Source organism: Bartonella refiksaydamii (assembly GCF_902652675.1).
Lineage (GTDB): Bacteria > Pseudomonadota > Alphaproteobacteria > Rhizobiales > Rhizobiaceae > Bartonella > Bartonella refiksaydamii.
Genome location: NZ_LR736298.1, coordinates 1 through 50,293, shown reverse-complemented (window position 1 = coordinate 50,293; position 50,293 = coordinate 1). Strand labels below are relative to the sequence as shown.

The following is a 50,293-nucleotide window of genomic DNA, read 5'->3' as shown; positions in this document are numbered from 1 at the left end:
ATAAAGCCATCGACAATCCAATTGGCCAAGTCCTCCCCTGCTTGTTCCATACCGGACTTACGCGCATTTAATGGTAAAAAAGCATACGCATAAAAACAACGAATTACTACCTGTTCCTAACTAATCACACCTCTTCACACTTAGGGCAAGACCTACTGTCAAACTACAATAAGGACACGAGCTGTTCTAGATAATCTGTACGACGATAGGCACGCTCTACTTTGCCACCTACCGTATATTTTAGAATTGTTTTAGCAATCTCATAAGGGGCATCGGTTGTTTCTGCTAACAATTGCGTAAACTAGAGAGAATCCCATGCAGGCATGCGTTTAATCCAGTCTGTTGCATATACCTTGCCATATTACTTTCACCAAGAGGACCACAATCGGTTACAGAAAAAAATCATTGCGAGAGAGCAGGCGTGCTTGTTTTAGAATTTCTAGCGCTTCTGTTGATAAGGGCACACAAAATTCTGTTGTAACGTCACGCCTTCCTTTTATATTTTCAGCAGAGATTATCCATATATCCCCATCAATTTGATCTTTATGAATATGACGCAAGGGATATGTACGAACAGCTGTAAGAATAAGTAGGCGCAAAGCCAATTGTGTTATAGCTGTTGTTTGGCAAAGCGTTTTATAAAAAGTTGGAACCTCTCTCCAATCCATTGCAAGTAAGTTTTGTGTTTTATGGAATTGTTTGCCTAAGAGAGCGCGTGCTTTTTCTGCCGTCTTAGCTTTTGTATGCCAGATGGGGATAAGAGCATTGCATATATCTGTTTGATTTATTTCTGAAACGGACAGACAGCCTAATTGGGGGAGAATATAAAATTGTAAAGGTGAAAACCAGAATCTATTTTACCATCTTTCTTGAGTTCGGCTTTCCGACTTTCAAAAATGTCTAGAACAATGTCTTTTAAATAATGGAGATTACGCATTGCTTCACGCTTTTGTTTATTGTGTTCTTTAATGGGAGCACGGCCCTTCAGTACAACAGAACGATATTGGGTTACATAGTTCACGGGCTCGTTTTAAAAAGACATCTCTCAAGGTACCCAAACCTATTTCACAGCAGCGCTCATGAATGGTATAATAGTAAATCCATTGAGTCCCCGTCTTTAACACTTATGAAGAAGCAAGCCGGCACCATCATTATATTTTCCAGCTCCCAATGTTGCAACAGCTCTTGCATTAAGACGATTCATAAGAGGCATTTTACTCCTTTCTTGACAATTTTTATCCACACGCCAATCCCACTTGTAACGTGGAGGCGAATGGCTTTGATTGATGCAACATTAAAGAGATTTGAAATGAGAGAATCCTAGGATATTCGGGTCTCTAATTCAATATATAAAACAGTGAATTATCATTATAAATAAATATGTTGGCATAATATATCATCGATATCTTATTCGCATATTCCTCTATCATCCCTGTTTTTACTTTTCATAATAAACTTAAAAGTGTTATAAAAAATAATATCACTTAAACAAAAAGGACTTCTAATGATAAAGATCAAAGTGGAAAACCCCGTTGTTGAAATTGATGGGGATGAAATGACCCGTATCATCTGGAAATATATCAAAGACAAATTAATTCATCCCTATCTCAATATTGATCTCAAATATTATGATCTTTCTGTCGAAAATCGAGATGTAACAAATGATCAGATAACTATCGATTCTGCCAATGCTATTAAAGAGTATGGAGTTGGTATAAAATGTGCAACCATCACGCCAGATGAAGCACGGGTTAAAGAATTTAATCTAAAAAAAATGTGGAAATCACCAAATGGTACAATTCGCAATATTTTGGGAGGAGTCATTTTTCGTGAACCTATTATCTGCAAAAATGTTCCACGCCTCGTTCCTAACTGGACAAAACCAATTATTATTGGACGTCATGCTTTTGGTGATCAATACAAAGCAACAGATTTCAAATTTCCTAGCAAAGGAAAATTAAGTATTAAATTTGTAGGTGATAACAATCAAATTATTGAACACGACGTTTTTGATGCCCCAAGTTCAGGCATCGCCATGGCTATGTATAACCTTGATGAATCAATTCGTGACTTTGCCAAAGCATCTTTTAATTACGGATTACAACGGAATCTCCCAGTTTATCTTTCAACAAAAAACACCATACTGAAAGTTTATGATGGCCGTTTTAAAGACATTTTTCAAGAAATATTTGACACAGAATTTAAAGCTGAATTTGAAAATCGTAAATTATATTACGAACATCGCTTAATTGATGATATGGTTGCTTCTGCGCTTAAGTGGTCAGGTGGCTACGTGTGGGCATGTAAAAATTATGATGGTGATGTTCAATCTGATATCATTGCTCAAGGCTTTGGTTCCCTTGGTCTTATGACTTCTGTTCTCATGACACCAGATGGTAAAATTGTTGAAGCAGAAGCTGCACATGGTACAGTAACACGCCATTACCGTCAGCATCAAAGAGGTGAAGAGACATCAACAAATTCTATTGCCTCCATTTTTGCATGGACACGTGGACTGGCGCATCGTGCAAAACTAGATAACAATGAGAAATTAAAAAACTTTGCTATAACATTAGAAAAAGTTTGTATTGAAACCGTTGAAGAAGGTTTTATGACCAAAGACCTTGCACTTTTGATTGGACCTCAACAAAAATGGCTTTCTACAACAGGATTCCTTGATAAAATTGATGAAAATCTTAAAAAAGCAATGAGCAACTAAGTTGTAACTTAATTTAAATTCCAAAGCTCTGCGAAAAGAGAGCTTTGAATCTTCTCTTGGCAAATTCAAATAACTGCCTTATAAATATAAAGAGGTCGACCATTTTACTAAATAGCAAAAACAGTGGAAAAACAAAGCTGGTCTGTGCTTTTATTGGATAAGAATGCTATCCGCTTTTTAACGTTTATAGGCGGCGTTGTGTTGCATGCCACCAACGTTTACATTGTTATTACTATTTTGCCTTCTCTTATGAGCGATATTGGCGGTGAGTTTTACTACTCTTGGGTGGCGACTGTTTTTATTACAGCATCACTTCTTGGTACTTCGCTTGCAACAAAAATATTAGGAAAAATAGGTCCTCGCAATGCTTATGTTATGTCTGGACTTATCTTTGCCATTGGGACCTTTATGTGCAGCATGGCTTCAGCTATGCCGTTATTTTTGATAGGACGCTTTGTTCAAGGATTTGGAAGCGGTTCCTTACTATCCCTATCCTATTCTATGGTACGTATTGTTTTCAACCCATCTATTTGGTCGCATGCATTGAGTATTATCTCTGGAATGTGGGGAATATCAACCCTATTAGGGCCAGCTATCGGTGGCATTTCTGTGTACTATGGCATATGGAGAGCATCCTTTTGGATCATTGGCGTATTAGCAATAATTTTCTCACTCATAGCCCTTAAAACTTTACCAAAAGAAAATGAAAACCTTATTCTAATACCCCGACTCCCCATTGCACAACTCTTCACAGTCATTTTATTGATTTTTATTATTTCTGCTGGAGGAGCTATGGATACTACAATTGAAAAAATCTGTGGGCTATTTATCGGATTGAGTCTTCTCTTTGTTTTAGCAAAGATCGAATCATCTACGTTTCATCCTATGTTACCACGCAACGCTTTTTCCTTCTCCTCTGAATTTTTTCCTGTTTATGCATTGATACTCATTATGACAATAGTAGTCTACAGTATAGAGCTTTATTTTCCACTTTTTCTTCAAGAGCTTCATGGACAAACCCCACTTATTGCCGGTTATATATCGTCACTTATGAGCTTGGGTTGGACTTGCGGTTCCTTATCCAGTGCTGGTGTATCCGAAAAAAAAGTTCGCAGCGTTATTGTATATTCTCCTATATTAAGCCTTTTCGGCATAAGCGGTCTTTTATGGCTTATTCCCACAAAAGATTCCACATCTGAACATATTTTTATCATTTGCTTAGCATTGTTTGCTATTGGAATTAGCGCTGGCATAGCATGGCCGCATTTATTAAAACGAATTTTGCAATGTGCAAACAATGAGGATGCTCTACGCGCCAGCGAATCTCTTACCTCAGTACAACTGTTCTCAGCCGCATTAAGCGCAACACTTGCAGGAACAATCACCAATTTGGCTGGGCTCCTTAATCCTGGAGGAATAGCAGGAATGATTTTAGCAGCCAAAACTCTTCTTGCGATGCTCATCGGTCTTTTATTTTGTCTTGGTATTCCATTTGCTCTACGTGTTTCCTATAGCATATTTAAAAACCCAACAGGACAATCAAATAACTAAACAAACGAAAAAATGTTAAGCACACTTTTCTACATACCATGAGAAGCAAAAAATCAATAATCCACAGAAAGTTAAAATACCTCCAAGAACAGCGGTATATTCATAACTATACCCCAACTTCAAAACCCATGCTCCAGATTCTGCCCCAAGAGCGTTGGCAATATTAAAAGCAGATTGCATTAATGCTCCTGCCAAAATCTGTCCATGGAGAGAAACATCCATGATTTTCGTCTGTATAGACGGCATAGCAGCAAAAGAAGTACCAACAAGAAAGCATCCTAATGCTGCCGTTAATGGAGTATGGGATAAAAAGAAAAAGAGAAAAAAAACAAATGCGCTCCAAAACATCGAAAAAAATATCATCGGTGAAATACCAACTTTAACTGCAAATTTCGGACCCAAAAGATTACCTACCACCATTCCCAATCCAACTAACGGCATAATAAATGGCACCCAATCAAGCGAAACACCAGAAATATGCATTAATGTTGACTTAATATAAGTAAAAATAGAAAATAAACCTGATGTTCCAACCGCAACCATTGTCAAGAGAAACCATACCTGCTTTTGCTTTAACGCGCCCAGTTCGCGTAGAGGGCTTGTTTTTGAAATATTCAAACCTGAAGGCAAAAACTTCCAAACAAGCAAACAACATAATAAAGCAATAGCGCCTACAAGAATAAAAGCAATCTGCCAACCAACAAGCTGACCAATCCAAGTTGCACTTGGAGCTCCCAAAACCGTCGCAATTGTTAAACCAAGCATAACATAGCCAACAGCTTGGGAACGTTCATTCATTTTCACCATTGAAGATGCAACCATCGTTGCAAGTCCGAAATAGATACCATGTGGTAGACCACTGATAAACCGCAACGCTACTAATATGCTAAAATCAGAAAAAAGAGCACTAGCAATATTTGCCAGCGCATAAAAAAACATTAATCCGATCAGAACAGTTTTGTGTGATAACTTAGCTGTTGTAACAGCTAAAAGAGGTGCTCCAATCACAACTCCCAATGCATAAGCAGAAATATATTTACCAGCTGTAGGAATATCAATAGATGAACTCCGTGCCATCTCTGGCTGTAAACCCATTGCAACAAACTCTGCAGTACCAATAGAAAAACTTCCCACTGCAAGAGCTAAAATTGCAAAACGTCGTGTACTAGAATTAATTCCTGATGTAAAAATATTTTTTTTATGAGAATTCTTCATTGTCATCATTTCTGTAGAGTGACACTTTAATCATAAACATCTGTGATATGACATAAATGAACTAGGAACCTTTTTACATCTATGCCTAAAAAATTCCAATGAAGCATTAAAACACCTTCCACAATGAAAAGAAAAACGCCTTTCGCTTTTTAATAGTAACATAATAAAATTAGTTTTTTACTGCATGGCAGTTGCAATATTCTGTAACTTAAATTGAACTATAAGTTGATAAAATGTCGTTACCAGAAAAAATAAGCTTAGCAGTTTAAAATATTAACCGTTTGCATTTTTTAGAATTTATTTTAGAACCACTCATATACACTCTTAAAAAATACTTTTTGTTAAAACTTCATTCTCAAATAAAAAAAATCACAAAGCACCCCTATAAAAATGCAATTTTCATACTTCTTTAAGAGTTCGCTAACCCCTCATTAACATTGTTTATCTAAACAGTCATAAGAAACAGAAGTAAACTGTTTATCTCCGGATCAGGTAGCGCGTACCGGAGTACAGTTTCTTTTTACTGTTAAAATATATACCGTTAAATTGTGTATTCATCTTTTAAGTTAGTACAATGTTTTTGCTTTTTAAAAATATTTCTCACTTCTATTTTTAGTAGAAACTCCTGACCAAAAATTAAATTAAGCAATGGTCAATATCTTACCGTCCTTGCATCCATAAAGCACGCGTTTTAGCACAAAAATCAGCATAACATCCTTCTTCAATAGCATCACGAATTTCCTGCATAAGCTGCTGATAATAAAAGAGATTATTCCAAGTCAACAACATACCACCAAGAGATTCACCAGATTTGATCAAATGATGCAAATAAGCGCAACTATAATCATACGTGGCAGGACAAAGCGATTGTGGATCAAGAGGATATGGATCCTCTGCATAACGTGCATTACGCAAATTAATTCTACCAAAGCGCGTAAAAGCTAAACCATGACGTCCTGCACGAGTCGGCATAACACAATCAAACATATCAATACCACGAGCAACACTTTGTAAAATATCATCAGGTGTTCCTACTCCCATAAGATAACGTGGCTTATCCTCTGGCAAAATCGGGCACGTGGCATCTAACACAGCAGTCATAACACTCTGCGGTTCACCAACCGCAAGCCCTCCAATAGCATAACCTTTCAAATCCATCTCTTTTAATGCTTGGGTAGAACGCTCACGCAGTTTCATATTATCACCGCCTTGAACAATACCAAACAGTGCTTTATCTGGCTGATCACCAAAAGCTGTTTTACAACGCTGTGCCCACCGCAAAGAAAGTTCCATAGCAGCTTCTATTTCTTTTTCACTTGCAGGTAATGCAATACATTGATCCAGCTGCATCTGGATATCCGCGTTAAGAAGCCCTTGAATTTCGATGGAACGCTCTGGACTCATTTCATAGTACGCTCCGTTAATATAAGAGCGAAAAGTCACACCTTGTTCTGTAATTTTACGAATTCCTGCCAGTGACATAACCTGAAATCCACCAGAATCGGTTAAAATAGGCCCAAACCAGCGTGAAAATTCATGTAGTCCTCCTAAACGCGCAACGCGTTCAGCTCCCGGACGCAACATTAAATGATAGGTATTGCCCAAAATGATGTCTGCACCAAGAGCACGTATCTGATCCATATACATAGCTTTAACGGTTCCTGCCGTCCCAACAGGCATAAATGCAGGTGTACGAATACCCCCACGACCCGTTATAATTTCGCCACGACGCGCATAACCATCTTGAGCAATTTTTCTATAATGAAACGTCTTTATCATCACTCTCGTCTTTTCGATTCCATAAACTCATATTGCTATAGAAAGAAAAGCTATACCTTTCTTGCTAGATTCGTCATAAACTTTACGGATTGATTTTCGATTCGCTAAATATTGTAACTAGCATAAAAAAATTAAATGAGATAAATAAAGTTTTTCTATTATGAGATACCATAGCCAAAATGATAATCTCTTTTCATAAAAATACTAAGTATATCTGAGAACACAATATCTTAAGATGCCTACATTTGTTAACCAAAGCTTTAAATAACTACAAAATTGTTTTTTCAACACAAACAGTCTTATTTCCACACACTTTCACTACCAATCACATCTAGCAAATTTGACATTCATAAAAGAAAACCTTAAATACACTAATAACCTCGGATATATATCACTTTCACAGATAAAAAATAATAGGGAGTGCAAATGTTTTCTAAAGCTTTCTAGTAACTTTCCAATAAAATATAAACCAGTAGCGAATATCTTTACCACCTTTTTACACGTGAAAAAAGCTACTTATTCTTATCCTCAATATCTAAAATATACTTTGATAACAGCATGACAGAAAAAATACATCACCATTAATATCAATAAAAATGAAATACTATTATAACTCACGATAACCTTATAGAATCCTTATTAATATCTTCCCTATATCAGAAGTCTTCTCATATCTTCTTTTGAGAGACGCAAAGCAGAATAATTTTTTCATCAAGATAAACAAGTCTTTATGCAAACTGTTACACTAAGCAATTGAAATTACTAAATTCTACTTGTATAAAAATAAGGTTACAAAGCTTAATATTGAGAATGAGCGCATAACTGTAGAATCGTTTTACAGATCCAATCCGCATTAATCATCCCTCATTGGATCAAAATAACAATCAGAGGAGAATCCCTTCACTTGGCGATCTTACAATTGAACTCAATATAACCATACTATTTTATATCAGCAGCAACTGCAGCTTTAATAATTGCATCGGGCTCTACAACGGGCTCACCACGCTTAATTTTATCGATATTTTCCATACCTTCAATAACCTGCCCCCATATGGAATACTGACGATCAAGCCAAGGAGAATCGGCAAAGCAAATAAAAAACTGTGAATTAGCAGAATTTGGATTCTGACTGCGTGCCATAGAAACTGTACCACGCTTATGAGAAAGATTTGAAAACTCTGCTGTTAAATTAGGCTTCTCTGAACCACCCATACCGGCACGTGATAAATCGAATTTTTCATCGTCCTTCTTTCCAAATTGCACATCACCCGTTTGCGCCATAAAACCATCAATAACACGATGAAAAATAACATTATCATAAGCACCTTCGCGCACGAGCTCTTTAATACGTGCAACATGGCTAGGTGCTAAATCAGCAAAAAATTCAATAACAACTCTGCCCTTCGTTGTTTCAAGGATTAGGGTATTTTCTAAATCTGTAATCTCGGCCATACGGCTAAACTCCTCTGACTCATCTATCAACTTGCAAAGTGGCAGCATTAATAACATCAGGATTTGTTACAGCCCCATTATTACTTGTGCTGCCTTTTTTAATTTTATCAACAACTTCCATTCCCTTTATAACCTCTCCAACAACCGTATACTGACCATTTAAAAAAGCAGCATCACTAAAACAAATGAAAAATTGAGAATTAGCGGAATTTGGATCTTGTGCACGTGCCATCCCAACTGTACCGCGCTTAAATGGCTGCTTTGAAAACTCTGCTGATATATTAGGATAATTTGATCCACCCGTACCAACGCGTTTAGGATCAAAATTCTCACTGCCCTTTTTTCCAAATTTTACATCACCAGTTTGTGCCATAAAGTCTGGAATAACACGATGAAATACAACATTGTTGTAAGCACCTTCCTTCGTTAATCTTTTAATCTGTGCAACATGTTTTGGTGCCAGATCAGGGCGAAGACGAATAACCACATCACCATTTTCGAGAGATAAAACAAGAATATTAGAATCACAAGCTACAGCACTCAATGAGAAAAAGCAAAAAATAGATGTCAATACAATAAGAATTCTAAGGTACACGATCATTCTCTCCTGAAGATTGAAATTTTAAACGCAAAGCTCTAGCAATATTTTCAGGCACAAAGGGTGCCACATCACCTCCCATAGAAGCAATCTGGCGTACCAATGTAGAAGTTATTGCGCGTCCAGAAACACTCGCTGGCAAAAAAACAGTTTGCAATTCAGGAGCCATGATACCATTCATCCCTGCCATTTGCATCTCATAATCAAGGTCAGTGCCATCACGTAACCCACGAATAAGAAATGACGCACCAATTTCACGAGCTTTATCAATTAAAAGAGTATTAAACGAAATAACCTGTAACCGGTCTGGACCGACACTTAATAAGTCTTTCCCTACCTGAGTAATTAACTCAACACGCTCTTCAAAACTAAAAAGTGGCGTTTTTTTAGCCTGTATACCTATAGCCACAACAATTCTATCAGCCAAAACGAGACTGCCCCGCAAAACATCAAGATGACCATTTGTAAGAGGATCGAAGGAACCCGCATAAAGAGCAATTTTCATCATTTCACGTCGCCCTTTAGAACTATTTCTCTTCGTTTACATCAATAGTACCAGAATGTTCTCCAGCTTCATCAATTAATTGGCTATCATCATCTTCAGACTCAGAAATACGCTCAACCGATACAACTCTTTCACCTTCGGCTGTATTGAAAATTGTCACCCCCTTAGTCGAACGACCAGCTATACGAATGCCATCAACAGGCACGCGAATAAGCTGTCCCCCATCTGACACTAACATAATTTGATCTTGTGCCTTTACTGGGAAAGCCGCCACTAATTTGCCAATTTCAGCTGTCTTAGTTGGATCTGTTGCACGAATCCCTTTTCCACCACGACCAGAAATCCGGAACTCATACGAAGAAGACCGCTTTCCATAACCAAACTCACTCACTGTTAAAAGCATCTGTTCACGCGTATTTAGTTCTGCATAGCGCTCATCTGTCAATTCTGTTTCAGCTCCTGCGTCTTCTTCATCAAGAGATGCAATATCTTCAGCATCACCACCAACCGCACGCCGTTCACTCATCACACGTTTGACGTAAGCAGAACGCTCAACCGACGTGGCTTCAACATGCTCTAAGAGTGTCATTGAAATGACTTTATCACCCTCAGCTAAATTGATACCACGTACCCCCACCGAATTACGCCCTACAAAAACACGAACATCAACCACTGGAAAACGAATACATTGCCCATTCGCCGTTGTGAGAACGACATCATCATGTTCTGTACAAGTTTCAACAGAAAGAATTTCATCTCCTTCTTCATCAAGTTTCATTGCAATTTTACCATTACGATTAACCTGAACAAAATCTGATAATTTATTACGACGTACAGTTCCACGCGTTGTTGCAAACATAACATCCAATGCACTCCAACGCGCTTCATCTTCTGGTAAAGGCATAATAGTTGTTATGCGCTCACCTTGCTGTAAGGGAAGCAAATTAATCAAAGCTCGCCCACGTGACTGCGGCGTACCAAGAGGCAAACGCCAAACCTTTTCCTTGTAAACAATTCCACGCGACGAAAAGAAAAGAACTGGCGTATGCGTATTCACCACAAACAATCGCGTTACAAAATCTTCATCCCTCGTAGACATACCAGAACGCCCTTTACCACCACGACGCTGTGCACGGTATGTATTGAGAGGAACACGCTTAATATAGCCACTATGACTAACCGTTACCACCATATCTTCTGGTGCGATCAGATCTTCGCTATCCATCTCAGCGCTACCAAAACCAAATACAGTGCGTCTGGGCGTTGCAAACTCTTCACGAAGAACTTTTAGTTCATCTTTAACAATACCCATGATCCGTGAACGTGAAGCCAAAATATGAAGATAATCGGCAATATCCACTCCAATTTTATTCAATTCATCAGCAATTTCATCTCGCCCAAGTGCCGTTAACCTTTGCAAGCGCAATTCCAAAATAGCACGCGCCTGTTCTTCAGATAAATTATAAGTACTATCCTCATGAATAATATGACGAGGATCATCAATAAGTTTAATCAAGGACGCCACATCAGCAGCGGGCCAGCGCCGTTCCATTAATTGTGCACGCGCTGTCTGAGGATCAGAAGCTTTACGAATGAGCACTATAATTTCATCAATATTAGCAACTGCAAGTGCAAGACCAACCAAAACATGTGCACGCTCACGTGCTTTACGTAAAAGATATTTTGTTCGCCGACTTACAACCTCTTCTCGGAAAGAAACAAACGCACGAAGCATATCAAGCAACGTCATCTGCTCAGGTTTTCCCCCATTCAATGCAACCATATTACAACCAAAGGAAGTTTGCAGTGGCGTATAACGATACAATTGGTTCAAAATAACTTCCGCAACAACATCTTTCTTCAGCTCAATAACGACGCGATATCCATCACGATCAGATTCATCACGCAAATCAGAGATTCCTTCGATACGTTTATCGCGCACCAATTCAGCCATTTTCTCAATCATCGTTGCTTTATTAACTTGATAAGGTATTTCATTCACAATAATTGCCTGTCGACCATTGCGAATTTCTTCAATATCAACCTTAGCCCGCATAATAATTGAACCACGCCCTGTTTCATAAGCCGAACGGACGCCAGAATGACCAAGAATAATACCACCAGTGGGAAAATCAGGACCAGGAATGATTTCAATTATCTTATCAAGTGTTATATCGGGATTATCAATCAAGGCGATACAACCATCAACGACTTCACCAAGATTATGGGGAGGAATATTGGTTGCCATTCCTACAGCAATACCACCTGACCCATTGACCAAAAGATTAGGAAAACGTGCTGGTAAGACAACCGGTTCACGCTCACGCCCATCATAATTATCCTGAAAATCAACAGTCTCTTTATCAATATCAGCTAAAAGTTCTTGCGAAACTTTTTCTAAACGACATTCTGTATAACGCATTGCCGCAGGTGGATCACCGTCAACAGAACCAAAGTTTCCTTGACCATCAATCAGCGGATTTCTTAAAGAAAAGTCCTGTGCCATACGCACCAAAGCATCATAAATTGAGGCATCACCATGGGGATGAAACTTCCCCATAACTTCACCAACAACACCGGCAGATTTACGATAAGACTTATTAAAAGAAAGCCCCATTTCATTCATGGCATGAAGAATACGCCGATGAACAGGTTTAAGACCATCACGGACATCCGGAAGTGCACGTGAAACAATTACGCTCATCGCATAATCGAGATAAGAGCGTTGCATTTCATCAACAATGCTGATTGGCTCAATACCAGTCAGTATATCACGTTCTGGATGTGGAGTAAGATCGGTCACTGCTTTAAGACTTTCAATAAAGAATCACTTCGTTTTGTTTATATCGAAAAACGCACCAAAATGCCAATTCCTCTGCCATGACAGAAAAAATTTAACAATAATTCTCAACATGTTGTTTATTTTATTAAAAAGCACAAATAAAATAAATAGAACTTAACTTTGCTAAACTTAAAAAAACTGAAAAGAACAATTCAAAAAAACAACGCTAATACCACACTTTAAAGTTTCTCAAAAAGGTACGTCATCATCTAATTTATGTGAAAAACTTTCTCCCAACTGGCTATTGTTTTGATCAAAAACATTTCCCTTATTTGAGCCGCTATCACCAAAACCACCACTCGCCTGATTTGCTCCTTGCATTTGCTCCCCACCAGCAGCTCCACGCCCATCCAGCATTTGTAATTCACCACGATATTTTTGCAAGACAACCTCTGTTGTATAACGGTCATTCCCATTTTGATCTTGCCATTTTCGTGTCTGTAACTGACCTTCAATGTAGATTTTGCTGCCTTTTTTTAAATATTGCTCTACAACTTTAACAAGATTTTCATTAAAAATAACGATACTATGCCACTCAGTGCGTTCTTTTCGCTCATTTGTATTACGATCTCGCCAACTTTCTGAAGTAGCAATACGTAAATTTGCTACTTGATCACCAGAGTTCAAACGGCGAATTTCAGGATCTGCACCAAGATTACCAATCAAAATAACTTTATTAAGGCTACCAGCCATCGCATAAACTCCAAAATTTTAATTCGCAAAACGACCATCGCCGTATAGCAGCTACCATCTTGACCTTATCATTTTCACATTTACCAATTGACCTTTCCTATGGACTTTTCTACCCCTTTCAGAAGACCCTACCGTGTAATTATAACAAAAAATGATAACAACGCATAGTCTATTACATCATCAGCAAATAAAAAGCTGCTCCTTACATTTTTCTTTCCACAGAACTTGCATTATTTTCCCTCGTAAAAACAATTAAACACGTTATAATTCTAAAAAACAGCTTTATTCTATTTTGGATGCTTAATTTTTGTCACATATGCCAAGGGTGAAATATGACTCATCAAAAATACATCTCTATCCGCGGTGCACGTGAGCATAACCTTAAAAATATTGATCTCGATCTCCCTCGTGACAAACTAATCGTAATCACGGGACTTTCTGGATCAGGTAAATCATCCTTAGCTTTTGATACAATTTACGCAGAAGGCCAACGCCGCTACGTTGAAAGCCTTTCTGCCTACGCACGCCAATTTCTAGAAGTGATGCAAAAACCAGATGTGGATCGAATAGACGGTCTTTCTCCAGCCATCTCCATTGAACAAAAAACGACTAGCCACAACCCCCGTTCAACAGTGGGAACCATCACTGAAATTCACGATTACATGCGCCTTCTCTTTGCACGTATTGGTATTCCTCATTCCCCTGCTACAGGACTTCCTATTGAAAGCCAAACCGTAAGCCAAATGGTTGATCAAATTATGACCTTACAAGAAGGTACACGGATCTTCATTATGGCACCTCTCGTCCGAGGACGAAAGGGAGAATATAAAAAAGAGCTAACAGAACTTTTAAAAAAAGGATTCCAGCGCGCTAAAGTTAATGGAAAATTCTATGAAATCCCCGATATTCCTCCCCTTGATAAAAAGTATAAACATGACATAGATGTAGTGGTAGACCGCATTGTTGTAGGTAATGATATTTCCTCTCGCTTAGCGGACAGTATAGAAACCTGTTTACAGCTAGCCAATGGTCTTGCAATTGCTGAAATGGCGGATCAGCCTTTGGGAGCAAAAGAAACCACGAAAGAATCTGCTCATAAATCAAAAAATGAAACCCACAAACGGCTTATTTTTTCAGAAAGGTTTTCCTGTCCCATCTCTGGATTTTCTGTCCCTGAGATTGAACCACGCCTCTTTTCATTTAATAGCCCTTTTGGTGCTTGCCCTCTTTGCGACGGGCTTGGCATTAAAAAGGCAGTAGACCCCAAAAGAATCGTACCAAATGAAGATCTTACCTTAAAGGAAGGAGCAATTGCCCCTTGGTCTGAACCATCTTCACCCTACTATAGCCAAACTTTAGAAGCATTAGGCAAAGTTTACGGATTTAAACTCACAGATAAATGGTGCACGCTCTCAGATGAAGCACAACGCGCTATTCTCTATGGTGCAAAGAAACAAGAAATCTCCTTTATTTATGAAAATGATCAAAAATTGCATAAAACAACTCGACGCTTTGAAGGAATTATCCCGAATATGGAGCGGCGATGGAAAGAAACCGATTCTACTTTGTCCCGTGAAGAAATCGAACGTTATATGTCTTCTTCTCCCTGCCCAGCTTGTCATGGTTATCGTTTAAAACCAGAGGCGCTAGCCGTCAAAATCCATGGGATGCATATTGGGCAAATATCAGAACTTTCTATCCTAAAAGCAAATGATTGGTTCGCCAATCTTCCTCAATATCTAACGGAAAAACAACACAGTATTGCGACACGCATTTTAAAAGAAATTCATGAACGATTAACTTTTTTAAATCATGTAGGACTTGAATATCTTACCTTATCTCGGAGTTCAGGTACTCTTTCAGGTGGAGAAAGTCAACGTATCCGATTAGCATCCCAAATTGGTTCTGGTCTTACAGGTGTCCTTTATATTTTAGATGAACCATCCATTGGTTTACACCAACGCGATAATGAACGCCTCTTGAAAATGCTGCGCCATCTACGTGATCTTAGCAACACGGTTATTGTTGTTGAACATGATGAAGATGCCATTCTTACTGCAGACCATGTGGTTGATATGGGCCCTGCTGCTGGTGTTCATGGTGGAGAAATAATAGCGCAAGGCACACCGCAAGAAATTATAGAAAATCCATCCTCTCTTACAGGACAATACCTTTCAGGAAAAATAGCTGTTAAAGTACCTGCTCAACGACGAAAAATATTGAAATCAAAAACACTTAAAGTCATCGGAGCGCGTGGAAATAACCTCAAAAATATCAGTGCGAATATCCCTCTTGGAACCTTTACGTGCATAACTGGCGTTTCTGGAGGAGGAAAATCAACATTTCTTATTGAAACTCTTTTCAAAGCTGCTTCATGCCATATCATGGGAAGCCATCACAGCCCCGCAATCTATGATAAAATTGAAGGATTAGAATTTCTCGATAAAGTCATTGATATAAACCAATCACCTATTGGACGCACCCCACGCTCTAATCCAGCAACCTATACTGGCGCATTTACCCCGATTCGTGAGTGGTTTGCCGAACTTCCAGAGTCAAAAGCCCGTGGTTATCAAGCAGGACGTTTTTCATTTAATGTTAAAGGAGGACGCTGCGAAGCATGTCAAGGTGACGGAGTTATCAAAATTGAAATGCACTTTTTACCTGATGTTTATGTTACTTGCGATGTTTGCCAAGGAAAACGCTATAATCGAGAAACGTTGGAAGTAAAATTTAAAGGGCAATCCATAGCCGATATTTTGGATATGACAATTGAAAAAGCTGAAGAATTTTTTCAAGCTATTCCTACCATTCACAACAAAATGAAGACCCTTATCAAAGTTGGTCTCGGCTATATCAAAATAGGACAACAAGCCACAACACTTTCTGGTGGTGAAGCTCAACGTGTAAAACTTGCTAAAGAACTTTCACGTAAAACAACAGGTCGTACACTCTACATTTTGGACGAACCAACAACAGGTCTGCATTTCCATGATATTTCTAAACTACTTGAAGTGCTACATGAACTTGTCGAACAAGGTAATACAGTCGTCGTCATTGAACATAATCTTGATGTTATAAAGACAGCCGACTGGATTATTGATTTAGGACCAGAAGGTGGAGATCGTGGTGGTGAAATTGTTGCTGTTGGCCGTCCTGAAGATATTGTGAATGTTCCCACTTCCTATACGGGAAAATTTTTGAAAAAAATTTTGCTACGCCAACATTTATATAATTTCAAGTCTTAAGCGATTCTTCTTATAAGATCAGTGTGCTACAATAAAAAAGAAAGCAAAATGTCCTTTAGTTATGTCATTGTTATTCTTTACCAACCTTGTAGATTTTTTTATCAAAATATAACAGCGTCTCCCTTTATGCTACAAGAAAGACTTTCTTCCCCAAATATCTAGCAACATAATTTTTGATTTTTTGTGTACAAAGTATCTGTTGAACATCTTACCGTTGCCAATATAATGTGATGCAGTCTAAAAAGACAAATTAACGTTGGAGATAATTTCGGCATGAAAAAAATTGAAGCCATTATAAAACCTTTCAAACTTGATGAAGTAAAAGAAGCGCTTCAAAAAATTGGCTTAGATGGCATAACAGTAACAGAAGCAAAAGGTTTTGGTCGTCAAAAAGAACATACAGAGCTTTATCGCGGTGCTCAATATGTTGTTGATTTTCTACCTAAAGTAAAGATTGAAATTGTTGTTGCGGATGAAAAGTTGGAACAAGCCGTTAACACAATACGTGAAGCAGCTCAAACAAAACATATTGGGGATGGAAAAATATTTGTTTTTTCCATTGATGATGCCATTCGTATCGGCACTAACGAATCTGGAATCGATGCTCTTTAATAAATAACAACAAAATTTTTCACCTTTTTTATCTACATCAATCCCACATAAGGAAATTGAATATGACAACTGCATCAGATATTATCAAACAGATTGCAGACAACGAAATCCGTTTTGTTGATTTACGTTTTACCGATCCACGAGGAAAGTTGCATCACGTAACAATGGATATCACAGAAATTAGCGAAGATACATTTAGCGATGGTGTTATGTTTGATGGTTCTTCAATTGCCGGATGGAAAACGATTCATGAATCTGACATGGTTTTGATGCCAGATTCAGAAACAGCTCATATCGATCCTTTCTTTGCTCAATCTACTTTAGTCATATTTTGTGACGTGCTCGATCCTGTTTCTGGGGAGTTTTATCGTAGAGATCCTCGTTCTATTGCCAAGAGAGCTGAAGTTTATATAAAATCTTTAGGAATAGGAGATACAATCAATGTAGGTCCAGAAGCAGAATTTTTTATCTTTGATGATGTGCGCTATAAAACTGATCCTTACAATACAGGATTTAAGCTTGATTCAAGTGAACTTCCATCTAATAACGATACGGAATATGAGATAGGCAATCTGGGGCATCGCCCACGCATGAAGGGAGGGTACCTTCCTGTTCCCCCCATCGATTCCTGCCAAGATATGCGCTCTGAAATGCTCACCGCACTCAAAGATATGGGGGTCCAAGTTGAAAAACATCATCACGAAGTAGCAGCAAGCCAGCATGAATTAGGTATGCGCTTTGATACTCTTGTTCGTGAAGCTGATAAGATGCAAATTTTTAAATATGTCGTGCATCAAATAGCAAACAGCTACGGGAAAACAGCAACTTTCATGCCAAAACCGGTTTTTGGTGACAACGGCTCAGGTATGCATGTTCATATATCCATTTGGAAAGATGGAAAAACAATATTTGCGGGAAATGAATATGCAGGACTATCGGAGACTTGCTTGTTCTTTATCGGCGGTATCATTAAGCACGCAAAAGCAATCAACGCCTTTACCAATCCCTCTACCAATTCCTATAAGCGTTTGGTTCCTGGTTATGAAGCTCCTGTCTTTCTTGCTTACTCCGCACGCAACCGTTCTGCATCTTGCCGTATTCCTATGAGTGCTTCACCAAATTCAAAACGTGTAGAAGTTCGTTTTCCAGACCCAACAGCAAATCCGTATTTGGCGTTTTCAGCACTCTTAATGGCTGGTCTTGATGGCATCAAAAATAAAATCCATCCTGGACACGCTATGGATAAAGATCTTTACGACCTCCCCTTAAAAGAGTGCAAAGAAATCCCTACAGTCTCAAGTAGTCTACGCGAAGCACTTGAAGAACTTGATAAAGATCGCGGTTTTCTTAAAGCCGGTGACGTTTTTGATGATGATCAAATTAATTCCTTTATTCAAGTAAAAATGCAAGAAGTTTTGCGTTACGAAACAACTCCTCATCCTGTTGAATTTGATATGTACTATTCTGTTTAAAGAATAAAAAGTCATTCCTTTTGATTCAAAACGGAGGTTAAAACCTCCATTTTTGTGGATATTCCTATTTTTAAAGGGCACCGATAGTTTTCTCCCAATGTGCTTTTCATTTATAAGTTTAGTTGAATCCACTCAAATCGATTATCAAGGTTTCCAATGCTGAGAATTCGTTACCTCTTTCCCATTCTTTTATGCATTGCTTTTATTATATCAGCAGTTCAAGCCTATACCATTACCAATCAAGAACTTACAACCCTTGAAAAAGCAACATCTGCTTACAGCGAAGCAATTCAAAATGCCGATACAGATACCATCTTAAATGCTATTCCTCCCCAAATCATCGCTAGTCTAGCTGCCAAAAAAAATATCAGTAAATCGCAGTTCCAACAAATCATGAAAAAGCAAATAGAGCAGTTGGCAGAAAATTATAAAATTGAAAGTATCCATATAGATCCAAAACAAAAACGTGAAGGCAAACTTGATAATGATATTCCCTATTTCGTTATACCTGTAGAGTTTGTAACTGTAACAAATGCTGGAAAGCGTTGCATTCAGACTGAAATTATTGCCCTTCTTTACAACAAGCAATGGTATTTTATCCGCGGTAATGATGAAGCTATCTTAAATATAAGCAATGAAGCATTTCCTGGACTTGAAAAGATTAAAATCAATCCGCAAAAAATTATGAAAATACTATGATTTGGAAAAGAGCGCGAGCATAAACAACAGAAGAAAAACTGAATTTACAAACAAGTTGTAACAATTGTAGCAGCAGCATTAAACTCAGCTTTCTTATGAGCACGACGCGTCACTGCTTCCTCATCAACACCCCACTGTTCCATCAACCAATCTTCATCTAAATGAGCAGTATCCCAAGCATGATCAGCATCAAAATTCCCCGCAGTAACAGCCAGAGCAATAAGAGCTGATCCTGTTAAGGTTGTCATTGTATGAAGCGCAGCAAGCGTATAAGGAGACTCAACTTGACGTAAATAATTACTCACTGCTTGGATAGATTCCCGAGATTGTTCAACATGCATAAGCCCTTCTGTCACCTGAAATCGTGCACCAAATTTTTCTTCTGCCCAATCCAATAAAGGATCCCACTGTTCACGTTGTCGCTCCACCAGCTCTTTTGGTGTTTGTGCGCGATAAAACATCATATCGCATGCAACAAAACGTAATAGATCTTCAAAAACAACCTGCATATCATCAGCTATACCATCAATAACAGTGTTAACCAAACGCGTAACCGGCATTTTTGCTGGATCAATAACTTGCTTTTGGCTTTCAAACTCTTGTACCACTAATGTAGCAAATGCTGCTGTAGGTACAAGAAAATGGCGTCTTGCTGGTGTTTTAACTGGACATCCATCCAACAATATAGAAAAACCTTCTTCTTTACACAAAGTTTTCACTTCTTTATAAAATCGTTTTGGTAGCGACTGACATGAAAAATTTTGAGTCTTTTGAACAGGGTTATTTTTATTCAATTGCATATCAAACTGATTCAAAATTTCACGCATATTATTTACCTCTGATATTTTCAAAAAAAACTGGTTTTTCTAAATTTTATACCTCTCAATGAGGTTTAACTTGGCCTCCTTCCCTGGCCTAAAAAAGAAAAATCTTACCAGCATCAATCTGATTTAAGACTATATTTCATGTCTATTTTACAAACAAGACAATGGTGAACGCCTTGTTTATATTCAGCAACAACTGTCAGAACAATTTTTTTAAAGTATTGTACTTAATCTAAAAACTAGATGTGTTGAATTAAAAAAAATTCCATTCCACCATTACTGCCCACAGTGTTTGCGAAATTTTAGAAAACCGCATTGGAGCTCTGTCTGTATCGATGAGACTTATATCAAAGTTAAAGGCAAGGGAAAATATCTCTATTGAGCTATTGATAAACGTGGCCTTTCCATATGATGCTTAAGGTATCATCAAGCCATTTATGGTAATCGCGAGCTTCTTCGTTTGAGGCATGAACAGAGAAAATAAAACCAGGATATCCACCGAATGCTGGTGGAGGTGGTGAAATATGATCAATTTCAAAGAAAATGATAGTTCTAGCAGTTAGTGGATGCTGTACAACCTTATCTAAACCTGAAAATCCAGAAAACCGTCCATGACCACGAAGAGGAATAATGTAATTTGCTGCCACTTTTTCAGCTGGGAGTACATCCGGAAGCTCTAAGTTTTGTTCAGCTAAAGCAGCATTCATGCACAGTTTTCCAAATGAAATCCCTGTACCTTGCTCCACAATAAAATGGGAAACACCTGACCCACCTATACGAGCACCGATCTCAATTACATAAGGTAAATTATTGGCATCTAAGCGTAGCTCTACATGGGCAGCTCCCATGTTTATACCAAGAGCTTTAACCCCAGAGCACGCAGCCTTACATAAAGCAATAATTAAAGGATCGTCTATATCACGGCGTTGACGATAAATTGTTTCTTCGAACCATGGTCCTTCAGGTTTTCCCTTGTCTCCAACGGCCAAAACGTGCACACCTGCTGTATCGACAAAGCATTCCACAACAAACTCTTTTCCTGGTAAATACTGTTCTACTACTAAACCTACAGATTTATTTTCATAGTTGAAACGTGCCATATCTTTATGCTGAACATTCCATACCACTTTGATGAGATCAGGAAATTCTTCAGAGTTTTTAGCTAACATTACGCCTATACTACCAGCTCCAAAAACGGGTTTAATGACTAGCGGCCAACCCAAAGCATGTACTTGTGATAGATCTTCTGGATTATCTATATAAAAAAATCTTGGTGTTCTAAGCCCTGCTTTAACAAAAGCTTGACGCATTAGATATTTGTTCCGAGTTAATGCCGCTACTTCTGGCTCAATACTGGGAGTATTGATTTTTTTTGCAGCTAAAGCTGTCCATATAATGGCTTCTTCGCAAAGAGTCATAACCCCACCAATATTGCGTTCTTTCACTCCGGCTGCAAAAACGTCTAGAGCTAAGTCTGGATGATCAAAAACAGGAAGCTGCCAAGTTGAAGTTACTGCCGCAGGTAGCTGAATAGGTGCATTTTCAGCGATATCATAAATCATTACTAATTCGATGTTAGCTGCTTTCGCAGCTTCAAATATAAAGGGTAGTTTTGCATTACGCTGACAAACTAACGCCAATTTTTTCATTTTATTTTTTCCTTATAATTTAGAATTTTTGGAACGGTGTTTCAGTTGCCATCCAGATACTTTTGATGCATCTATAAATAAGAGTATCATCCCTATAACAACTACAATCATAGCAATTATTTTGATAGCACTTAGAGAAGTTCTAGAACCAATTATCCATTCACATGCCACTACTGCAAAAGGAGCTAATACGCCGATAGTATTGGCGTATAATACGCCTCCTTCGGCTAAAACTTTTTGGTACAATACGTAACCTGGTGCAGATAAAAATGCTCCTAAAATCAATATCTTAAATATATCTTCTAACTTAAGATGTAATAGTGGAGCAGAATCAAAAATGAATAATGGCATAAATGATGCTGCAGAAATTGTAGTAATCCAAGCCAGTGCGGATAGCAAAGGTAAATTTTTAAGATAACGTTTAGACAACAAGCCATAAATAGAGTAAGAAAGTGCTGCTATTAAAGCAAGACCTATCCCTATCAAGCTATAATATCCATCCTCTACACTGTTTATATTGAATGCTACAGCTGCTACACTAACAATCATCACCCCGCCAAGCTTCAGCCATGAGAACTCAAGGCCGTGAGTCAGTGCACCCAATATATAGGTAATACCTGGAATAGTGGCGAGCACCATAGTTAAATCACTAGCTTTGAGCGATTTTAAAGCGCCAAAGCTTGCATACAAAATACAGCGAGAATCCTAATACTGATAGAATTAAAAAAGAAGGCACCATTGCAAGCAACGGTAATGATCTTAAAACGGCTTTCTCACGAAATACTACGATCAACCATAAAGCTGCAGCAGTAGCACATAACCTAAGTCCAACTGCATGCATTACCGGTATACTGTTAACCAAATTCTTAGATAATAACCAACTTATGGAAAACAACGCTAGAATAGTAAAAGTAAAGAATAATAACCGTCCTTTTAAAAAACTCAATGATTTAATCCTCCAATCACTCGCCGTGCATAATATGATGTTGAAAAATCAAATCGTGACTTTGGAGTTTTCGGCTTCCCAAGGTTATTTTGGATATAATCTTTAGCACCTGCTAAATAAGCGTCATCATCCAATGCTTCAAGTGCTTCTATATCTACGATTATCAATGGTATTACTTCTTTAAGACGCTCCAAATCAAATTGAAGATAACCTCGCCCTGTTTCAATCAATGCTTTGTTACGCATCAATATTTCAAAAAGTAAGATACCTGTACCAGCATCGAACGTCATATACTGGTCAGAACCTTTTGGATAACGAAATATGCGTTCTAATAGGACAAACTCAGATATTTCTTTCCAAAACTTTGGACGATTTTGTAGCATAATACGCACTGTAATTAAGTCCACTTTAATTTCTTTTAGAAGACCTGCAAACCAATTTAATTTTATATACAGATTCTTATCTAATGGCCGCGGTCCAGTATGGTGTGCATAGTCATGATAATAGCCCCACAAACAACGAACATCATAAACGTCATCTTTAGATAAGCTACGATTACTCAATTGGCCAAATAGGAATTTACTATCTCGACCGAGTAAACGTTCAGCTTCCACGATTGTCTGCTCATTGTAAATATCAAAGAATTTGCTGAAAAAAAACAAAGCAAATGCTTGCTTATCAATTTTCTTAGCAGTAGCCACAGATTCTGGGAATAGAACAATACAATTTCCCTCTAAAAATCCCCTTGACGCTATTCCCATTTTTATACATTGAAACGGTGATACATAATTCTTTGTATATTCTAAGGCCTCTGCAAGATAGGGTGTTTCATGACGGTAGCCTGTAACTAATTCTAGCCGAAATCCTTCTGGATCAGGCCCATTCGTAGCACGCATTGGAGCTAAAAAAAATAGAGGGGAATCTGGTAATGGCGCTTTGAATGCAGCCAAAGTGTTATCAAATTTTGGGGGAGTATTTAAACCGCTGAGCATCCACTGATTAAAATCATCACAAGTGGTAGCTAAAAGCTCCGGAGATAATCCGTCAATAATATCTACATGACGGTTCAACAGAGTGATCAATTCATTGATCATATCACCATCTGCTGAAATTGGTTCTTTAATACTACCATCTAGTTCTTGGCGTACACGAAGTTTGTCAACCAGGTCAACAATAGAAAGAAGTGTTTCAAATTGCTTCATGATGAGCTGACTTTAGCGAGTGGAGCAAGAAGGCCATTGGCACTTGCCCAAAATTTTTGACAATATTCAGCTCGTAGCGCTTTGCAGCAACCAACGTCGTGATACAAGCATCTGCTCTTTCAGCTTTACAAAGAACCGCTGCGTCAGCATTGCTGTTGGCAAATATTTTGTCATATTGATGTGCCACCAGAGATTGTGGGGCAGGATGAGTAGCTACAGTTTTAATTTCATCAGAGTTATTGTGTTTAGCTAAGACCATAGGATGAGTAGGCATGATAAAGCTATCAAATAATTGCATATCACCTAAACGTGTGAATATAAGTGTATGCAAATCGGGGTAAGCAGCACAACTCAGGAGATAACCATCTTTTTTCTGAGCAAGTTCACTAAAGGCTTCTTCAAGAGTTGCGTAAAGATAATACGCGATTTTGAATCAGTGGGAGAGATATTTAAATTATGATTGTCAAACCACCATTGAGCCGCAGCCGCACAGTTAGTATCCGCAGGGCCAAGTGTATAGATAAAAGTATTATTTTCAGGTTGCATGATCTCTATTCTTTCAATTATGTGACTAAATTACTAAAATATGTAGAATAGAATCAACCACAATGAATCGAGCTTTCATTGGTTATAATACTTCAAATTAGTATTTTAAACAATATATATAAATGCAAATTTAAAGTATAATTCATTCTTAACAAAAAATATAAAAAATTAAGACTATGTTTTCCTATTTTGAGGAAGTATTTATTTCCGTTGGCTTATTATATTGATCAAATTAAATACCCACCTAAATTAGCAATATCTACACGCGTAAACAGCTTAAAAGATGTTTCTAGCAGAACGCTAAAGCCGAAAAAATGCTTATCACTCAAAGAAAGTTACGGAATAATACCTCTTGGTCATCATCCTACGTTGCTAGTAGCTGTGGAGGCACACCAATTGACATTATTCGCCAATATATCCTACAATAAAATACACTTGGTGTATGAAATTTACATGCCTTATATCCCCTTAAACAACAATATTTTTGGGCATAATAGGATAAAGAAACTGTAGAAAAAATTGTAAATGATATGTGCCAGATTTATCACTAAAAATACAATTCTTGAACAATGATCACTTATTAAGGCTCTCCCCATAACAAATGATCTCTGTAAAACCTTATCAAATTTACAAAATTGCACAAATCAAAAAGAAAAAACGACAAAAATCCTTATTCGATTCTACCTATTCTGTCTCACCATCATGCTCATCAAAAGCCAAAAGATTAAAACTTTGTACCATATGGGGTGGTAAGGGTGCTACAATATCCAACACCCCTCCTGAAGGATGAGGGATACGAATACGGCGCGCATGAAGGTGAAGACGGTTTTGAATTCCCCCCAGTAATGCCCAATTACTATCAGAAAAAAAATATTTTGAATCACCAATGATAGGATGATCCATATGGGCGGCATGCACACGTAGCTGATGTGTTCTCCCCGTATAAGGTTCCATTTCAAGCCACGAAAGAGCCCTCCCCCTAGTATCTAAAACGCGATAGTAAGAAACCGCATGGTTAGAATCTGGTTCTCCATGTTCACAAACACGCATTTTATCACCTTGCGCAGTGATATCCTTAACCATCCATGTTGAAATCTTATCTTGCTTTTTTTTAGGCACTCCCCGAACCAATGCCCAATAAGTCTTTTTCGTTTCCCGCTCTCTAAAAGCAGCCGTCAATGCCTGCGCAGCACTCCTAGACCGCGCAACGATGAGGACACCAGATGTTTCACGATCAAGGCGGTGAACCAAACGTGGTTTTTCGCCTTTCTTATTGCGCCATGCCTCAAGCATGCTATCCACGTGGCGCGTCAAGCCAGAGCCACCTTGTACAGCTAACCCCGCAGGCTTATTAAAAACAAAAACCTTTGGATCTTCATAGAGGAGCATTTTTTTCAAAACAGTTTCATCATCCTGTCCACGAAGTGTTTTATCCGTTATAGGAAAGCTTTCCTTATCATCAACAGGGCAAGGTGGAACACGCACAACCTGTCCCATAAAAAGACGCGTATCCGTTTTAACACGTCCACCATCAACTCGTATCTGTCCAGAACGAAGCAACTTTTGTAAATATCCAAATCCAACTCTTGGATAATGCACTTTAAACCAGCGATCCAAGCGCATTCCATTTTCATCTACTTCGACCTGTTTTATTTCGACGCCTACCATAACCCTTCCCTTACCAGACAATTTTCTTGGCCCTTTTTATGCCTTAAACACAAAAACTCATACCCTATAGAATTGGTTTTATCACACCATATTACAATCAGTATCTAAAATTGCATTTTCTTACTGATAAAATTTTATTAACTCAAAACTTAGTGATTATCAGAACTGTAACCTTTGTACTTATGATAACTATTGGAGATAATGCTCTGTGTCCTTATTCAAAACCTATGCACGTGTTCTTACCTACCTAAACAGAGAAAAAAATACATCTCTTTTAATCTGTACAGCAAATATTATATTGGCTATTATCACCATTGCAGAACCTATTTTATTTGGACGCGTCATTGACGCTATCGCAGAAAAATCAGGTATTGTTTTAACCATCACCATTTGGGTATGTTTTGGATTTTCACATATTATTGCTTACGTTCTTGTAGCTCGCGGTGCGGATCGCTTAGCACATAGACGTCGCATAACTGTTTTAGCGGAATCCTTTGAGCGTATCATTGCTATGCCTTTAATGTGGCATCAACAAAGAGGAACTTCTAACTCTCTTCACACACTCTTGCGCGCCGTAGATTCTATGTCAACCATATGGCTTGATTTTATGCGTCAACATCTCTCAACCCTTGTCGCTTTATTCATTCTTATCCCCATAGCTTTTAACATGAATTGGCGTCTTTCAACAGTCTTGGTTGTACTCGCCATCATTTATGTACTGATTGCACGTTTAGTGATGCAAAAAACAAAAGACGGACAAGCCGCTGTAGAAAGCTACCATCATAATCTTTTTAAACATGTAAGTGATTCAATCTCTAACGTTTCCATCGTACAAAGCTACAACCGAGTAAAAGAAGAAACTTCCACATTGCATCAGCATACAAACAATCTTCTTAAAGCACAAAATCCTGTTCTCAATTGGTGGGCTCTTGCAAGTGGCTTAAACCGAATGGCCTCAACTATTTCAATAGTTTGTGTTCTTCTGCTTGGAGCTTTTTTTGTAGCAAAAAGCCAATTACGTGTAGGTGAGGTAGTCGCCTTCGTCGGATTTGCGCAATTAATGATTAGCCGTCTGGATCAAATGAGCAGTTTTATTAATTTAACCGTATCCTCACAAGCAAAACTACAAGAATTCTTTGCAATGGAAGACTCAACCTTTCATATCAATGAACCTGAAAATCTACCTTCCCTTCAAAATGTTAAGGGTGCCATAGAATTTCATCACGTTACCTATAAATTCCCAAATTCTTCTCAAGGTGTTTTTGACATCTCCTTTGAGGTTAAAGCAGGACAAACTGTTGCAATTGTAGGACCAACAGGTGCTGGCAAGACAACATTAATCAATTTGCTGCAGCGTATGTACGATCCTACATTTGGACATATCTCCATTGACGGAATAAATATACGCTCTGTTAATCGCGAATCTTTACGCAAATCTTTAGCAACAGTATTTCAAGACTCTGGACTTTTTAATCGAACTATTCACGAAAACATCTCAGTAGGACGGACAACCGCAACGGATGAGGAACTTTATGAAGCGGCCAAAATAGCAGCTGCCCATGATTTTATCCTAACAAAAACCGATCGTTATGACACAATGGTCGGCGAACGGGGGTCTCAATTGTCAGGTGGAGAAAGACAACGTTTAGCAATTGCACGTGCTGTTTTAAAAAATGCCCCCATCCTCATTCTAGATGAAGCAACAAGTGCCCTTGATGTTGAAACGGAAGCGCACGTTAAAGATGCTCTTGATTGCATAAGTCATAACCGCACCATTTTTATTATAGCACATCGCCTTTCAACAATACGCAATGCTGATGTTGTGCTTTTTCTAGAACATGGTCATTTAATTGAAAAAGGAAGCTTTCAAGAGCTGATCAATAAAGGTGGGCGCTTTTATAAACTATTACAAGCCAGCGGTTTAACAATCGAGCAACCAGTGATAGGAAAAGATAAAAACGTATTCCCATTGCATGAAACCATTGCATCATAGAATCAGCACTCACTCTTTAAGAAAGATCCTATCTAAATTACAAACTCTACTCTCTTTAAAAAATCTCGAAGCGAAGCAACACAAATAACTAACAAAAAATTATCCCTCAAGAAAAGCTTTTAATGCCGCAAGTGCCTCACCAGCCTTATTCCCATCAGGTCCACCAGCCTGCGCCATATCAGGACGACCACCACCACCTTTACCTCCAAGGATACCTGAAACAACACGAACGAGATCAACAGCATTCAATCTATGAATTAAATCACCTGTAATACCAACAACAACACTCCCCTTACCATCCTCTGAAACACCGATGAAAGTGACAACACCAGATCCAATTTGCTTCTTTCCAGAATCCACTAATGCTTTGAGATCCCGTGGTAAAATGTTTCCAACAACACGTCCCATAAAAGAAATGCCATTGATGATGGTAACATCTTCTTGACCACTCTTCATGCCTCCACTGTCCAGAGCAATTTTCTTGCGTGCATCATTTAACTCTTTTTTAAATTTACGACGATCATCAAGTAAAATACGAACACGTTCTTCCACATCAGTCGGAGAAATTTTTAAAAGGTCAGCAATTTCATGAATTCGCTCATCTTGGCGGTTCAGATGGAGGCGTGCGGCTGTACCTGTTAAAGCTTCGATACGACGAACTCCAGCAGCTACAGAACTTTCAGAAACTATATGGATCAAACCGATATCCCCTGTTCTCTTCACATGTGTGCCACCACAAAGCTCAATTGACCAATTCCTCTTTAACTCTCCCTGCTCAAGCTGGTTTCCCATGGAAACAACGCGAACTTCATCACCATATCTTTCACCAAATAACGCCATTGCCCCTTCAGAAATTGCATCATCCACGAGCATAAGGCGAGTTTTTACTTCACTATTTTGCAAAACAATATCGTTCGCTAAATCTGCTATCTTTTTCAGTTCTTCTGAAGAAACAGGTTTTGGATGAGAAAAATCAAAACGTAACCGATCTGGCAATACAAGAGAGCCTTTCTGTGCAACATGGGATCCTAATGTTTGGCGTAAAGCTTCGTGTAATAAATGGGTAGCAGAATGATTTGCACGAATTTTCTTACGACGAACAATATCAACGGTTAATTCTAAACAATCAGACGTTTTTGCCTGACCAGACTTCACTTCTCCAATATGGATAAAAACACCATCACCTTTTCTCTGAGTATCATGCACCTCAAAAACAAAACTTTCATGAGAAATGATACCGCTATCACCAATCTGCCCACCAGATTCACCATAAAAAGGTGTCTGATTCACAACAAGAATAGCTTTCTGCCCTAAAGAAATATGATCAACTATTGTTCCATCATACACAATAGCTGTAAGAATACCTTTAGCTGTTTCGGTTTCATAACCTAAAAATTCTGTGCTCCCCACTTTTTCACGAATAGAAAACCAGATCTTTTCCGTAACGGCCTCTCCAGAACCAGACCAATTGGCACGTGCTTTCTCTTTTTGACGTTCCATCGCCTTATCAAAAACGTCAACGTTAACAGATATTCCGCGACTTCGAAGTGCATCTTGCGTCAAATCAAGCGGAAAACCATAGGTATCATAAAGCTTGAAAGCAACTTCACCATTCAAATAATCTCCTTCTTTAAGAGCAATACTTGCTTCATTCAACAACTCCAATCCCCGTTCAAGCGTTTTACGAAAACGCGTTTCTTCTAACTTTAAAGTTTCTGCAATCAAAGATTCAGCACGCACTAATTCAGGATAAGCTTGTCCCATTTCATGAATTAAAGCAGGCAAAAGTCGCCACATTAAAGGTTCTTTAGTACCAAGGAGATGCGCATGACGCATAGCACGACGCATAATACGACGTAAAACATACCCCCGTCCTTCATTGGAGGGAAGAACACCATCAGCAATCAAAAATGCACATGAACGAAGATGATCAGCAATCACGCGATGGCTCGCAACAAAATTACCCGTTGCCTCAATCCCTGTTATCTCTTGGGATGCACCAATTAATGCACGAAAAAGATCAATATCATAATTATCATGAACACCCTGTAAAACAGCTGCAATACGCTCTAACCCCATGCCCGTGTCAATAGAAGGATGAGGCAACTCAACACGCTCTTCCTTAGCAACCTGCTCATACTGCATGAAGACAAGATTCCAAATTTCAATAAAGCGATCACCATCTTCATCTGCACTTCCAGGCGGTCCTCCAAAAATTCCATCGCCATGGTCATAAAAAATCTCTGAACAAGGACCACAAGGCCCCGTATCTCCCATCGCCCAAAAATTATCAGACGTCGCAATACGAACAATTTTTTCATCAGGAAGACCTGAAATTTTACGCCATAACTCAGCAGCTGCATCATCACTTTGATAAACTGTCACCAACAACTTCTCTTTTGGAAGACAAAATTCTTTTGTTAAAAGATTCCATGATAAAAAAATGGCTTCTTCTTTAAAATAGTCACCAAAAGAAAAATTACCTAACATCTCAAAAAATGTATGATGGCGTGCCGTATAGCCAACATTATCAAGATCATTATGCTTTCCACCGGCACGCACACATTTTTGCGCCGTTGCTACCTGCTTATAAGAACGCTGTTCAAGTCCAGTAAAAACATTTTTAAACTGCACCATTCCTGCATTTGTAAACATGAGTGTAGGATCATTACGCGGAACAAGAGGGCTAGAAGAAAGAACTTTATGCCCATTGAGATGAAAATAATCTAGGAAAGTTGACCGTATACTATTAACACTATTCATATCGTAACCTGTGGAGTACAGCGCAAAACCATATAAGTAAAATCCCCTTCCATTAAATATCCTCTTTTCTATACGTAGAGTTAATTTAATCAAAGGGTGGTTTTTTGTTCAAAGAAATTTAGAAAAGCGATCTCAATATTTTAAAACACTAACAAATAAAAAAATAAATGACGTCCGCATATTCAGACAAGCATTCCATCAAATTTCTTCATCGTTTTCTATATTTTCTGCACCTACATTTTCTAACAATTCAATCGCAATTAAACCAGCATTTTGCCGCAAAGCTGTCTCGATTTCTGTAGCTATTTCCGCGTGATCACGTAAAAACTGCTTTGCATTTTCTCGTCCCTGCCCTAAACGCTGAGAATTATAAGAAAACCATGCACCAGATTTTTCCACAACACCAACTTTGACACCCAAATCAATTAACTCACCTACTTTGGAAATGCCTTCACCATAAATAATATCAAATTCAACTTGCTTAAACGGAGGAGCCAATTTATTTTTGACGACTTTAACACGTGTCTGATTACCAACGATCATATCCCGATCTTTAATAGATCCAATACGACGAATATCTAAACGAACAGAAGCATAAAACTTTAAAGCGTTTCCACCTGTTGTCGTTTCAGGAGAACCAAACATGACGCCAATTTTCATGCGAATTTGATTAATAAAGATAACCATACAGTTAGAACGAAAAATTGCTGCTGTTAGTTTTCGCAACGCTTTACTCATTAACCGAGCTTGCAGCCCAGGTAAAGCATCACCCATTTCACCATCAATTTCCGCCCGCGGTGTCAAAGCCGCTACGGAATCAACAACGAGTACATCAACAGCACCAGAACGAACCAACGTTTCTGTAATTTCCAATGCTTGTTCACCAGTATCAGGTTGAGAAATAAACAAATTTTCTAAATCAACACCAAGCTTACGCGCATAAATAGGATCAAGAGCATGCTCCGCATCAATAAAAGCACAAATCCCACCAATTTTTTGTGCCTCAGCAATAGCATGAAGAGCCAATGTTGTTTTTCCAGAACTTTCTGGTCCATAAATCTCAACAATACGCCCCTTCGGTAATCCACCAACACCCAAAGCAATATCCAAGGATAACGAGCCCGTTGGAATTGTTTCAATTTCAACAACCTGCTCTTTTTGCCCAAGACGCATAATTGAGCCTTTACCAAAAGAACGTTCAATTTGTGAGAGAGCAGCATCGAGAGCCTTTGTTTTATCCACGATTATATCCTTGACCGATTCATAACAACTAAACACCCAGTGTACACTGTTATTTTAACTTAACTAAAGTCTTGAGTTTAAATTTTCACAGACTATTTCCATTTCTAACCTCCCATTGTGTCGACAACAGATCATTATCATAATAGAAAGATTTGATATTCCTTATTTTATGACAAAAAAAACCTCCATGCTAAGAAAAGAAACTTGGCACATTTATATTCCTCCTCCAGAAAAGAAACAATTTAAATGTAACATGGTACTTTATATACAGCCTTTATGTTACTTCTCAAACGCTTAAGAGATCATATCTCTTAAGCTAATCTCCAACTATTGATAACCCCAAAATTCCTCATCAATAAAAACCACAATACATCGCATACAACTGAAACCACAAATACAAAGCAACACACGAATTATAGCTAGACAAATATTTTTTGAATTTGGGTTTTAAGGGCATATAAATTCTTATGCGAAAAGAAAAATTTTTCACTCTATGAAAAATAATAAGCGTTTAAGACATATCCTAGTCTATTAATGCAATTATAGTCACATAACTGTGTAAAATAAGTTTAAGATCCATAAAAATCCTGTCCTAATCAAAATTTCATTTTTAATTGGCTCGTTTTTTGCGCAATTTTTCCCACCACTCAAGACGCTTCATAATTTCTCGCTCAAAACCACGTTCTCGTGGTTGATAATAGCTCTGGCGCCCAAGTTTTTCAGGAAAATATTCCTGTCCAGAAAAAGCATCTGGTTCATCATGGTCATAACGATAACCATGTCCATACCCTTCTTCCTTCATAAACTTCGTAGGTGCATTCAAAATGTGCCTAGGAGGAGGTAAAGAACCATTTTTGCGTGCACAATGCATAGCTGCCTTATACGCGAGATATGTCGCATTTGATTTTGGCGCAGTTGCAACATAAAGACATGCTTGTGCTAAAGCCAATTCTCCCTCAGGTGATCCTAAATAATCATAAGCATCTTTTGCCGCATTACAAATGACAAGAGCTTGAGGATCTGCCAAACCAATATCTTCAACAGCCATACGAACCAATCTTCGCCCAATATAGAGAGGATCTTCCCCCGCATCAAACATACGCGCCAAATAATAAAGAGCAGCATCAGGATCAGACCCACGAACTGATTTATGTAACGCTGAAATGAGATTATAGTGCCCCTCTTGTCCTTTATCATAAATTGGAGCACGACGCTGAATGATTTTTTGCAAAGCAACAGCATCAAATATCTCTCCTTGTCGAGCAGCACACCAAACTTCCTCAGCCAATGTTAACGCTGCCCGCGCATCACCATCAGACATCCTTATCAAAACATTTCTGGCATCATCGTCCAAGGGAAGAAGTTTTCCTTCCACTTCTTCTACACGTTTCAAAAGTTTACTCAAACTTTCATTGTTATGGGGAAGAAACGTCAAAACACGCGCACGAGAAAGAAGAGCAGCATTAAGTTCAAATGAGGGATTTTCTGTTGTTGCACCGATAAGAATGACTGTACCGTCTTCCATAACAGGAAGAAAACTATCCTGCTGAGCACGATTAAATCTATGAATTTCATCGACAAACAAAACCGTCCTCCGCCCAGACATAAAACGAGTTCGAGCACTTTCAAAAATCTTTTTAAGTTCAGCAACTCCAGTAAAAATAGCAGAAACTTGCTCAAAAGAGAAATTTGTTTCAAGCGCTAACAAGCGCGCAACTGTTGTTTTTCCTGTCCCTGGTGGTCCCCAGAAAATCATCGAACCAAATGAACCAGCTGCTATCATGCGTGAAAGCAATCCCTCCTCCCCAACTAAATGATCTTGTCCTATTACATCACAAAAAAAGCGAGGACGCATTCTCTCAGCAAGCGGCCGATTTTTATTAACTTGGAAATCAAGCGACGAAGTAAAAAAATCTTTATTCAAAAAAAACCTCAGCGAATAAATTGGCGAATATACATACCATCACGTTCATATTCCAATTGCCAAATACGCGGACGACCTTGCACAAGAATCTTTTTCAACTGACTGACTGTTTGAATTTTGTAGCCATTAACAACACGCAAAATATCTCCTGAACGAAAAATTCCAGCAGCATTGCTCGCCTCATCAAGATTGGTAATCACAACACCTTTTGCAGATGCTGGAAGATGAAAACGTCGACTATTTTGCGGTGTTAAATCCAATACTTCAGCACCAGAAAGAGGACCTTCACCAATAATTTTTTCAGATTTTAAGAATTCAGATTCCGGTATTGATAAAACGATTATTTCTGTTTTGAAAGTTTTGCCATTTCGTAAATATTCTAAAGGAAGGTTCTGCCCCATGCTTGCTGTCATTAAACGATATCCAAGACTATCTGGGCTATCAATTCGTACCCCTTGCATACTCAAAATAACATCGCCTACTTTCAAACCAGCTTTTTCAGCAGGACTATCTTTGCTAATTTCAATGATAAGAGCACCATAGGGACGCTCTAAACCTAAACCACCTGCAATATCAGGCGTAACATTTTGAAAAGATGCACCAATATAAGGTGGTACAAAATACTTTCCACCATGCTTAACGGTATCAAGCACCACCTTCACAAGATTCGCCGGAATAGCAAAACCAATCCCTACAGAACCACCCGAACGCGAATAAATAGCTGTATTAATCCCGATTAATTGCCCTTTCATATCAATCAAAGCCCCACCAGAATTCCCTGGATTAATAGCAGCATCTGTCTGAATAAAAAAGTCAAAATCAGAAATACCAACACGTGTACGTGCTTGCGCTGACACAATACCACTTGTAACGGTTTGACCAACACCAAAAGGATTACCAATTGCTAAAACAAGATCACCAACCTCAACCTCATCGGAATCTCCTAAAAGAAGAACAGGAAACTGCGCACCTTTTGCATCAATTTCAAGCACGGCAATATCCGTTGCTTCATCTTTTAGCATAACCTTACTCTCAAATTCTCGTCCATCAGAAAGAGCAACTTTAATTTCGTTTGCATCCTTAATGACATGATAATTCGTAACGATCAAACCACGTGCATCAACAATCACCCCAGATCCTAATGAAGATTGCTTACGTACAGGCAGATTATTTTGAAAACGACCAAAAAACTGCTCAAAAAATGGATCACCTTCAAAAGGTGAACGCGCTCTAATTTGCCGAGCTGCATAAATATTTACAACAGATGGAATAGATTTTTTAACTAAAGGAGCAAATGAAAGAGTAATTTCTGACTGTGTTTGCGGAATTTTGGCAAATGCGCAAGAAAATGACATTTGCGCTATAATCACAAAAAAAAGCCCAACAAAAAGAGAATTCTTCATTATTCACTCCTTATAAACTAATCTACTCTTTAAGAGGACAGCCACCTCTCATTTCCCATGAATTAAAGATCCCCATTAATATTTATACTTGAGAATAAAAACAACCTATTTGAACAATAAATATTATAAAGAACAAATAATTCAATATTTTATATCCTCATTTTTACTTTTATCACTTGAATAAAGTCTACTCTGTAATGCTAACAAAAAAACCGCCCTAAGAGGCGGCTTTCTCAAACACAACGAAAAAAATATCAAGAAGACGCTTTTTCATTTACAGCATCTTCTGCACGCGCACGATCCACAGCACCTTTCGCATCGATATCTCGATCAACAAATTCTATAACAGCCATGGGAGCATTATCACCTGTACGAAACCCCGCTTTCATAATACGCAAGTATCCACCGTTTCGCGATGCATAACGCGGAGCAAGTGTATCAAATAATTTTGCAACTTTCCCTGCATCACGAAGTGCAGAAACCGCTTGTCGACGCGCATGCAATCCCCCACGTTTACCAAGAGTAACTAACTTTTCAACGATAGGACGAATTTCTTTAGCCTTTGGAAGCGTCGTCACAATTTGTTCATGCTCTATCAGCGAAACCGCCATATTTGCAAACATCGCCTTACGGTGACTAGCAGTTCGGTTCAATTTGCGACCTGAGTTACTATGGCGCATGAGCCTTCTCCTTAAATTCTAACTTTAATACTGATCTTCATAGCGTTTAGCAAGATCATCGATGTTCTCAGGAGGCCATGCAGGAATTTCCATACCAAGATGCAGCCCCATACATGCCAAAACTTCCTTAATTTCATTTAACGACTTTCGCCCAAAATTTGGTGTCCGAAGCATTTCAGATTCCGTTTTCTGAATAAGATCACCAATATAGACAATATTATCATTTTTAAGACAATTTGCAGAACGAACTGAAAGTTCTAGCTCATCCACTTTTTTGAGCAACGCAGGATTAAAAGCAAGCTCCGAATCAGACTCTTCAACAATTTCTTTCTGTGGCTCCTCAAAGTTGACAAATAATGATAATTGATCCTGAAGAATACGTGCCGCAAAAGCAACAGCATCCTCTCCATTAACAGCACCATTTGTTTCAATCGTGAGTGTCAATTTATCATAATCCAACACTTGACCTTCGCGTGTATTTTCTACTTTATAGGAGACTTTACGAATTGGTGAATAAAGACTATCAACGGGAATAAGACCTATTGGCGCATCATCGACATAATTACGATCAGATGGAACATAACCTTTTCCTGTATTAACAATAAATTCCATACGAATCTCAGAACCTTCATCAAGAGTACAAATAACGTGCTCTGGATTCAAGATTACCATATCCCCAACAGTACTTATATCCCCAGCCCTTACAACACTAGGACCCTCTTTACAAAGAACAAGGCGTTTAGGCCCCTCTTCTTCCATACGAAGTGCGATTTCTTTGATATTTAAAATAATATCTGTAACATCCTCACGCACACCTGGAATTGATGAAAATTCGTGCAACACACCATCAATTTGCACAGCAGTAACCGCAGCACCACGAAGAGAAGACAATAACACACGACGAAGTGCATTCCCTAACGTTAAACCAAAACCACGTTCAAGAGGCTCCGCAATCACACTCAAAACGTTTGGATTATCATGTGCGAAAAACTCAATCTTATTAGGTTTAATCAGTTCCTGCCAGTTTTTCTGGATCATATTTTTATTCCCGTTCTTTAATTCCGCTACCATTCAATCACAACGGACAATGTGAACATCAGAGAAACCTCTGACAACGAAAAAACAACACCAATTAAACACGCCGTCTTTTTCGGGGGCGGCATCCATTATGAGGAATTGGCGTTACATCACGAATGGAAGTAATAACAAAACCAACAGATTGCAAAGCACGCAAAGCAGACTCACGACCTGATCCAGGACCACAAACCTCAACTTCCAAAGAACGCATACCATGCTCCTGCGCTTTTCTAGCACAATCTTCAGCAGCAACCTGAGCCGCAAAAGGCGTAGACTTACGCGATCCTTTAAATCCCTGAGCACCAGCAGACGACCACGCAATTGTGTTTCCCTGAGCATCAGCAATGGTAATCATTGTATTGTTAAATGTTGAATTGATATGCACAACACCTGATGATATATTTTTGCGCTCGCGACGACGAACCCGTGTGGCTTCCTTGGCCATAGTTTTCCTTTCAACGATCTCTTCACTGCCGTAACACCAGCAGCTCCACCCTCTTTATTCTTGTTAAAAAAAATTAACAAAAAACAGAATATCTAAAAAAATAAAACTCTATAAAAATAAAGGATATTATTTCTTCTTTCCAGCGATTGCCTTAGCAGGCCCCTTACGCGTACGTGCATTTGTATGCGTACGCTGTCCACGAACAGGCAAAGAACGGCGGTGACGCAAACCACGATAACAACCAAGATCCATTAAACGCTTAACATTCATCGCAACCTCACGGCGAAGATCTCCCTCAACTTGATAGCCTTGATCTATCGCTTCACGAATTTGCAACACCTCTGCATCCGAAAGCTCATGGACACGACACCCTATGGGAATGCCAACCTTCTTAGTAATTTCTTGAGCAAATTTCGGTCCAATCCCGTGAATATACTGAAGCGCAATAATTACACGCTTATTTGTCGGGATATTGACGCCAGCAATACGAGCCACGCCTACTCTCCTTGGTTATGTTGACAATTAACCATAAAATACTTGATGTACCTTACAGAAAAAAGACTCGGCACAAACACACCCCGAATCCAATTACTTTACTGAAATAAACTGAGGCTTTTTCTGATAGATTTCACCGAAAAAGTCAACACTTTTCATCTATTTCTAAAAAAAATCTTATTGAAAAGACTTTTTAATTACATCTGATATCTCACTAATACCAATCATTCCATCAATCACCTTTAATAATCTCTTCTCTGAATAAAATTTTGATAAGGGAGCTGTTTTTTCACGATATTCTACTAATCGCTTCGCAAAGGCAACAGGATTATCATCTAAACGAACGTGCCCACCAGTAGCTATTGTTTCCTCAACACGTTTCTTCATTCTTTCAATCAACGCATCTTCATCAACACTTAGTTCGATAACAGCATCAAGCTGCATATTTTTCGACTGCAAAATCTGCTGCAATGCTTCTGCCTGCCCCACAGTCCGCGGATACCCATCCAAGACAAAACCATTTATACAATCACTTGCGTCAATTCGTTCTGATACAATTTGATTAACAATACTATCAGGAACTAAAGCACCAGAACTCATAACAGCTTTAGCTTTTTTGCCAACTTCCGTTTCTTTGGCAATAACTTCACGTAACATATCGCCCGTCGATAACTGAGGGATATTATACTCCTCAGTCAACATTTTAGCTTGTGTGCCTTTTCCAGCTCCAGGAGGTCCTAAAAGAACAATTCTCATCGATTCCTTCTACCTCCACGAAGTTTTGATTTTTTAATCAATCCTTCATATTGGTGAGCAACAAGATGCCCCTGGATTTGAGCAACTGTATCAAGCGTAACAGTAACGACAATCAACAAAGACGTCCCCCCAAGATAAAAAGGAACCTGTAGTGCGGATATCATAAACTCAGGTAATAAACAAACCAAAATAATATAAACCGCTCCCACAACAGTAATGCGCGTCAAAACATAATCAATATACTCAGCTGTACGTTCACCAGGGCGAATTCCTGGAATAAAACCAGAATGCTTTTTCAACTGATCCGCCGTATCACTTGGATTAAACACAATAGCTGTATAAAAAAAGCAAAAAAAGGCCATTAAAATAGCATAGACAATCATGTAAAGTGGCTGTCCATGACCAAGAGAATAAGAAATAGCCTGAACCCATTGCGGCATTTTGTCAGAAAAATTATTAATAGTTGCAGGCAATAACAGCAAAGATGAAGCAAAAATTGGTGGAATAACGCCGGCAGTATTCAGTTTTAAAGGGAGATGCGACATGTCTCCTTGAAACATCTGATTACCAATTTGACGTTTCGGATACTGAATAAGAATCCGACGTTGTGCACGCTCTACAAAAACAATAATTCCTATAACAGAAACCGCAATAAGAACGATCCCTATTAACAAAAAAGTTGATAAATCAGCCTGACTATGAGCAGTCAAAAGCTGAGCAAAAGTAGAAGGGAGATTAGCTACAATACCTGTAAAAATAATAAGAGAAACCCCATTACCAACACCACGTGATGTAATTTGCTCGCCAAGCCACATTAAAAACATCGTTCCACCAACAAGTGTAATAACAGAAGAAATACGGAACATAAACCCAGGCTCCACAACAATTTGAAGCCCTGTCCCTATACCTGTTTCAAGCGCAATCGCAATACCAAATGCTTGCAGAATTGCTAAAACTACTGTTACGTAGCGTGTATACTGATTAATAATCTTACGACCTAATTCACCCTCTTTTTTAAGAGTTTCTAACGAAGGAATAACTGAAGTTAGCAATTGTACAATAATTGATGCCGATATATAAGGCATAATTCCCAGTGCAAAAATTGCCATACGCCCAACAGCTCCTCCAGCAAACATATTAAACAACCCCAAAACACCAGAAGCATGATGTTCAAATGTTTGACGCAAAGAATCAATATTAATACCAGGAAGAGATATATAAGTACCAAAACGATAAACAAGAAGAGCAGCTAAGGTAAACCAAATACGTTTTTTCAATTCGGTTGCACGTGAAAAAGTTCCAAAGTTTATATTGGAAGCAAACTGCTCTGCCGCTGACGCCATAAAACCTCTCCAATCCCCACTTTAGTTCTTTAAATCACAAGAGTATAACTCCAGAAATCCCTGTCGTCATACATAAATACAAAACTTAAATAATTCTCCATAAAAAACATCCTCAAACGAATCATAAAAAACTGCTCAGGATATCATTCATGTCAAAATAAGCTCACCGAACAGTCTCAGGAAGAATAACCTGACCACCAGCTTTTTCAATCTTAATACGAGCAGCATCAGAAACACCAGAAACATGAACTATAATCTTTACTTTCAATTCACCATCAGCAAGAATACGTACACCATCCCTCATACGACGAATAATACCAGCCTCTTTCAGTGTAACAATATCAACAGGTTTTTCAACATTCAACTTACCCGCATCAACTGCTAATTGAATACGCCTCAACGAAACTTCGTTATAGTTCTTAGCAAAAAAATTTTTAAATCCACGCTTTGGTAAACGACGATAGATAGGCATTTGCCCACCTTCAAAACCATTAAGCGAAACACCAGAACGTGAATTCTGCCCCTTTACACCACGACCAGCAGTTTTACCGGTACCAGAACCAATACCACGCCCAACACGTTTACGATCTCTCGTTGCACCTTCACAATCGCGCAGCTCATTGAGTTTCATATTCTATACTCCCGCAACCGTTAATCTTTATCTATAACGCGAACAAGATGCCGAACCTTAGCAATCATACCCCGCACACAAAGCGTATCCTCTAAAACACGCCGCCGCCGCATTTTATTTAACCCGAGTCCCTTCAAAGTTGCACGCTGAATCCGCGAATTCCGAATTGGACTACCAATTTGTTCTACCGTTACAGTTTTGCTACTCTGAGATTTTTTTTGAACCATTTCCTAATTCCTTTTCTGATAATCTCAGAAACTAGCCTTCCACATCAACTAAATGTTTACGACGTGCCTGCAAAGTTGAATATTTTATACCGCGTTGAGCCGCAATATCTCTGGGATGCATTTGATGCATTAAGGCATCAAATGTTGCACGCACCATGTTATACGGATTTGACGATCCTAATGATTTTGCCACAACATCCTGCATACCAAGAGTTTCAAAAATAGCGCGCATCGGCCCACCAGCAATAATACCTGTACCAGCTGAGGCAGAACGCAATAAAACACGACCAGCCCCATGACGACCTTCAAGATCATGATGCAATGTACGTCCAGACCGAAGCGGAACATAAATCATTGCACGCTTCGCAGCTTCTGTAGCCTTACGAACCGCTTCTGGCACTTCACGCGCCTTACCATGACCAAAGCCCACACGCCCTTTTTGATCCCCAACAACGACAAGAGCAGCAAAACCAAAACGCCGCCCACCTTTCACAACTTTAGCAACACGATTGATATGAACAAGTCTATCGACAAATTCACTATCACGCTCATCTCGCTCACCACGTTCTTTATGTGCCATTCCTCATTCCTTCTTCTTTTCCGGAAGCACGCTAAAAAAGTTCCATCATCAAACCAAAGGAACTCACACGAAACACCCTAAAATCCCCTAACTAAAACTTCTAAATAAAATACTTTAGAAGCTCAAACCACCTTCACGAGCAGCCTCAGCCAAAGCCTTTACTCTACCATGGTACACATATGCTCCACGATCAAAAACCACCTCGTTAACACCAGCCTGTTTTGCACGCTCAGCAATTAACTTACCAACAGCAAAAGCTGCCTCTTTATTAGCACCACTTTTTAAAGATTTCTTTAAATCACCTTCAAGGGTAGATGCTGAAACAAGCGTATACCCCCGCAAATCATCAATAATTTGAGCATAGATGTTCTGATTTGAACGATAAACACTAAGCCGCGGACGATTACTAGAAAACATCTTGATTCTACGACGAACACGTCGTGCGCGACGCTGGATAATGTTCTTAGACGAAACCATAATACAAAATCCTTATTTCTTTTTACCTTCTTTACGAAAGATACGCTCATCTGCATGCTTAACGCCCTTACCTTTGTAAGGCTCAGGCCTACGATATTCGCGAATTTCTGCTGCAACTTGTCCAACTCGCTGCTTATCAATTCCAGAAATAACAATTTCTGTAGGTCTGGGAACCGTTATAGTAACACCCGATGGCACTTTATAAATCACATCGTGCGAAAAACCTAACGACAGCTGAACATCTTTGCCCTGCAAAGCAGCACGATAACCAACTCCGTTAATTTCCAATCTCTTTTCAAAGCCATCTTTCACACCACAAAAAATATTTTCAATCATTGAACGCGACATCCCCCATTTTGAGCGTGCATCTTTTGACTGATCTCGTGGTGAAACTGATATAAAATTTTCTTCAAGTTTTACCAAAACTTCATCATTAACAACGTAACTCAACTCACCTTTCGGACCTTTGGCTTTAACCAGTTGACCTTCAACCGTTGCAGTAACCTCAGAAGGAATTGAGATGGGCTTTTTTCCAATACGAGACATTATTCTAACCTACTTTTTTCTGTTTTCTTTACATAACTTAGAAAACACGACAAAGGAGCTCTCCACCAACATTCTGCTCACGTGCCTCATGATCTGCCATAACTCCCTTAGGAGTTGATAAAATAGAAATACCAAGACCATTTGCCACTTGAGGAAGTGACTTAGCAGAAACATATACACGACGACCAGGCTTCGAAACACGTGAAATTTCACGAATAGCAGCTAACCCTTCAAAATATTTTAACTCGATTTCAATTTCAGATTTTCCATCACCACAATCAACTTGATTATATCCGCGAATATAACCTTCAGACTGAAGAACATCAAGAACGCGAGCACGAAGCTTAGAAGCAGGCGTAACCACTTTTCCTTTTTTACGACCAAGCGCATTACGAATACGCGTTAACATATCACCAAGAGGATCCGACATAGACATTGAGTAATCTCCTCTCACCAACTAGACTTAACGATGCCAGGAATATGCCCTACAGAACCAAGTTCACGCAATGCAATCCGAGACATTTTCAATTTACGATAATAAGCCCGAGGACGCCCTGAAACCTCACAGCGATTACGAACCCGAACTTTTGCAGAATTGCGTGGCAACCCTGCCAATTGAACAGACGCTTTAAAGCGCTCCTCAAGAGAAACCTTCTGATCCATAACTATCGCTTTCAAGCGGGCACGACGCGCAGCATAACGCTTTACCATCACCTCACGACGCTTATTTTTCTCAACGGCACTCACTTTAGCCATAATCTTACCTCGCTACATTTGCCGTTACGAACGAAAAGGAAAATTAAAAGCACGCAATAATTCACGCGCCTCATCATCCGTTTTTGCTGTCGTACAAACGATAATATCCATGCCCCAAATTTGATCAACTTTGTCATAATTGATTTCTGGAAACACAATGTGCTCTTTAATACCCATAGCAAAATTGCCACGACCATCAAAACTTTTGGAATTCAAACCACGAAAGTCACGAACCCGCGGAAGCGCAACCGTAACAAGACGATCCAAAAACTCAAACATACGATCTTTGCGCAACGTAACTTTAGCCCCAAGCGGCATTCCTTCACGAACCTTAAAGGTCGCAATAGAATTACGCGCGCGGGTTACAACAGCTTTCTGACCTGTTATTAACCCTAAATCCTCAGCAGCAACAGATGGTTTTTTAGAATCGGCAGTTGCTTCACCAACCCCCATATTAATCACAATCTTATCAACCCGCGGAATTTGCATTGCATTCTTATAATTAAACTTCTCTTGAAGAGCTTTACGAACAACTTCAAAATAATGCACCTTCATGCGCGGCGTTTGTTTTTCCTCAGCCATTAATCAACTCTCCCGAACGCTTGGCAAAACGAACCTTATCACCATCTGCATTCACACGAAAACCTACACGCGTAGGCTTACCATCTTTAGGATCAGCAATCGCCAAATTAGATAGATGAATCGGAGCTTCCTTAGAAATGATTCCAGCCTCTTGCTTTTGCGTTTGGCGTTGATGACGTTTAATCATATTAACCCCACGAACAAAAGCTTTGTTCTCCTTCGGATTCACCTTAATTACTTCACCACTACACCCCTTATCTTTACCGGATAAAACTACAACTTTATCGCCTTTTCGAATTTTTTGCATACCACCCACTCCTTACAACACTTCAGGAGCGAGCGAGATGATCTTCATATGATTCCGGCCACGAAGCTCGCGGGGAACTGGTCCGAAGATACGTGTACCGATCGGCTCTTTCTTATTATCCACTAAAACGGCAGCATTGCTATCAAAACGAATAACACTACCATCTGCGCGACGAATATCCTTAGCAGTACGAACTACTACAGCTTTCATCACATCACCCTTTTTAACACGACCACGAGGAATAGCATCCTTGACCGAAACAACAATAATGTCACCGACCGAAGCATATTTTCGCTTTGAACCGCCTAACACCTTGATGCACATGACACGACGGGCACCAGAATTATCGGCAACGTCGAGGTTTGTTTGCATCTGAATCATGACTGGCCACCTTCTCTTAATAGTTATACCCGGTTATGTCTCTTAACACATCCAGATTTGCCTGCCAAATAACGACAAAAAATCATCCCTAAATCTACCAACGGAAATAAAACCACTGTTAAATTTCAAAACAACAAATTAATTAACTACGCTACACTGCCTTTAACAACAGTCCAACGCTTATCTTTCGAAATTGGTCTAGATTCCTGAATAGAAACCTGATCACCAACCTTGAACTGGTTACTCTCGTCATGCGCTTTATACTTTTTAGACTGCCGAACAGTCTTTTTGAGAAGTGGATGAGAATAACGACGCTCCACTTTAACAACAACAGTCTTATCATTCTTATCACTAACGACAACACCTTGCAAAATGCGTTTAGGCATCACTTATTTCCTTAAGCCTTACTTTCGTTTATCTTCTGGCGAAGAAAAGTTTTAACACGCGCAATGTCACGACGAACTTGCCTAACACGTGCAGTCTTTTCCAATTGGCCTGTTGCTCTTTGAAAGCGCAAATTAAATTGCTCTTTCTTTAACTTAGCCAACTCATCTTTCATCTGGTCGAGCGTTTGCGCCCGTAATTTTGTGGCTCTCATCGCTTAACCTCTTTATTCAGCAATACGCTGGATGAAACGTGTCTTTACAGGCAACTTAGCAGCACCCAATCTTAGTGCTTCACGTGCTACATCTTCAGGAACCCCATCAAGCTCAAACATGACACGTCCAGGTGCAACACGAGTTGCCCAATAATCTACACTTCCCTTACCCTTACCCATACGAACTTCAGTCGGCTTAGATGTAACCGGAAGATCCGGAAAAATACGAATCCACACGCGACCAGAACGTTTCATATAACGTGTAATAGCACGACGTGCCGCTTCAATTTGGCGGGCAGTAACCCGCTCTGGCTCAACAGCCTTCAAACCGTAAGCACCGAAATTCAAATCCGTACCACCCTTCGAAACACCGTGAATACGGCCCTTGAACTGTTTACGGAACTTTGTGCGCTTTGGCTGCAACATTGCTCTCTACTCCAAATTCTAGTTCAATCACAAAAACTAAGCATTTTCGCGGCGACGATTCGATGAAGAACCAGAATGATCAACCTCTGTAGCACGACGCTCTGAAGCCATCGGATCATGCTCAAGAATTTCACCCTTAAAAACCCAAACCTTAACACCACAAATACCATAAGCGGTCTTAGCCTCTGCTGTACCGTAATCAACATCAGAACGCAAGGTATGAAGCGGAACACGACCTTCACGATACCACTCCATACGAGCAATTTCCGCCCCACCAAGACGACCAGAACAATTTATACGAATTCCTTCCGCTCCAAGACGCATAGCTGATTGAACCGCACGCTTCATTGCACGCCGAAAAGCAACACGACGTTCTAATTGCTGAGCAATCGATTGCGCTATAATAGTAGCATCAATTTCTGGTTTACGAATTTCCACAATATTCAGTGAAGTCTCAGCACTTGTCATCTCCGAAAGCTTACGACGAAGCTTTTCGATATCAGCTCCCTTTTTACCAATAATTAAACCAGGACGCGCCGAATGAATCGTTACACGACATTTCTTATGAGGACGCTCAATAACAACCTTAGAAATAGCCGCTTGCTTCAGCTCTTCAAGAACATATAAACGAATCCTTAAATCCTCATGAAGAAGACGCCCATATTCACCACTATCAGCATACCAACGGGAATCCCAAGTCCGGTTAACTCCGAGACGAAGTCCTATTGGATTGATCTTCTGACCCATTATGCGGCCTCCACTTTTTCGGTAACTTCACGAACAATAATAGTAAGATGCGAAAACGGACGCTCAATCCGACTAGCACGTCCACGACCGCGAACATGAAAACGCTTCATCACTATCGACTTACCAACATAAGCTTCTGCAACAACAAGCGAATCGATATCAAGATCATGGTTATTTTCTGCATTTGCAATCGCTGATTCAAGAGTTTTTTTCACAGTCCCAGCAATACGTTTATGTGAAAACGTCAAATCAGCTAACGCCATATTCACTCTTTTACCACGAATCATCGCAGCAACCAAATTAAGTTTCTGCGGACTAACACGAATCGTCCGTGTGACAGCTTTCGCCTCATTGTCCTTAAGCTGGCGCGGAATCTTAGCTTTTCCCATTACTACTTCCTCTTCGCTTTCTTGTCTGCACCATGCCCATAATAAGTCCGAGTGGGAGAAAACTCACCAAACTTATGTCCAACCATCTCTTCAGAAACAGAAACAGGAATATGCTTATTTCCGTTGTAAACACCAAAAGTTAAACCAACAAATTGTGGTAAAATAGTAGAGCGACGACTCCATATTTTAATAACTTCATTACGCCCACTTGCACGTACCTTCTCTGCTTTTCCAAGAAGATAGCCGTCAACAAACGGACCCTTCCAAACTGAACGAACCACTTCAGACTACCTTTCTCATTTCTTGCGCTGATGACGCGTACGCATAATAAACTTATCAGTGGCTTTATTGGAGCGCGTACGCTTACCTTTCGTAGGCTTACCCCAAGGAGACACTGGATGACGCCCCCCTGATGTACGCCCCTCACCACCACCATGTGGATGATCAACAGGATTCATAGCAACACCACGAACATGTGGACGCTTACCACGCCAACGTGATCGCCCTGCCTTACCATCATTAATATTCCCATGATCCGGATTTGAAACAGCACCAACAGTTGCAAAACAGCTACCAGACACCAAACGTTGCTCTCCAGAATTAAGACGAAGAATAGCCATTCCTTGATCTCGTCCAACCAACTGCGCATAAGTGCCAGCTGAACGCGCAATCTGTCCACCCTTTCCAGGTTTCATTTCAACATTATGAATAATTGTACCCACCGGCATATTACCAAGCGGCATAGCATTACCTGGCTTAACATCAACATTAGAACCAGCTATAATAGCATCACCCACACCAAGACGCTGTGGTGCGAGAATATAACTCAACTGCCCATCCTCATAACGAATTAATGCAATAAAAGCAGTACGATTTGGATCATATTCTAGACGCTCAACTTTTGCAGAAACATTACGTTTAAGACGCTTAAAGTCAACAAATCGATAGCTGCGTTTATGACCACCACCCTGAAAACGAGCAGTAACGCGACCACGATTATTACGCCCACCTTTTGATGACAAGCCCTCAGTTAGAGTTTTTATAGACCTACCCTTATAAAGACAAGAACGATCTACAATAACAAGCTGACGTTGCCCAGGTGTAGTTGGATTAAAGTGCTTAAGTGCCATTATTCTTTATCTCCGAACCTCTTTAAAGACCTGTCGAAACGTCGATAGACTGCCCACTAGCCAACGTTACGATCGCTTTCTTAACATTATTCTGCCGACCAACAATGCCTTTAAAACGCTTCACTTTACCTTTACGGATTATCGTGTTAACTGCTTTAACTTTAACGCTAAAAAGCGCTTCAACAGCAGCCTTAATTTCAGGCTTCGTCGCTTTCGGCGCGACATCAAAAGCAACTTGATTATATTCAGAAATCATAGTCGACTTTTCAGTAATAACCGGACTAACAATTACATCATAATGGCGAAGATCTGTCATCTAAAACGCTCCTCAAGAAACTCGACAGCTTCTTTTGACAAAACAAGTTTGCTGCGACGCAAAATATCATAAACATTAATTCCTTGAATTGGTAGAATATCAATATTAGGGATATTAGATGCTGCACGAGAAAAATTAATATCAATCTCTTTACCACCAATCAAAAGAGCATTATCAAACCCAAGATTCGAAAAATGAGAAACAAGCATTTTAGTTTTAGCATCCTTAACGCTCAGTGCCTCAACAACAATCAAATCCTTTGCCTTTAATTTTGCTGATAACGCAAGTCGCAATCCAAGTGCACGAACTTTCTTAGGAAGATCATGCGCATGACTACGGGCCACCGGACCATGTGCCTTACCACCACCCCGAAACTGCGGCGCACGAGCAGAAGAGTGCCGCGCACGTCCAGTTCCTTTTTGTTTAAACATCTTTGCCCCTGTTCGAGACACATCAGAGCGTCCCTGTGACTGGTGGGTTCCCTGCTGATGACGTGCAAGTTGCCAACGAACAACACGTTGCAAAATATCCTCACGCGGAATAAGGCCAAAGACAGCTTCAGAAACTTTTAACTTACCAGTCTCATTACCATCAAGAGTTTTAATTACAAGATCCATTATTCGGCTCCCTCAACTTCAGAGATTTCCATTGCCGGAGCAACCATTTCCGTCTTCTCATTAACAAAACGACGAATACCAGCAGGTTTCGGCGCATTATCAGGAAGAGGTCTCTTTACGGCATCCCGCACTAAAATCCAAGAGCCTTTGGAACCAGAAACAGCACCACGCACCAAAATTAAACCACGTTCAACATCTGTGGAAACAACCTCAATATTCTGTGTTGTTACACGGACCTGCCCCATATGACCAGCCATTTTTTTACCTTTAAAAACTTTACCCGGATCTTGACACTGTCCTGTTGAACCATGAGCACGGTGTGTGATAGAATTACCATGAGAAGCACGATGTCCACCAAAATTATGCCGTTTCATAACACCAGCAAAACCTTTACCGATACTCGTACCTGTTACATCGACTTTTTGCCCTGGAACAAAATGTTCCACTGTAATTTCAGTACCGATATCAAGGAGATTATCGGGACTCACACGAAATTCTGCTATTTTAGCTTTTGGCTCAACAGAAGCCTTAGCAAAATGCCCACGAAGAGCTTGCGATGTATTCTTAACCTTAGCAAAGCCTACACCTAACTGAACAGCAGTATAACCATTCTTTTCAACTGTACGCTGAGCAACAACTTGACAATTCTCTAAACGAAGTACTGTTACCGGCACATGCTCACCAGCTTCATTATAAATACGGGTCATGCCCAGCTTCTGTGCTATTACACCTGAACGCATCGGGTCTGTTCCTTCTGTCCTCAAACCTCAGAGCTTAATCTCTACATCCACACCAGCAGAAAGATCAAGCTTCATAAGCGCATCCACTGTTTGTGGTGTTGGATCAACAATATCAAGAAGACGCTTATGTGTACGCATTTCAAACTGCTCACGACTCTTCTTATCGATGTGCGGTCCGCGATTGACCGTAAACTTCTCAATTCGTGTTGGAAGCGGAATAGGACCACGGACATTTGCACCAGTACGTTTAGCGGTCGACACAATTTCACGCGTCGACGCATCAAGAATTCTGTGGTCAAACGCTTTCAAGCGAATGCGGATATTCTGACTGTTCATACTCTTTTATTTCCTTGTCACATAACGCGTCTTTAACAATTAAAGACACCCTTAGTAACTATTATTTATTCAATGATCTTAGAAACGATTCCTGCACCGACAGTACGACCACCTTCACGAATAGCAAAACGAAGCTTCTCTTCCATGGCAATTGGAACAATCAAAG

At 39.3% G+C, this 50,293-nt stretch carries 54 protein-coding genes and 2 pseudogenes; 9 read left to right on the top strand and 47 right to left on the bottom strand.

Translation table 11 applies throughout. The features are described 5' to 3' along the window. Positions 1–163: 163 nt before the first annotated feature. Positions 164–1,213, bottom strand: a pseudogene (locus GQO39_RS09185) (tyrosine-type recombinase/integrase). Between the two features lie 291 nt (positions 1,214–1,504). Between GQO39_RS09185 and GQO39_RS04690 the strand changes: the two are divergent. Together GQO39_RS04690 and GQO39_RS04685 are read left to right on the top strand one after the other, a co-directional pair. Further along, the gene (locus GQO39_RS04690) at positions 1,505–2,719 is read left to right on the top strand and encodes an NADP-dependent isocitrate dehydrogenase (RefSeq protein ID WP_156851138.1); all 1,215 of its coding nucleotides are present in this window, start codon (positions 1,505–1,507) and stop codon (positions 2,717–2,719) included. 123 nt (positions 2,720–2,842) lie between these two features. Beyond that, positions 2,843–4,270 (top strand): MFS transporter, encoded by a 1,428-nt coding sequence (locus GQO39_RS04685; protein WP_156851137.1) that lies wholly within the window; start codon positions 2,843–2,845, stop codon positions 4,268–4,270. Positions 4,271–4,285: 15 nt separating this feature from the next. Here GQO39_RS04685 and GQO39_RS04680 read toward each other — a convergent pair whose 3' ends face one another. The 7 genes from GQO39_RS04680 to GQO39_RS04650 all read right to left on the bottom strand — a co-directional run bounded on the left by GQO39_RS04680 (position 4,286) and on the right by GQO39_RS04650 (position 13,354). Next, positions 4,286–5,494: an MFS transporter gene (locus tag GQO39_RS04680; protein WP_156851136.1), complete on the bottom strand. Its 1,209-nt coding sequence runs from the start codon at positions 5,492–5,494 to the stop codon at positions 4,286–4,288. Between the two features lie 651 nt (positions 5,495–6,145). After that, positions 6,146–7,264 (bottom strand): tRNA guanosine(34) transglycosylase Tgt, encoded by a 1,119-nt coding sequence (gene tgt / locus GQO39_RS04675; protein ID WP_156851135.1) that lies wholly within the window; start codon positions 7,262–7,264, stop codon positions 6,146–6,148. A 939-nt stretch (positions 7,265–8,203) separates the two neighbouring features. Next, a complete protein-coding gene (locus GQO39_RS04670) occupies positions 8,204–8,716 on the bottom strand; it encodes a peptidylprolyl isomerase (protein WP_156851134.1) in 513 nt (170 codons plus the stop codon). Positions 8,717–8,735: 19 nt separating this feature from the next. Continuing rightward, positions 8,736–9,311 (bottom strand): peptidylprolyl isomerase, encoded by a 576-nt coding sequence (locus tag GQO39_RS04665; RefSeq protein ID WP_156851133.1) that lies wholly within the window; start codon positions 9,309–9,311, stop codon positions 8,736–8,738. Beyond that, positions 9,301–9,819, bottom strand: a complete 519-nt coding sequence (gene coaD, locus GQO39_RS04660) for a pantetheine-phosphate adenylyltransferase (protein WP_156851140.1) — start codon at positions 9,817–9,819, stop codon at positions 9,301–9,303. The genes GQO39_RS04665 and coaD overlap by 11 nt, the downstream gene beginning before the upstream one ends. A gap of 22 nt (positions 9,820–9,841) precedes the next feature. Then, positions 9,842–12,622 (bottom strand): DNA gyrase subunit A, encoded by a 2,781-nt coding sequence (gene gyrA / locus GQO39_RS04655; RefSeq protein ID WP_156851132.1) that lies wholly within the window; start codon positions 12,620–12,622, stop codon positions 9,842–9,844. 228 nt (positions 12,623–12,850) lie between these two features. Continuing rightward, complete coding sequence (locus GQO39_RS04650) at positions 12,851–13,354, bottom strand: single-stranded DNA-binding protein (protein ID WP_156851131.1); 504 nt, start codon at positions 13,352–13,354, stop codon at positions 12,851–12,853. Positions 13,355–13,686: 332 nt separating this feature from the next. On the opposite strand from GQO39_RS04650, the gene uvrA reads away from it, so the two are divergent. From uvrA to GQO39_RS04630, 4 genes are all read left to right on the top strand, one after another. Continuing rightward, entirely contained in the window at positions 13,687–16,602 is a 2,916-nt protein-coding gene (gene uvrA / locus GQO39_RS04645; RefSeq protein WP_156851130.1) for an excinuclease ABC subunit UvrA, read from the top strand. A gap of 273 nt (positions 16,603–16,875) precedes the next feature. Beyond that, positions 16,876–17,214 carry a P-II family nitrogen regulator gene (locus GQO39_RS04640; RefSeq protein ID WP_007552650.1) on the top strand — a complete coding sequence of 113 codons (339 nt, stop codon included), beginning with the start codon at positions 16,876–16,878 and terminating at the stop codon, positions 17,212–17,214. Positions 17,215–17,276: 62 nt separating this feature from the next. After that, entirely contained in the window at positions 17,277–18,686 is a 1,410-nt protein-coding gene (gene glnA / locus GQO39_RS04635) for a type I glutamate--ammonia ligase (RefSeq protein ID WP_156851129.1), read from the top strand. A gap of 156 nt (positions 18,687–18,842) precedes the next feature. Then, complete coding sequence (locus tag GQO39_RS04630; RefSeq protein ID WP_007552648.1) at positions 18,843–19,385, top strand: hypothetical protein; 543 nt, start codon at positions 18,843–18,845, stop codon at positions 19,383–19,385. A gap of 44 nt (positions 19,386–19,429) precedes the next feature. Here GQO39_RS04630 and GQO39_RS04625 read toward each other — a convergent pair whose 3' ends face one another. Continuing rightward, positions 19,430–20,212 carry an ATP12 family chaperone protein gene (locus tag GQO39_RS04625; protein ID WP_156851128.1) on the bottom strand — a complete coding sequence of 261 codons (783 nt, stop codon included), beginning with the start codon at positions 20,210–20,212 and terminating at the stop codon, positions 19,430–19,432. Positions 20,213–20,501: 289 nt separating this feature from the next. Here GQO39_RS04625 and GQO39_RS09180 point away from each other — a divergent pair. Beyond that, a pseudogene (locus tag GQO39_RS09180) lies at positions 20,502–20,588 on the top strand (IS6 family transposase); the annotation flags it as partial. Positions 20,589–20,592: 4 nt separating this feature from the next. Here GQO39_RS09180 and GQO39_RS04620 read toward each other — a convergent pair. The 5 genes from GQO39_RS04620 to GQO39_RS08975 form a co-directional block, all read right to left on the bottom strand. After that, positions 20,593–21,858 (bottom strand): ATP-grasp domain-containing protein, encoded by a 1,266-nt coding sequence (locus GQO39_RS04620; protein WP_156851127.1) that lies wholly within the window; start codon positions 21,856–21,858, stop codon positions 20,593–20,595. Positions 21,859–21,870: 12 nt separating this feature from the next. Beyond that, complete coding sequence (locus tag GQO39_RS04615) at positions 21,871–22,548, bottom strand: DMT family transporter (protein ID WP_246668526.1); 678 nt, start codon at positions 22,546–22,548, stop codon at positions 21,871–21,873. A gap of 252 nt (positions 22,549–22,800) precedes the next feature. Beyond that, on the bottom strand, positions 22,801–24,006 hold the full coding sequence (locus tag GQO39_RS04610; RefSeq protein ID WP_156851126.1) for a DUF6421 family protein: 1,206 nt from the start codon (positions 24,004–24,006) through the stop codon (positions 22,801–22,803). Further along, entirely contained in the window at positions 23,993–24,337 is a 345-nt protein-coding gene (locus tag GQO39_RS04605) for a prephenate dehydratase domain-containing protein (protein WP_246668525.1), read from the bottom strand. Before GQO39_RS04605 ends, GQO39_RS04610 begins: the two co-directional genes overlap by 14 nt. Before the next feature lie 20 nt (positions 24,338–24,357). Beyond that, positions 24,358–24,552 (bottom strand): hypothetical protein, encoded by a 195-nt coding sequence (locus GQO39_RS08975; protein ID WP_156851125.1) that lies wholly within the window; start codon positions 24,550–24,552, stop codon positions 24,358–24,360. Between the two features lie 314 nt (positions 24,553–24,866). On the opposite strand from GQO39_RS08975, the gene GQO39_RS09455 reads away from it, so the two are divergent. Beyond that, positions 24,867–24,980 (top strand): transposase, encoded by a 114-nt coding sequence (locus GQO39_RS09455; RefSeq protein WP_155799336.1) that lies wholly within the window; start codon positions 24,867–24,869, stop codon positions 24,978–24,980. Between the two features lie 256 nt (positions 24,981–25,236). Here the strand turns inward: GQO39_RS09455 and GQO39_RS04590 are convergent, their stop codons facing one another. After that, positions 25,237–26,220, bottom strand: coding sequence for an RluA family pseudouridine synthase (locus GQO39_RS04590; protein WP_156851124.1), 984 nt, complete (start codon positions 26,218–26,220; stop codon positions 25,237–25,239). 208 nt (positions 26,221–26,428) lie between these two features. Here GQO39_RS04590 and GQO39_RS04585 point away from each other — a divergent pair, with 208 nt between their 5' ends. Continuing rightward, positions 26,429–28,213 (top strand): glucan ABC transporter ATP-binding protein/ permease, encoded by a 1,785-nt coding sequence (locus GQO39_RS04585; RefSeq protein ID WP_156851123.1) that lies wholly within the window; start codon positions 26,429–26,431, stop codon positions 28,211–28,213. A gap of 99 nt (positions 28,214–28,312) precedes the next feature. Here GQO39_RS04585 and alaS read toward each other — a convergent pair whose 3' ends face one another. From alaS to GQO39_RS04425, 32 genes are all read right to left on the bottom strand, one after another. Beyond that, positions 28,313–30,976, bottom strand: coding sequence for an alanine--tRNA ligase (alaS, locus tag GQO39_RS04580; RefSeq protein ID WP_156851122.1), 2,664 nt, complete (start codon positions 30,974–30,976; stop codon positions 28,313–28,315). 198 nt (positions 30,977–31,174) lie between these two features. Beyond that, positions 31,175–32,218, bottom strand: a complete 1,044-nt coding sequence (recA, locus tag GQO39_RS04575; protein WP_007552574.1) for a recombinase RecA — start codon at positions 32,216–32,218, stop codon at positions 31,175–31,177. 610 nt (positions 32,219–32,828) lie between these two features. Beyond that, the gene (locus GQO39_RS04570; protein ID WP_156851121.1) at positions 32,829–34,142 is read right to left on the bottom strand and encodes a replication-associated recombination protein A; all 1,314 of its coding nucleotides are present in this window, start codon (positions 34,140–34,142) and stop codon (positions 32,829–32,831) included. Between the two features lie 8 nt (positions 34,143–34,150). Continuing rightward, entirely contained in the window at positions 34,151–35,545 is a 1,395-nt protein-coding gene (locus GQO39_RS04565; protein ID WP_156851120.1) for a DegQ family serine endoprotease, read from the bottom strand. 254 nt (positions 35,546–35,799) lie between these two features. Then, entirely contained in the window at positions 35,800–36,225 is a 426-nt protein-coding gene (gene rplQ / locus GQO39_RS04560; RefSeq protein WP_007552569.1) for a 50S ribosomal protein L17, read from the bottom strand. A gap of 24 nt (positions 36,226–36,249) precedes the next feature. After that, entirely contained in the window at positions 36,250–37,263 is a 1,014-nt protein-coding gene (locus GQO39_RS04555; RefSeq protein ID WP_156851119.1) for a DNA-directed RNA polymerase subunit alpha, read from the bottom strand. Between the two features lie 94 nt (positions 37,264–37,357). After that, positions 37,358–37,747, bottom strand: a complete 390-nt coding sequence (gene rpsK / locus GQO39_RS04550) for a 30S ribosomal protein S11 (RefSeq protein ID WP_007552567.1) — start codon at positions 37,745–37,747, stop codon at positions 37,358–37,360. Between the two features lie 126 nt (positions 37,748–37,873). Next, on the bottom strand, positions 37,874–38,242 hold the full coding sequence (gene rpsM / locus GQO39_RS04545) for a 30S ribosomal protein S13 (RefSeq protein WP_007552566.1): 369 nt from the start codon (positions 38,240–38,242) through the stop codon (positions 37,874–37,876). Between the two features lie 177 nt (positions 38,243–38,419). Then, entirely contained in the window at positions 38,420–38,998 is a 579-nt protein-coding gene (locus GQO39_RS04540) for an adenylate kinase (RefSeq protein ID WP_156851118.1), read from the bottom strand. Continuing rightward, positions 38,995–40,341 (bottom strand): preprotein translocase subunit SecY, encoded by a 1,347-nt coding sequence (secY, locus tag GQO39_RS04535; protein ID WP_156851117.1) that lies wholly within the window; start codon positions 40,339–40,341, stop codon positions 38,995–38,997. Before secY ends, GQO39_RS04540 begins: the two co-directional genes overlap by 4 nt. A gap of 163 nt (positions 40,342–40,504) precedes the next feature. Continuing rightward, positions 40,505–40,972, bottom strand: coding sequence for a 50S ribosomal protein L15 (rplO, locus tag GQO39_RS04530; protein ID WP_156851116.1), 468 nt, complete (start codon positions 40,970–40,972; stop codon positions 40,505–40,507). Positions 40,973–40,992: 20 nt separating this feature from the next. Beyond that, positions 40,993–41,199 carry a 50S ribosomal protein L30 gene (gene rpmD / locus GQO39_RS04525; RefSeq protein WP_156851115.1) on the bottom strand — a complete coding sequence of 69 codons (207 nt, stop codon included), beginning with the start codon at positions 41,197–41,199 and terminating at the stop codon, positions 40,993–40,995. A gap of 31 nt (positions 41,200–41,230) precedes the next feature. After that, complete coding sequence (rpsE, locus tag GQO39_RS04520; RefSeq protein ID WP_007552560.1) at positions 41,231–41,779, bottom strand: 30S ribosomal protein S5; 549 nt, start codon at positions 41,777–41,779, stop codon at positions 41,231–41,233. A gap of 114 nt (positions 41,780–41,893) precedes the next feature. Then, complete coding sequence (rplR, locus tag GQO39_RS04515) at positions 41,894–42,256, bottom strand: 50S ribosomal protein L18 (RefSeq protein WP_007552559.1); 363 nt, start codon at positions 42,254–42,256, stop codon at positions 41,894–41,896. A gap of 12 nt (positions 42,257–42,268) precedes the next feature. Then, the gene (gene rplF, locus GQO39_RS04510; RefSeq protein ID WP_156851114.1) at positions 42,269–42,802 is read right to left on the bottom strand and encodes a 50S ribosomal protein L6; all 534 of its coding nucleotides are present in this window, start codon (positions 42,800–42,802) and stop codon (positions 42,269–42,271) included. A 37-nt stretch (positions 42,803–42,839) separates the two neighbouring features. Further along, entirely contained in the window at positions 42,840–43,238 is a 399-nt protein-coding gene (rpsH, locus tag GQO39_RS04505) for a 30S ribosomal protein S8 (RefSeq protein WP_007552557.1), read from the bottom strand. 14 nt (positions 43,239–43,252) lie between these two features. Beyond that, positions 43,253–43,558 carry a 30S ribosomal protein S14 gene (gene rpsN, locus GQO39_RS04500; protein ID WP_004859177.1) on the bottom strand — a complete coding sequence of 102 codons (306 nt, stop codon included), beginning with the start codon at positions 43,556–43,558 and terminating at the stop codon, positions 43,253–43,255. Between the two features lie 24 nt (positions 43,559–43,582). Beyond that, on the bottom strand, positions 43,583–44,140 hold the full coding sequence (rplE, locus tag GQO39_RS04495; protein ID WP_007552553.1) for a 50S ribosomal protein L5: 558 nt from the start codon (positions 44,138–44,140) through the stop codon (positions 43,583–43,585). Continuing rightward, positions 44,133–44,447 (bottom strand): 50S ribosomal protein L24, encoded by a 315-nt coding sequence (gene rplX / locus GQO39_RS04490; protein ID WP_156851113.1) that lies wholly within the window; start codon positions 44,445–44,447, stop codon positions 44,133–44,135. Before rplX ends, rplE begins: the two co-directional genes overlap by 8 nt. 12 nt (positions 44,448–44,459) lie before the next feature. Continuing rightward, positions 44,460–44,828, bottom strand: coding sequence for a 50S ribosomal protein L14 (gene rplN, locus GQO39_RS04485; RefSeq protein WP_004855715.1), 369 nt, complete (start codon positions 44,826–44,828; stop codon positions 44,460–44,462). Between the two features lie 146 nt (positions 44,829–44,974). Continuing rightward, positions 44,975–45,214 carry a 30S ribosomal protein S17 gene (rpsQ, locus tag GQO39_RS04480; protein ID WP_007552551.1) on the bottom strand — a complete coding sequence of 80 codons (240 nt, stop codon included), beginning with the start codon at positions 45,212–45,214 and terminating at the stop codon, positions 44,975–44,977. Between the two features lie 11 nt (positions 45,215–45,225). After that, positions 45,226–45,426, bottom strand: a complete 201-nt coding sequence (gene rpmC / locus GQO39_RS04475; RefSeq protein WP_007552550.1) for a 50S ribosomal protein L29 — start codon at positions 45,424–45,426, stop codon at positions 45,226–45,228. Between the two features lie 12 nt (positions 45,427–45,438). Next, positions 45,439–45,852 carry a 50S ribosomal protein L16 gene (rplP, locus tag GQO39_RS04470; protein ID WP_156851112.1) on the bottom strand — a complete coding sequence of 138 codons (414 nt, stop codon included), beginning with the start codon at positions 45,850–45,852 and terminating at the stop codon, positions 45,439–45,441. A 36-nt stretch (positions 45,853–45,888) separates the two neighbouring features. Beyond that, on the bottom strand, positions 45,889–46,599 hold the full coding sequence (rpsC, locus tag GQO39_RS04465; RefSeq protein WP_156851111.1) for a 30S ribosomal protein S3: 711 nt from the start codon (positions 46,597–46,599) through the stop codon (positions 45,889–45,891). Continuing rightward, complete coding sequence (rplV, locus tag GQO39_RS04460) at positions 46,599–46,988, bottom strand: 50S ribosomal protein L22 (RefSeq protein ID WP_007552547.1); 390 nt, start codon at positions 46,986–46,988, stop codon at positions 46,599–46,601. The genes rpsC and rplV overlap by 1 nt, the downstream gene beginning before the upstream one ends. Before the next feature lie 2 nt (positions 46,989–46,990). Beyond that, entirely contained in the window at positions 46,991–47,269 is a 279-nt protein-coding gene (gene rpsS, locus GQO39_RS04455) for a 30S ribosomal protein S19 (protein ID WP_007552546.1), read from the bottom strand. Between the two features lie 15 nt (positions 47,270–47,284). Next, positions 47,285–48,118, bottom strand: a complete 834-nt coding sequence (rplB, locus tag GQO39_RS04450) for a 50S ribosomal protein L2 (RefSeq protein WP_007552544.1) — start codon at positions 48,116–48,118, stop codon at positions 47,285–47,287. Positions 48,119–48,140: 22 nt separating this feature from the next. After that, positions 48,141–48,434, bottom strand: coding sequence for a 50S ribosomal protein L23 (locus GQO39_RS04445; RefSeq protein WP_007552543.1), 294 nt, complete (start codon positions 48,432–48,434; stop codon positions 48,141–48,143). Further along, positions 48,431–49,051, bottom strand: a complete 621-nt coding sequence (gene rplD / locus GQO39_RS04440) for a 50S ribosomal protein L4 (RefSeq protein WP_156851110.1) — start codon at positions 49,049–49,051, stop codon at positions 48,431–48,433. The genes GQO39_RS04445 and rplD overlap by 4 nt, the downstream gene beginning before the upstream one ends. Further along, positions 49,051–49,791 carry a 50S ribosomal protein L3 gene (gene rplC, locus GQO39_RS04435; RefSeq protein ID WP_156851109.1) on the bottom strand — a complete coding sequence of 247 codons (741 nt, stop codon included), beginning with the start codon at positions 49,789–49,791 and terminating at the stop codon, positions 49,051–49,053. The genes rplD and rplC overlap by 1 nt, the downstream gene beginning before the upstream one ends. A gap of 27 nt (positions 49,792–49,818) precedes the next feature. Continuing rightward, complete coding sequence (rpsJ, locus tag GQO39_RS04430; RefSeq protein ID WP_004855744.1) at positions 49,819–50,127, bottom strand: 30S ribosomal protein S10; 309 nt, start codon at positions 50,125–50,127, stop codon at positions 49,819–49,821. A gap of 65 nt (positions 50,128–50,192) precedes the next feature. Further along, positions 50,193–50,293: EF-Tu C-terminal domain-related protein (locus GQO39_RS04425; protein ID WP_500789581.1), on the bottom strand; the 101-nt coding region annotated here is incomplete at its 5' end.

Excerpts from the sequence above, each read along its gene's own strand:
- GQO39_RS04690 (WP_156851138.1), top strand. The coding sequence starts at position 1,505 with ATGATAAAGATCAAAGTGGAAAACCCCGTTGTTGAAATTGATGGGGAT.
- GQO39_RS04680 (WP_156851136.1), bottom strand. The coding sequence starts at position 5,494 with ATGATGACAATGAAGAATTCTCATAAAAAAAATATTTTTACATCAGGA.
- tgt (WP_156851135.1), bottom strand. The coding sequence starts at position 7,264 with ATGATAAAGACGTTTCATTATAGAAAAATTGCTCAAGATGGTTATGCG.
- GQO39_RS04670 (WP_156851134.1), bottom strand. The coding sequence starts at position 8,716 with ATGGCCGAGATTACAGATTTAGAAAATACCCTAATCCTTGAAACAACG.
- coaD (WP_156851140.1), bottom strand. The coding sequence starts at position 9,819 with ATGAAAATTGCTCTTTATGCGGGTTCCTTCGATCCTCTTACAAATGGT.
- GQO39_RS04650 (WP_156851131.1), bottom strand. The coding sequence starts at position 13,354 with ATGGCTGGTAGCCTTAATAAAGTTATTTTGATTGGTAATCTTGGTGCA.
- uvrA (WP_156851130.1), top strand. The coding sequence starts at position 13,687 with ATGACTCATCAAAAATACATCTCTATCCGCGGTGCACGTGAGCATAAC.
- GQO39_RS04640 (WP_007552650.1), top strand. The coding sequence starts at position 16,876 with ATGAAAAAAATTGAAGCCATTATAAAACCTTTCAAACTTGATGAAGTA.
- glnA (WP_156851129.1), top strand. The coding sequence starts at position 17,277 with ATGACAACTGCATCAGATATTATCAAACAGATTGCAGACAACGAAATC.
- GQO39_RS04630 (WP_007552648.1), top strand. The coding sequence starts at position 18,843 with ATGCTGAGAATTCGTTACCTCTTTCCCATTCTTTTATGCATTGCTTTT.
- GQO39_RS04625 (WP_156851128.1), bottom strand. The coding sequence starts at position 20,212 with ATGCGTGAAATTTTGAATCAGTTTGATATGCAATTGAATAAAAATAAC.
- GQO39_RS04620 (WP_156851127.1), bottom strand. The coding sequence starts at position 21,858 with ATGAAAAAATTGGCGTTAGTTTGTCAGCGTAATGCAAAACTACCCTTT.
- GQO39_RS04610 (WP_156851126.1), bottom strand. The coding sequence starts at position 24,006 with ATGAAGCAATTTGAAACACTTCTTTCTATTGTTGACCTGGTTGACAAA.
- GQO39_RS08975 (WP_156851125.1), bottom strand. The coding sequence starts at position 24,552 with ATGCAACCTGAAAATAATACTTTTATCTATACACTTGGCCCTGCGGAT.
- GQO39_RS09455 (WP_155799336.1), top strand. The coding sequence starts at position 24,867 with ATGCTTATCACTCAAAGAAAGTTACGGAATAATACCTCTTGGTCATCA.
- GQO39_RS04590 (WP_156851124.1), bottom strand. The coding sequence starts at position 26,220 with ATGGTAGGCGTCGAAATAAAACAGGTCGAAGTAGATGAAAATGGAATG.
- alaS (WP_156851122.1), bottom strand. The coding sequence starts at position 30,976 with ATGAATAGTGTTAATAGTATACGGTCAACTTTCCTAGATTATTTTCAT.
- GQO39_RS04565 (WP_156851120.1), bottom strand. The coding sequence starts at position 35,545 with ATGAAGAATTCTCTTTTTGTTGGGCTTTTTTTTGTGATTATAGCGCAA.
- rplQ (WP_007552569.1), bottom strand. The coding sequence starts at position 36,225 with ATGCGCCATAGTAACTCAGGTCGCAAATTGAACCGAACTGCTAGTCAC.
- GQO39_RS04555 (WP_156851119.1), bottom strand. The coding sequence starts at position 37,263 with ATGATCCAGAAAAACTGGCAGGAACTGATTAAACCTAATAAGATTGAG.
- rpsK (WP_007552567.1), bottom strand. The coding sequence starts at position 37,747 with ATGGCCAAGGAAGCCACACGGGTTCGTCGTCGCGAGCGCAAAAATATA.
- GQO39_RS04540 (WP_156851118.1), bottom strand. The coding sequence starts at position 38,998 with ATGAGAATTGTTCTTTTAGGACCTCCTGGAGCTGGAAAAGGCACACAA.
- secY (WP_156851117.1), bottom strand. The coding sequence starts at position 40,341 with ATGGCGTCAGCGGCAGAGCAGTTTGCTTCCAATATAAACTTTGGAACT.
- rplO (WP_156851116.1), bottom strand. The coding sequence starts at position 40,972 with ATGAAACTCAATGAGCTGCGCGATTGTGAAGGTGCAACGAGAGATCGT.
- rpmD (WP_156851115.1), bottom strand. The coding sequence starts at position 41,199 with ATGGTTCAAAAAAAATCTCAGAGTAGCAAAACTGTAACGGTAGAACAA.
- rpsE (WP_007552560.1), bottom strand. The coding sequence starts at position 41,779 with ATGGCACATAAAGAACGTGGTGAGCGAGATGAGCGTGATAGTGAATTT.
- rplR (WP_007552559.1), bottom strand. The coding sequence starts at position 42,256 with ATGGTTTCGTCTAAGAACATTATCCAGCGTCGCGCACGACGTGTTCGT.
- rplF (WP_156851114.1), bottom strand. The coding sequence starts at position 42,802 with ATGTCTCGTATTGGAAAAAAGCCCATCTCAATTCCTTCTGAGGTTACT.
- rpsH (WP_007552557.1), bottom strand. The coding sequence starts at position 43,238 with ATGTCTATGTCGGATCCTCTTGGTGATATGTTAACGCGTATTCGTAAT.
- rpsN (WP_004859177.1), bottom strand. The coding sequence starts at position 43,558 with ATGGCTAAAGTGAGTGCCGTTGAGAAAAATAAGCGTCGTGAGGTGATG.
- rplE (WP_007552553.1), bottom strand. The coding sequence starts at position 44,140 with ATGGCTGAGGAAAAACAAACGCCGCGCATGAAGGTGCATTATTTTGAA.
- rplX (WP_156851113.1), bottom strand. The coding sequence starts at position 44,447 with ATGCAAAAAATTCGAAAAGGCGATAAAGTTGTAGTTTTATCCGGTAAA.
- rplN (WP_004855715.1), bottom strand. The coding sequence starts at position 44,828 with ATGATTCAGATGCAAACAAACCTCGACGTTGCCGATAATTCTGGTGCC.
- rpsQ (WP_007552551.1), bottom strand. The coding sequence starts at position 45,214 with ATGCCTAAACGCATTTTGCAAGGTGTTGTCGTTAGTGATAAGAATGAT.
- rpmC (WP_007552550.1), bottom strand. The coding sequence starts at position 45,426 with ATGAGAGCCACAAAATTACGGGCGCAAACGCTCGACCAGATGAAAGAT.
- rplP (WP_156851112.1), bottom strand. The coding sequence starts at position 45,852 with ATGTTGCAGCCAAAGCGCACAAAGTTCCGTAAACAGTTCAAGGGCCGT.
- rpsC (WP_156851111.1), bottom strand. The coding sequence starts at position 46,599 with ATGGGTCAGAAGATCAATCCAATAGGACTTCGTCTCGGAGTTAACCGG.
- rplV (WP_007552547.1), bottom strand. The coding sequence starts at position 46,988 with ATGGGAAAAGCTAAGATTCCGCGCCAGCTTAAGGACAATGAGGCGAAA.
- rplB (WP_007552544.1), bottom strand. The coding sequence starts at position 48,118 with ATGGCACTTAAGCACTTTAATCCAACTACACCTGGGCAACGTCAGCTT.
- GQO39_RS04445 (WP_007552543.1), bottom strand. The coding sequence starts at position 48,434 with ATGACAGATCTTCGCCATTATGATGTAATTGTTAGTCCGGTTATTACT.
- rplD (WP_156851110.1), bottom strand. The coding sequence starts at position 49,051 with ATGGATCTTGTAATTAAAACTCTTGATGGTAATGAGACTGGTAAGTTA.
- rplC (WP_156851109.1), bottom strand. The coding sequence starts at position 49,791 with ATGCGTTCAGGTGTAATAGCACAGAAGCTGGGCATGACCCGTATTTAT.
- rpsJ (WP_004855744.1), bottom strand. The coding sequence starts at position 50,127 with ATGAACAGTCAGAATATCCGCATTCGCTTGAAAGCGTTTGACCACAGA.